Annotated in this window: 55 protein-coding genes (1 of these 55 only partly in view); 37 read left to right on the forward strand and 18 right to left on the reverse strand. The window is 60.2% G+C overall.

Annotated elements, in window-relative coordinates; translation table 11 throughout:
• Positions 1–153 precede the first annotated feature (153 nt).
• Positions 154–618 (forward strand): hypothetical protein, encoded by a 465-nt coding sequence (locus ACXAIC_RS15260; protein ID WP_475181103.1) that lies wholly within the window; start codon positions 154–156, stop codon positions 616–618.
• A gap of 321 nt (positions 619–939) precedes the next feature.
• Here the strand turns inward: ACXAIC_RS15260 and ACXAIC_RS15265 are convergent, their stop codons facing one another.
• Both ACXAIC_RS15265 and ACXAIC_RS15270 read right to left on the reverse strand, forming a co-directional pair.
• Positions 940–1176, reverse strand: coding sequence for a hypothetical protein (locus ACXAIC_RS15265; RefSeq protein ID WP_475181106.1), 237 nt, complete (start codon positions 1174–1176; stop codon positions 940–942).
• A complete protein-coding gene (locus tag ACXAIC_RS15270) occupies positions 1176–2822 on the reverse strand; it encodes a phytoene desaturase family protein (RefSeq protein WP_475181110.1) in 1647 nt (548 codons plus the stop codon). The genes ACXAIC_RS15265 and ACXAIC_RS15270 overlap by 1 nt, the downstream gene beginning before the upstream one ends.
• 80 nt (positions 2823–2902) lie before the next feature.
• Here ACXAIC_RS15270 and ACXAIC_RS15275 point away from each other — a divergent pair, with 80 nt between their 5' ends.
• Genes ACXAIC_RS15275 through ACXAIC_RS15295 form a run of 5 tightly spaced genes read left to right on the forward strand, consistent with a single transcriptional unit; the run spans position 2903 to position 5282 of the window.
• Positions 2903–3514 (forward strand): cupin domain-containing protein, encoded by a 612-nt coding sequence (locus ACXAIC_RS15275; RefSeq protein ID WP_475181114.1) that lies wholly within the window; start codon positions 2903–2905, stop codon positions 3512–3514.
• Entirely contained in the window at positions 3507–3989 is a 483-nt protein-coding gene (locus ACXAIC_RS15280) for a VOC family protein (protein ID WP_475181118.1), read from the forward strand. Before ACXAIC_RS15275 ends, ACXAIC_RS15280 begins: the two co-directional genes overlap by 8 nt.
• A gap of 3 nt (positions 3990–3992) precedes the next feature.
• Positions 3993–4802 (forward strand): SDR family NAD(P)-dependent oxidoreductase, encoded by an 810-nt coding sequence (locus ACXAIC_RS15285; protein WP_475181121.1) that lies wholly within the window; start codon positions 3993–3995, stop codon positions 4800–4802.
• Between the two features lie 32 nt (positions 4803–4834).
• Positions 4835–5032, forward strand: a complete 198-nt coding sequence (locus ACXAIC_RS15290; protein WP_475181597.1) for an SDR family oxidoreductase — start codon at positions 4835–4837, stop codon at positions 5030–5032.
• A complete protein-coding gene (locus ACXAIC_RS15295; RefSeq protein WP_475181125.1) occupies positions 4986–5282 on the forward strand; it encodes a hypothetical protein in 297 nt (98 codons plus the stop codon). Before ACXAIC_RS15290 ends, ACXAIC_RS15295 begins: the two co-directional genes overlap by 47 nt.
• Before the next feature lie 196 nt (positions 5283–5478).
• Here the strand turns inward: ACXAIC_RS15295 and ACXAIC_RS15300 are convergent, their stop codons facing one another.
• The 9 genes from ACXAIC_RS15300 to ACXAIC_RS15340 all read right to left on the reverse strand — a co-directional run bounded on the left by ACXAIC_RS15300 (position 5479) and on the right by ACXAIC_RS15340 (position 14214).
• Positions 5479–5949 (reverse strand): L-2-amino-thiazoline-4-carboxylic acid hydrolase, encoded by a 471-nt coding sequence (locus ACXAIC_RS15300; RefSeq protein ID WP_475181129.1) that lies wholly within the window; start codon positions 5947–5949, stop codon positions 5479–5481.
• 16 nt (positions 5950–5965) lie between these two features.
• Complete coding sequence (locus tag ACXAIC_RS15305) at positions 5966–6676, reverse strand: ABC transporter ATP-binding protein (RefSeq protein WP_475181133.1); 711 nt, start codon at positions 6674–6676, stop codon at positions 5966–5968.
• Positions 6673–7422 carry an ABC transporter ATP-binding protein gene (locus ACXAIC_RS15310; RefSeq protein ID WP_475181137.1) on the reverse strand — a complete coding sequence of 250 codons (750 nt, stop codon included), beginning with the start codon at positions 7420–7422 and terminating at the stop codon, positions 6673–6675. The genes ACXAIC_RS15305 and ACXAIC_RS15310 overlap by 4 nt, the downstream gene beginning before the upstream one ends.
• 5 nt (positions 7423–7427) lie before the next feature.
• Positions 7428–8438, reverse strand: coding sequence for a branched-chain amino acid ABC transporter permease (locus tag ACXAIC_RS15315; protein WP_475181141.1), 1011 nt, complete (start codon positions 8436–8438; stop codon positions 7428–7430).
• Positions 8431–9345 carry a branched-chain amino acid ABC transporter permease gene (locus ACXAIC_RS15320; protein ID WP_475181145.1) on the reverse strand — a complete coding sequence of 305 codons (915 nt, stop codon included), beginning with the start codon at positions 9343–9345 and terminating at the stop codon, positions 8431–8433. The genes ACXAIC_RS15315 and ACXAIC_RS15320 overlap by 8 nt, the downstream gene beginning before the upstream one ends.
• Before the next feature lie 186 nt (positions 9346–9531).
• A complete protein-coding gene (locus ACXAIC_RS15325; protein WP_475181149.1) occupies positions 9532–10656 on the reverse strand; it encodes an ABC transporter substrate-binding protein in 1125 nt (374 codons plus the stop codon).
• Positions 10657–10718: 62 nt separating this feature from the next.
• Positions 10719–12017: an NAD(P)/FAD-dependent oxidoreductase gene (locus ACXAIC_RS15330; RefSeq protein ID WP_475181154.1), complete on the reverse strand. Its 1299-nt coding sequence runs from the start codon at positions 12015–12017 to the stop codon at positions 10719–10721.
• Positions 12018–12260: 243 nt separating this feature from the next.
• Positions 12261–12725, reverse strand: coding sequence for an Lrp/AsnC family transcriptional regulator (locus ACXAIC_RS15335; RefSeq protein WP_475181601.1), 465 nt, complete (start codon positions 12723–12725; stop codon positions 12261–12263).
• Positions 12726–12876: 151 nt separating this feature from the next.
• The gene (locus ACXAIC_RS15340) at positions 12877–14214 is read right to left on the reverse strand and encodes an amidohydrolase family protein (protein ID WP_475181159.1); all 1338 of its coding nucleotides are present in this window, start codon (positions 14212–14214) and stop codon (positions 12877–12879) included.
• Positions 14215–14376: 162 nt separating this feature from the next.
• Between ACXAIC_RS15340 and pncA the strand changes: the two genes are divergently transcribed.
• The 6 genes from pncA (at position 14377) to ACXAIC_RS15370 (ending at position 20321) form a co-directional block, all read left to right on the forward strand.
• Positions 14377–15000, forward strand: coding sequence for a bifunctional nicotinamidase/pyrazinamidase (gene pncA / locus ACXAIC_RS15345; protein WP_475181164.1), 624 nt, complete (start codon positions 14377–14379; stop codon positions 14998–15000).
• A 196-nt stretch (positions 15001–15196) separates the two neighbouring features.
• On the forward strand, positions 15197–16765 hold the full coding sequence (locus ACXAIC_RS15350; protein WP_475181170.1) for an ABC transporter substrate-binding protein: 1569 nt from the start codon (positions 15197–15199) through the stop codon (positions 16763–16765).
• A gap of 10 nt (positions 16766–16775) precedes the next feature.
• A complete protein-coding gene (locus ACXAIC_RS15355; RefSeq protein ID WP_475181175.1) occupies positions 16776–17615 on the forward strand; it encodes an ATP-binding cassette domain-containing protein in 840 nt (279 codons plus the stop codon).
• Complete coding sequence (locus ACXAIC_RS15360) at positions 17609–18412, forward strand: ABC transporter ATP-binding protein (protein WP_475181179.1); 804 nt, start codon at positions 17609–17611, stop codon at positions 18410–18412. The genes ACXAIC_RS15355 and ACXAIC_RS15360 overlap by 7 nt, the downstream gene beginning before the upstream one ends.
• Positions 18409–19455: an ABC transporter permease gene (locus ACXAIC_RS15365; RefSeq protein ID WP_475181186.1), complete on the forward strand. Its 1047-nt coding sequence runs from the start codon at positions 18409–18411 to the stop codon at positions 19453–19455. The genes ACXAIC_RS15360 and ACXAIC_RS15365 overlap by 4 nt, the downstream gene beginning before the upstream one ends.
• The gene (locus tag ACXAIC_RS15370; protein ID WP_475181192.1) at positions 19452–20321 is read left to right on the forward strand and encodes an ABC transporter permease; all 870 of its coding nucleotides are present in this window, start codon (positions 19452–19454) and stop codon (positions 20319–20321) included. Before ACXAIC_RS15365 ends, ACXAIC_RS15370 begins: the two co-directional genes overlap by 4 nt.
• Positions 20322–20338: 17 nt before the next feature.
• Here ACXAIC_RS15370 and ACXAIC_RS15375 read toward each other — a convergent pair whose 3' ends face one another.
• Positions 20339–20554 carry a hypothetical protein gene (locus tag ACXAIC_RS15375; RefSeq protein ID WP_475181198.1) on the reverse strand — a complete coding sequence of 72 codons (216 nt, stop codon included), beginning with the start codon at positions 20552–20554 and terminating at the stop codon, positions 20339–20341.
• Positions 20555–20925: 371 nt separating this feature from the next.
• Between ACXAIC_RS15375 and ACXAIC_RS15380 the strand changes: the two genes are divergently transcribed.
• From ACXAIC_RS15380 to ACXAIC_RS15395, 4 genes are all read left to right on the forward strand, one after another.
• Positions 20926–21240: a hypothetical protein gene (locus tag ACXAIC_RS15380; protein ID WP_475181204.1), complete on the forward strand. Its 315-nt coding sequence runs from the start codon at positions 20926–20928 to the stop codon at positions 21238–21240.
• A gap of 280 nt (positions 21241–21520) precedes the next feature.
• On the forward strand, positions 21521–22615 hold the full coding sequence (locus ACXAIC_RS15385; RefSeq protein WP_475181210.1) for a glycosyltransferase family protein: 1095 nt from the start codon (positions 21521–21523) through the stop codon (positions 22613–22615).
• A complete protein-coding gene (locus ACXAIC_RS15390; RefSeq protein ID WP_475181216.1) occupies positions 22602–24647 on the forward strand; it encodes a hypothetical protein in 2046 nt (681 codons plus the stop codon). Before ACXAIC_RS15385 ends, ACXAIC_RS15390 begins: the two co-directional genes overlap by 14 nt.
• Entirely contained in the window at positions 24644–25081 is a 438-nt protein-coding gene (locus ACXAIC_RS15395) for a hypothetical protein (RefSeq protein ID WP_475181221.1), read from the forward strand. Before ACXAIC_RS15390 ends, ACXAIC_RS15395 begins: the two co-directional genes overlap by 4 nt.
• Positions 25082–25140: 59 nt before the next feature.
• On the opposite strand, the gene argE is transcribed toward ACXAIC_RS15395, so the two are convergent.
• A complete protein-coding gene (gene argE, locus ACXAIC_RS15400; protein ID WP_475181227.1) occupies positions 25141–26304 on the reverse strand; it encodes an acetylornithine deacetylase in 1164 nt (387 codons plus the stop codon).
• 201 nt (positions 26305–26505) lie between these two features.
• Here argE and ACXAIC_RS15405 point away from each other — a divergent pair, with 201 nt between their 5' ends.
• From ACXAIC_RS15405 to ACXAIC_RS15420, 4 genes are all read left to right on the forward strand, one after another.
• Entirely contained in the window at positions 26506–26976 is a 471-nt protein-coding gene (locus ACXAIC_RS15405; RefSeq protein ID WP_475181231.1) for a GNAT family N-acetyltransferase, read from the forward strand.
• 83 nt (positions 26977–27059) lie between these two features.
• Positions 27060–29099: a hydantoinase/oxoprolinase family protein gene (locus ACXAIC_RS15410; protein WP_475181235.1), complete on the forward strand. Its 2040-nt coding sequence runs from the start codon at positions 27060–27062 to the stop codon at positions 29097–29099.
• Positions 29100–29103: 4 nt separating this feature from the next.
• Positions 29104–31062 carry a hydantoinase B/oxoprolinase family protein gene (locus ACXAIC_RS15415; protein ID WP_475181241.1) on the forward strand — a complete coding sequence of 653 codons (1959 nt, stop codon included), beginning with the start codon at positions 29104–29106 and terminating at the stop codon, positions 31060–31062.
• Positions 31063–31119: 57 nt separating this feature from the next.
• Positions 31120–31986 (forward strand): LysR family transcriptional regulator, encoded by an 867-nt coding sequence (locus ACXAIC_RS15420; RefSeq protein ID WP_475181244.1) that lies wholly within the window; start codon positions 31120–31122, stop codon positions 31984–31986.
• Here the strand turns inward: ACXAIC_RS15420 and ACXAIC_RS15425 are convergent.
• Entirely contained in the window at positions 31983–32105 is a 123-nt protein-coding gene (locus ACXAIC_RS15425) for a hypothetical protein (protein WP_475181250.1), read from the reverse strand. The genes ACXAIC_RS15420 and ACXAIC_RS15425 overlap by 4 nt on opposite strands.
• 14 nt (positions 32106–32119) lie before the next feature.
• Here ACXAIC_RS15425 and ACXAIC_RS15430 point away from each other — a divergent pair, with 14 nt between their 5' ends.
• From ACXAIC_RS15430 to ACXAIC_RS15440, 3 genes are read left to right on the forward strand one after another with little or no spacing between them, the layout of a single operon-like run.
• Positions 32120–33583 (forward strand): aldehyde dehydrogenase family protein, encoded by a 1464-nt coding sequence (locus ACXAIC_RS15430; protein ID WP_475181257.1) that lies wholly within the window; start codon positions 32120–32122, stop codon positions 33581–33583.
• A 7-nt stretch (positions 33584–33590) separates the two neighbouring features.
• A complete protein-coding gene (locus tag ACXAIC_RS15435; protein ID WP_475181263.1) occupies positions 33591–34625 on the forward strand; it encodes a tartrate dehydrogenase in 1035 nt (344 codons plus the stop codon).
• Positions 34626–34636: 11 nt separating this feature from the next.
• Positions 34637–36100, forward strand: a complete 1464-nt coding sequence (locus tag ACXAIC_RS15440; RefSeq protein ID WP_475181270.1) for an NAD-dependent succinate-semialdehyde dehydrogenase — start codon at positions 34637–34639, stop codon at positions 36098–36100.
• A 138-nt stretch (positions 36101–36238) separates the two neighbouring features.
• Here ACXAIC_RS15440 and ACXAIC_RS15445 read toward each other — a convergent pair whose 3' ends face one another.
• Positions 36239–37516, reverse strand: a complete 1278-nt coding sequence (locus tag ACXAIC_RS15445; protein ID WP_475181277.1) for an NAD(P)/FAD-dependent oxidoreductase — start codon at positions 37514–37516, stop codon at positions 36239–36241.
• A 21-nt stretch (positions 37517–37537) separates the two neighbouring features.
• Positions 37538–38203 (reverse strand): haloacid dehalogenase type II, encoded by a 666-nt coding sequence (locus ACXAIC_RS15450; protein WP_475181283.1) that lies wholly within the window; start codon positions 38201–38203, stop codon positions 37538–37540.
• A gap of 335 nt (positions 38204–38538) precedes the next feature.
• Between ACXAIC_RS15450 and ACXAIC_RS15455 the strand changes: the two genes are divergently transcribed.
• The 7 genes from ACXAIC_RS15455 (at position 38539) to ACXAIC_RS15485 (ending at position 47317) form a co-directional block, all read left to right on the forward strand.
• The gene (locus ACXAIC_RS15455) at positions 38539–39411 is read left to right on the forward strand and encodes a GNAT family N-acetyltransferase (RefSeq protein ID WP_475181289.1); all 873 of its coding nucleotides are present in this window, start codon (positions 38539–38541) and stop codon (positions 39409–39411) included.
• A 17-nt stretch (positions 39412–39428) separates the two neighbouring features.
• Positions 39429–40802: an aminotransferase class III-fold pyridoxal phosphate-dependent enzyme gene (locus tag ACXAIC_RS15460; protein ID WP_475181295.1), complete on the forward strand. Its 1374-nt coding sequence runs from the start codon at positions 39429–39431 to the stop codon at positions 40800–40802.
• 3 nt (positions 40803–40805) lie between these two features.
• On the forward strand, positions 40806–41720 hold the full coding sequence (locus ACXAIC_RS15465) for a 2-hydroxyacid dehydrogenase (RefSeq protein ID WP_475181302.1): 915 nt from the start codon (positions 40806–40808) through the stop codon (positions 41718–41720).
• 407 nt (positions 41721–42127) lie between these two features.
• The gene (locus ACXAIC_RS15470; protein WP_475181307.1) at positions 42128–43738 is read left to right on the forward strand and encodes an ABC transporter substrate-binding protein; all 1611 of its coding nucleotides are present in this window, start codon (positions 42128–42130) and stop codon (positions 43736–43738) included.
• A gap of 140 nt (positions 43739–43878) precedes the next feature.
• Positions 43879–44832 (forward strand): ABC transporter permease, encoded by a 954-nt coding sequence (locus ACXAIC_RS15475; RefSeq protein ID WP_475181312.1) that lies wholly within the window; start codon positions 43879–43881, stop codon positions 44830–44832.
• Positions 44832–45680, forward strand: a complete 849-nt coding sequence (locus ACXAIC_RS15480) for an ABC transporter permease (protein ID WP_475181318.1) — start codon at positions 44832–44834, stop codon at positions 45678–45680. The genes ACXAIC_RS15475 and ACXAIC_RS15480 overlap by 1 nt, the downstream gene beginning before the upstream one ends.
• On the forward strand, positions 45680–47317 hold the full coding sequence (locus ACXAIC_RS15485) for an ABC transporter ATP-binding protein (protein ID WP_475181324.1): 1638 nt from the start codon (positions 45680–45682) through the stop codon (positions 47315–47317). The genes ACXAIC_RS15480 and ACXAIC_RS15485 overlap by 1 nt, the downstream gene beginning before the upstream one ends.
• A 31-nt stretch (positions 47318–47348) precedes the next feature.
• Here the strand turns inward: ACXAIC_RS15485 and ACXAIC_RS15490 are convergent, their stop codons facing one another.
• Positions 47349–47825, reverse strand: coding sequence for an Lrp/AsnC family transcriptional regulator (locus ACXAIC_RS15490; RefSeq protein ID WP_475181605.1), 477 nt, complete (start codon positions 47823–47825; stop codon positions 47349–47351).
• A 210-nt stretch (positions 47826–48035) separates the two neighbouring features.
• Between ACXAIC_RS15490 and ACXAIC_RS15495 the strand changes: the two genes are divergently transcribed.
• Together ACXAIC_RS15495 and ACXAIC_RS15500 are read left to right on the forward strand one after the other, a co-directional pair.
• Positions 48036–49355, forward strand: a complete 1320-nt coding sequence (locus ACXAIC_RS15495; RefSeq protein ID WP_475181327.1) for an NAD(P)/FAD-dependent oxidoreductase — start codon at positions 48036–48038, stop codon at positions 49353–49355.
• An 18-nt stretch (positions 49356–49373) separates the two neighbouring features.
• The gene (locus ACXAIC_RS15500; RefSeq protein WP_475181330.1) at positions 49374–50702 is read left to right on the forward strand and encodes an NAD(P)/FAD-dependent oxidoreductase; all 1329 of its coding nucleotides are present in this window, start codon (positions 49374–49376) and stop codon (positions 50700–50702) included.
• A 292-nt stretch (positions 50703–50994) separates the two neighbouring features.
• On the opposite strand, the gene ACXAIC_RS15505 is transcribed toward ACXAIC_RS15500, so the two are convergent.
• The gene (locus ACXAIC_RS15505) at positions 50995–51864 is read right to left on the reverse strand and encodes a GNAT family N-acetyltransferase (protein ID WP_475181331.1); all 870 of its coding nucleotides are present in this window, start codon (positions 51862–51864) and stop codon (positions 50995–50997) included.
• A 492-nt stretch (positions 51865–52356) separates the two neighbouring features.
• On the opposite strand from ACXAIC_RS15505, the gene ACXAIC_RS15510 reads away from it, so the two are divergent.
• From ACXAIC_RS15510 to ACXAIC_RS15530, 5 genes are all read left to right on the forward strand, one after another.
• Positions 52357–53277, forward strand: coding sequence for a substrate-binding periplasmic protein (locus ACXAIC_RS15510; RefSeq protein ID WP_475181333.1), 921 nt, complete (start codon positions 52357–52359; stop codon positions 53275–53277).
• A gap of 140 nt (positions 53278–53417) precedes the next feature.
• Complete coding sequence (locus ACXAIC_RS15515; protein WP_475181336.1) at positions 53418–53771, forward strand: hypothetical protein; 354 nt, start codon at positions 53418–53420, stop codon at positions 53769–53771.
• Between the two features lie 143 nt (positions 53772–53914).
• A complete protein-coding gene (locus ACXAIC_RS15520) occupies positions 53915–55453 on the forward strand; it encodes an ABC transporter substrate-binding protein (RefSeq protein WP_475181339.1) in 1539 nt (512 codons plus the stop codon).
• 68 nt (positions 55454–55521) lie between these two features.
• Positions 55522–56463, forward strand: coding sequence for an ABC transporter permease (locus ACXAIC_RS15525; RefSeq protein ID WP_475181343.1), 942 nt, complete (start codon positions 55522–55524; stop codon positions 56461–56463).
• Positions 56453–56700: the 5' portion of an ABC transporter permease gene (locus ACXAIC_RS15530; RefSeq protein ID WP_475181347.1), read on the forward strand. 616 nt of this gene lie beyond the right edge of the window; 248 of the gene's 864 nt are visible here — the first part of the coding sequence; its start codon is at positions 56453–56455; its stop codon lies beyond the right edge, outside the window. The genes ACXAIC_RS15525 and ACXAIC_RS15530 overlap by 11 nt, the downstream gene beginning before the upstream one ends.

Consider the following 56700-nt stretch of genomic DNA (forward strand, 5'->3'; position numbering starts at 1 on the left):
CGTCTGCGATAGACGCAGTCACGCCCTCAGAGGCAAGAAACTACTTCGCTGCCGCAGGATATGAGCCGGAGTAAGCGGGAAACGCTCTAATTTGATCTTTTGAATTTTGCATCAAAGGTTAACATTGCCGAGATAGCGCCGTGGAGATTAGCCTTGGAACACCTCAAACCATTTAGAGAACGAGACGTCGTGCGTCTGGACCCGGTCAATGATCAAGGCTGGCGTTTGAAGAGATACGCCATCCTCGCAGATGGAAGATCCTTTGATGAAGATGCGGCAGCAGCCGCTACGGACGAAGCGCTTAACCGGCTGCCCGATGCAGGTTCATTAGAGAATGAGGTAGGGAACCACGGAATCGGCTTTCAGATCATTCACTTCGCGGAAACTGCTATCGTTTCTCCGGTATTCTATTGGCAGTGGGGTAGCGTGTTGGCGCAGCCATTTCAGATCAAGGCGCAATGGAACAATCCTACGGTATTTCAGGACGGCGTAGATGAGATTGTGGGCTGCGTTTGGGAAATGAACATCGTCCGAGGTGAGGTTGAGTCTTGGACCTCTACCATACTCGGCAAGGCTGCAGACCCTTTGGGTCAAGTGCTAGCATATATTAACGCTTAGCCGAGAGAAAAGCCGACTTTCGCGCGGCCGCAGCGAAAGCTCACTTTGTCCGCATTTCTGACGTTCGTTCACGTGGCGGCGAATGCCCGGTTCCCGTGCGACGAACGGCGGCTTTCCGGACGAGTTGGGGCGCTGGTGAATGACCAATTTGTGGGCGCAAAGCGGGCGATTGACGTCCGTACCAGCCTGGGCCTGGGACGTCGCGGTTTCTTAACTGTTTCAGATTTTTAAAATATGTGCCAACCCCGAAAGCCCTGATGGGCCACGGGGTTCGGCTTTGTCTTTTGCTATGCGCCCACATTCAGGTTAGGCGCTGAGGGCTCAGCCGCGCTTTTTCTTTTGTGCCGGCTTCGACTTGCGGAACAAAAGCGTCAGGATAAACCAGATGGTTTTTGCATCCAGAAGCTTCAGCGCGGCCCGCGCCTCTTCAGGCGAGAGCTTTGCCGCCATGGGCATGGCTCCGAAAATCTTGCCCTTGATGACCAGAAAGTTCCGGTCATCCGCCGCAAGCTTGGAGACGGTCATCAGTTCTTTGCCGGTAGAATCGAGAAGTTTCATCAGGCTGCCACGCTCTCAAAATCGATATCCAAATCATCGAACATGCGGATGGCCGTCGCGCGGCCCGCGCCATAAACCCCGCCGCCCGGGTGCATGAACGGCCCGACCAGATACAGCCCGTCCACACCCGGCACCGTGTATTGGCCGAGATCCGGCGTCGGGCGGTGCCCCATGGTCTGATAGACGTAGGGCGCGCAGCCATGCATATCACCCAGCACGAAGGAATTTGGCGACGAGCGCTCCATATCCAGCGGCGACCAATGGGACGCTGCAATGATGTTGTCTTCCGTCAGGTTGGAGATGAAGGGCTGATATTGCTTCAGGGTCTCTGCAGCATATTCTTCCTTGTACTCATCCCAGTATTCCGGCGTTTTCCCGTCGATACAGTAAGGCGCCATGGTGATGGAGTGGAAGATCCCGGCCCCTTCCGGCGCCCGGGTCGGATCGCCATGGGTCTCGTCGCCACCACCGAGCAGGCGGCGCGGCGAAATGCGCTTGCGGCGCAGATAATCGAAATCATCCATCAGGCTGTCCATGTCTTCATACGGGAAGTACTCAAGCATGGTCGCCGAGGTGATTTCCTCACCGGCGGTGTATTTCGTGCGTTCCTTCAAGTCGTAGTGAGACACAAACAGGGACTGGGGCGACGGATTGACCGCCTGGCAGCGCCGCTCGACGGCCGGGTCGATGCCCTCAACGAATTTCGAAAGAACCCGCGGATGCAGAGCAGCAATCACACCGTCCTTGGCGCGGAACTCTTCGCCTGTTGTCAGCTGCAGGCCCTTGGCTTCCCCGCCTTCAACGAGAACCTTGGAGACTTCCGCTTCCAGGCGCAACTCGCCGCCCAGATCTTCGAAGCAGCGCACCAGCGCGTCGGTCAGGCCGCCGGAGCCGCCAATCGGTTGGCTCACACCCCATTTATGAATGATCCCGGGCATCAGGAAGATGCCCATGCCGGTGCCAAGTTCATCGGGCAGCTGCAGATTTTCAGTCACCAGCTTCAACAGGTGAATCTTGATGTGGTCGCCTTCAAAATACTGATTGACGAGATCGAGCGAGGAGCGGCTCATCGCGTCCAGGATCAGGCGGCCCTCATCAGAGCTGTCGAACATCGCCATTGCGGGGCCCAATGGGAGGGGGGGAGAATAGAGTCCGCTGGCAAACATCGGCAGCATGTCCATCGAGCGCTGCGCGAAGGCGCGGTAGGTCTCGGCGTCCTTGGCGTTGAATTTGGCGATCTCAGCGCAGGCCTTGTCGAGATCCTTGTAGGTGATCAGCGTCTTTCCATCCGGAAAGATCGAGGCATAGGGCACATCCGAGTAGCGGTAGTTCAACCCGTATTTCGCCTTCAGACCGAGTTCATCCTCGGTCAGCATCGGGTTACCCTGAATCATGATGTGGCAGGAACTGTGCAGGTCATGCCGGTAACCCGGCGTGTTCAGCTCCCGCGTTACAACGCCACCGCCCGGAAAAGGCTGGCGTTCGAGAATCAGAACCTTCTTGCCGGCTTTGGCCAGGTAACACGCGGCCACCAGGCCGTTGTGCCCCGCACCCATAACGACGACGTCATAGCTACTCATCAAGTCCTCCCAGAATTGCTGAGACCTATTTAAATCTGGACATTCGCTTCTGAAAAGAAGGCACATTTTTGTTCCCGGCTTGACTTGCGCTCACACCTCAAAGAAAGTTATTTATACGACCAACCAAATAATGGAGGGTGTGCATTATGGTGTCAAAAAACGTTCGGCGGGTGGTGACAGGCCATGATGAAACCGGGAAGGCGGTGGTGTTGTCTGATGGCGTTCCGCCTCACGTGACCCGTCCTGATCACCAGCCCGGTCTCGCGTTTCACGAGCTTTGGAACACACGCCAGATGCCGTGTCCAATCGGCGAAACAGAGGAAGAGCCGACCGACATTCACCGCGATACGGCGCCTCCGGCACACGGCACGATTGTCCGCATCGTCGACTTGCCGCCAGAGGGGCCGGAGGGCCCGAAGTTTGACAAGGAAACCGCCCGGGCTCTCTTTGAGACGGTCGGATTGGCGGAGAATGCAGACCACACGGTTTCGGGGCGCCACCCTTTGATGCACCGCACCGAGAGCATCGATTACGGCCTTGTCTTAAAGGGGCAAATCGTATTGCTGCTGGATGACAGTGAAGTGGTTCTGGAAGAGGGCGACATGGTGGTCCAGCGGGGCACAATTCATGCCTGGACCAACCGGACGGACAACATTACCAGAATGCTGTTTGTCTTGACTGACGGCCAATTTGAAATGGACCTTGCCGCCAAGCAAGACGCGCATGATGCGGCCGTCAAGGGGCTGGCCGATGCCTGATGGATTATTCCCCGACCTGAAATGGCATCATGCAGGCTTTTCGGTGCGTGATATCGACCGGGCCATCGCCTTTTACGGCGAGGTGTTCGGCCTGGAGCTGGAAAGCCGGTTTGATATCGAGGCCATCGGCACGAAGATCGCTTTCCTGCGGCGGGATGACTTCCGCTTCGAACTGTTCGAAAAGCAGGGATCGGAGCCGGTGCCGGCCCATGCCCATGCGCCGAACACGGATCTGAGCGTCCAAGGCATCAAGCATCCCTGTTTTTCCGTCGGCAGCTGCCAGGCGGCGCTGGAAATACTGCAGGCCCGCGATGATGTTGAAATCGTCGGCATCATCCGTGAGGTCGGCAAGCCGATGGTTGTCGAAGATGATCCATCCCTTAAACCCGGCCGGGAACCCGCCAAGGCCTTCTTTTTCAAAGATCCCTGTGATCTCCTGGTGGAGATCGTTAATGCAAATGATTTTCCGGAGTAACAGATGAGCTATTCGCTTAAGGGCAAGGCCGTGATGGTAACTGGCGGTGCAGGGGGCATTGGCGGTGCGGTTTGCCGTATCATGGCAGCCCATGGTGCCCGGGTGATGATTGCCGATATTTCAGAAGACCGGGCTGCAGCTCTGGCCGAAGAGCTGCGGGCCGGCGGCGCGGAGGCGCAGTCCGTCTATGTGGATCTGGGCGATGAGGACAGTATATTCGCCATGTTCAAGGCGACGCTGGAGGCCTATGGCCGCCTGGACGCGATTAACAATAATGCGGCGCTGCTGACGCCGGAAATGGCCCAGCGGGATCTCGATATCGAGCATATGGCGACGGAAGACTGGGACCGGACCTTCCATGTCAACACCCGCGGCACCATGATCGCCTGCCGGGAAGCCTTGAAGATCATGACACCTCAAAAAAGCGGCTCGATCATCAACACCGCGTCCAACCTGGCGCTGCAGGGCAATGTCATCCAGGCGGCCTACTCGGCCTCCAAGGCGGCCGTGATCCAGATGACACGGTCCATTGCCACCAGCCATGGCAAGCGGGGAATCCGCTGTAATGCTGTTCTTCCGGGTCTCACAGGAACTTCGTCAGCGCTCGGCAATCTGCCGCCTGAACTGCGCGAAACCGTGGAAGAAGAGACACTCACCCCGTATCTCGGTGCCCCGGATGATATCGCGCATCTTGTTGCGTTCCTTGCTTCCGACGAAGCCCGTTACATCACCGGGCAGGCCATGGCAGCCGACGGCGGCACCTCGTCCCATATCCCGGGCTTTGCCAGACTGCAAAGGTTCTTTAACGGCTGATTTGACATCACTTGGGCACCGGGTTGGTGTCGGTGGAAGAGGCCTATGCCCACGGCACCAAAGATGTCCCGCTCGGCCGCCCAGTAGACCCGGAAGAAGTTACCGCCGTGATGGCCTACCTGTGCTCCAGCAAGGCGTCCATCATCAAAAGTGCTGCGCTGACGGCCGACGGCGGATCAACAATTGCCGATCGAGTTGGGCTCTATGGGGTACGCACTGGACCCTTTTGAGGGGGGCGTGGATCCGCAAGCCAATCACGACATCGAGCAGCTTGGGAAAATCCTTCTCTGCGCATGTTTTTTCAAAAACAACGATGAAAGTTGGATGAGAGCCTCTTTGGAGGTTTCCAATATCGACAATGTCGACGTGATCAAGATAGACGGACCGAAGTTTGACTACATCCGATGCGGCCCAATTGCCTTTGCATTTTTGGATGTCGATCTCTATCAGCCAATCATCCATATCGGGAAGGGGCTCTGACCGGCTATCCGGAATTTATGTCCAGGATTGAAGCATCGGAAGAAATTGCGGCTGGCAAGCTGGGTATCATCCGTAAAACGAACGGACCCCATTTCCAAAGGAAGGCTGAAAAGGGGGCCGTTGTCTTGCTTGTCGTTTGCTTTGTGATCTCTGATGCCCGGCCGCGACAGGCGCATCCGGTGAAATACGATTTGCGCTATGTCTCGTCCGGTTTAAGGCGGTAGCGGAAGTCGCAATGGGGGGCGCCCTTCATGATGGTCTGTGTCCGGGTCAGTTCCATCTTCGGATTGTAGCCGATGCAGAAATCGCCATCCCGGTTGCAGGACAGGAGATGGCCGATGTCGCCGAGGCCCATTTCTTTATAGACTTCCGAATAGCGGCAACGCTTGACGTTGAAATCCAGCTTGTCAGGCGCTTTGTCCAGCACCTCGATCTGCAGCGCATCATCCATTTGCCATAAGGGTAGCAGGGCGGCGAAATCCTCAAGGGTTGGCTCCTGCTCTTCCTTGTCGCGGAACTCCTGTCCCTGGGCGATGGCGGAGTTTGACACCGCTTCGCCGATCACCGCTTCGGCCTCGGCACGGCCATGACGCTCGGCCAGAACGTCAAACACACATTTGAGGATTGACGCCTCAATGCGCCGTTTTTCAATCATGGGAAGTGTCATTGGGGTCCTCCCTGTATCAGCTTGCAGGCGTGTGGCCGCCAAGATAGGCATCGGCCACCCGGCTGTCACTTGCAAGTTCGCCAGCGGGGCCGGACATGATGATCCGCCCGCCCTCGATCACGGCGGCCTGATCAGCAATGCGCAAGGCCGCCTTTGCGTTTTGTTCCACGATCAAAATGGCATAGCCTTCCGAACGGATTTGCTCAACCAGGTCAAAAATGAACCGCACCAGCATGGGGGCCAGGCCCAGGGATGGCTCGTCCAGCAGCAACACTTTGGGTTTGCGCATCAGCGCCCGGCCAATGCACAGCATCTGCTGTTCGCCGCCGGAAAGAGAACCGGCTCCCTGTTTCAGCCGTTCTTTCAGTTTCGGGAACAGGCTCAGCACATGGTCCAGTTCCCGGGTCTTGAGCGGCCCGCCGCCTATGGTGAGATTTTCCAGCACTGACATGTTGGAAAAGATCTGCCGGCCTTCCGGGGCCTGCAAGATGCCCTTGTCCACAATCTGGTAGCTTTTCAGCCCGGCGAGATTGTCACCATTGTAGCGGATCTCTCCTCCGGTGGGGCTGTAGATGCCCGAAATGCAACGCATCAGGCTGGTCTTGCCGACCCCATTGGCCCCGAGAATGGCGAAGATGCCCTTTTCCGGCAGCTCCAGACTGATGCCGTGCAGGATGTCCTGAACGCCGATCCGCAGGGCCAGATTGTCTATCTCCAGAAGGCTCATTCCTCCTCCACCCCCAAATAGGCTTCCAGAACCTCCCGTGTCTGCCGCACGGTGGCCGGATCCGCATCGGCGATTTTCCGGCCCGACGCCAGAACGACAATCCGTTCACAAATGCTCATTACCAGCCCCATATCATGTTCGACCAGCATGATGGTCAGGCCACCCGCATGCAGGTCCTTGATAAAGGCGGCGAGTTCGGCGGTTTCAGAATCGTTCAGACCCGCTGCCGGTTCATCCAGGATCAGGAGATCGGGGGTCATGGCAAGCGCCCGGCCGATCTCCAGATATTTGCGCTTGCCGTAGGCAAGGTTGGCGGCCAGATCATTGGCATACTGGGTCAGATTGACCCGCTCAAGCGCTTCCCAGCTGCGTTCGGAAATCTCCCGCGACCGTTGTGAGCCTGCCAGAACCGCCTGAAACGGCGACTGCCCAATGGCTCCGACCGCCCCGACCGAGACATTGTCAAAGACGGTCATGTTGGGAAACACCCGCAGGTTCTGGAACGTGCGGGAGATGCCTTTTGCTGCTATGGCAGACGGTTTCAGGCCGCTGATCCTGGCTCCCCTGTAGCGGATTTCGCCTGAGGAGACCGGCGTGAAGCCGGAGATCAGATTGAAGAGGGTGGTCTTGCCCGCGCCATTGGGGCCGATCAAGCCAATCAGTTCGCCTTCGCCCACAGAAGTGGTGACACTGTCCACGGCCATCAGGCCGCCGAACTGGCGGGAAACGGTGTCGACGTCAAGCATGGCCGTCATTTCCAGCCCACCTTCTGTTTGTCATGAGGGTTCTGCCATGCGCCATTCATCTGGCGGCGGATGAAGTTCAGCGCCGGCACTTCCCCGAACAGGCCTTTGGGCAGGAACAGGATTGAGCAGAACAGCACGACCCCAACGATGATATTGCGGATGTCGCCAACCGGCCGCAGGATTTCCGGCAGAAGGATCAGCAGGAGGGCGCCGATAATGGCACCGGGAATGCTGCCGAGGCCGCCGACCACCACCATGGCCAGGATCAGGATCGACTCGGAGAAGTCGAAATCGACCGGTGAGATATAGCCCGTTGTATAGGCCCATAGAGCACCGGCGATTCCGGCGAAAAAGGACGAGATCATGAAGGCTTCGATCCGGAGGCGGACGGTGTCGATACCCATGGCGTCGGCGCATTGATCATCTTCGCGCAGGCTGCGAAGGGCGTTGCCATAATAAGAATGGCTCAGCCGGTGCAGCACCCAGATGGACACGGCAACCACACAGGCCACCACAAAATAGGTCCCGATCTCGCTGTTGATTTCAAAGCCGAACAGGTCAATGCCGGAAAACAGGATCACACCGTTCGGGCCTTTGGTCACGGCCACCCAGTTCTGAAGCACCAGATAGATCATCTGGCCGATCCCGAGCGTGGCAACGGCGAAATAGATGCTGACCAGCCGCATGGTCGGCAGGGCGACCACAAGGGCAATCAGGGCCGCGCCGATCCCGGCCAGGGGCAGGCCGATGGTAAAGCCGATGCCGTATTCGGCTCCCGCCAGCGCGGCAATATAGGCGCCGACCCCGTAAAAGGCCGCATGGCCCAGATGCAGGAGACCCGCAATCCCGGTCACAAGCTGCAGGGAGACGGCAAGCAGAGAGAAAATCAGCGCCAGGGTTGCGATCTGATAGAGATAGCCCTGGTCGAGATAGGCAAGTAGGGCGGGCAAGGCCGCAAAAAGAAGGAGCAGAAGGGCAAGTTTCAAACCGGCCGTGTGAAGACGTTCCTTAGACACGTTCCCTCCTTGCCCCGAAGAGGCCCTGCGGGAAAAACACCAGCGTGATGATCAGGAACAGATAGGCGACCATGTCCGACCAGACGGAGGACATGAAGGTGGTCGAGATGCTCTCGGCAACCCCCAGGATCAGGGCGGAAATTACGGCGCCGGGAATGGAACTGAGGCCGCCCATGACCATGGCGACAAAGGCCTTGATGCCGGGAATGAAGCCCATGGACGGGAACACGGCGCCATAATAGAGGCCGACCAGAATACCGGCCAGAGCCCCCATCATCGAGCCGATGACAAAGGTCAGCACAATGGTGCGGTCCGTGTTGATGCCCACATATTTCGCGCCGAGCGGGTTGTTTGACACGGCGCGGATCGACAGGCCGATGGCGCTGTATTTGAGAAGATACTGGAGCCCGGCCAGCATCAGGGCGGAGACCATGAAGATGATAATGTCGCCATTGACGATGGTGACCGGCCCCAGGCGGATCGGCTGGTTGATAAGATAGCTGATATTGATGGTCTGGAATTCGGATCCGAACACCAGTTCCATCCCTTCGCGCGCAATGATCGACATGGCCAGGGAGGACATCAACGTGGCCTCGCGCATGGCACGGGACTTCAAGGACGCTTCGTCGGAAAACCGGCGGAAGGGCCGGAACGCGATCCGTTCCAGGCTATAGCCTGCACAAGCGCCAACCGCCAGAACGATGAAGACGATGATCATAAAGGGCGGTCCGAAGGCGGCGATCGCCAGGATGCCCGCAAAAGCGCCGATTGTGTAGACTTCCCCGTGGGCGAAGTTCACCACATTGAGGACGCCGAATATGAGGGTGAAACCGATCGCCATCAGGGCATAGACCATGCCGAGCGAGATGCCGATTGTCAGCTGCTGAAGATAATAAGGATCAAGCACGCGCATTGCCCTTGGAGTTGAGAGTTTCGGCGGACACAAGCCGGGACCAGCCCGCCGGGGTCAGATGCCCAGTATCGGGCGTCCAGTATCAGGTCCAGGGGTCAGGCGGCCCATGGGGATGCGCTTGGCCGGCGGCCTGGAACTCCGCGCCCGTGCCGTCTGGCGGGCGCAGAGCCGGGTCTTGATTTATTTGACTGGCACGAAGGCGCCGTCTTTGACCATGGCTTTGGTCAGCTGCTTTTGCGCTTCCCCATTGCTGTCGAAGGAGGTGACGCCGGTCACGCCCGGGAAGTCCTTGGTTGCGGCAAGTTCGTCACGCACATGGGCGCGGTTGACATCCGGATAGGCCCGGGTGACGGCCGCCAGCATGATGTTCACCGCATCATAGGCCTGGGCCGGAAACTGGCCGGGCTCGGCTCCGTCGCGCGCCGCTTTCCATTCGGCAACGAATTTTTTGACGTTGTCCGCATCGCTGTTCGGCAGGAACGTGGCTGTCAGATAAAGGTCTTCGGCTGCTGGCCCCGCCAGTTCGAGCAGCTTCTGGTTATAGGCGGCCGAGGTGGAATGCACCGGAATGTTGGCTCCCAGCTGTTTCATCTGTTTCAGGAACTGGGCAGCGTCCTCATAAAAGAAGCCGGTATAGATGGCATCCGGTTTGGCCCGTTCGATCTTGGTGATGATAGAGCGGAAATCCGGCAGGCCCCGGTTGAAATATTCGGTAAAGACGACTTCACCGCCGTTTTCGGCGACCTTTTTGGAAAAATCCTTGACGACGGACTGGCCCCAGTCGGTCTGTTCGGCAATCACCGCGATTTTCTTAAACCCCTGGTCATTCATCCAGTCGGCGTTGAAAACCCCTTCCTGGGCCTGGGTGGTGATGTTGCGGAACTGCCATTTGGAAATCTTGGCATAATCGGGGTGGGAGGCAGTCTGACTCAGCTGCGTCACGCCTTCGCGCTTGTAAACCTGGGCCGCCGCCATGGAGACGGTGGAGGTGAAATCGCCGATGACTGCGACAATCCGGTCATCGTCGGAGAACTTGCGGGCGATTGCAACGCCTTCCTTTGCGTCGGAGCGGGAGTCTTCGTAAATGATCTTCACCGGCACGGGCAACTTGCCGGAGGCATTGAAGTCCTTCAGCGCGATGTCGGCCGCTGTCTTGAAGTCCTGGCCGTACTGGGCCGTGTTGCCGGTGAGTGGCAACTGATAGCCCACATAGATGGCATCATCTGCCAGCGCGCTGACACGGGCGCCCAGCAGGCAGGCCGCCGCGCCAATCAGTCCAAGATAGGTTCTGCGTGTGACAATCATGACAGAGGTCTCCTTAAGGTCTGGAAAGGTTGTTTTATTTTCTGGGTGAAACGGGGCTCTGGTCAGTCCCGCCTGTCACGCCACCGGTAATAGGGCAGCATAATCGAAGGGGCGAAGCGTTTGACAAGGCCATGGAACGCAATCGGCTTCGGAGCGCTGAAGGGCAGGGCCAGCTCATTTTCGGGCTTGCCGCACAGGGCGGCCGCAAATTCGCGCCCAAGCGAGATGGACAAGGCCACGCCGCGCCCGTTGCAGCCCGCCCAGGTCCAAAGGTCCGGTCCAAGTCGGGAAAGAAATGGAAACCGGGTTTCGGTCATGCCGATGTAACCGTTCCAGACGAAATCGAATTTTGGGGTTCCCAGAACCGGAAACGCTTCCCGGAGCCGTTTGCCCGCAAGCGTCTTCAGCCGCTCCGGCCCGTTGAAGCCAAGGGCGAGCGCTCCGCCTGTGACCAAACGGTTTCCTTGGTCAAAGCGGAAGAAGCGCAGATCCCCGTGTGTGTCCGACACGGCTTCCCGGCCGGGCACGACCTTGGCCCGCTGGGAATCGCTCAAGGGCGCGGTCGCCATCTGCCAGGAAAGAACCGGCACGAGTGAGCGGGCCAGGCCGGGGGCCAGATTTGGGGCTTTGAGCCCGGTATAGGCATTGCTGGCCAGCATCACGGCCCGGGCCGTAAGCGTGCCATGAGGCGTTTTCAGTTGCCACATGCTGCCGCTCCGCTGGAGGCTGAAGACAGGCGTGCCCTCGTGAATCTGAACACCCTGCTGTTCACAAACAACCGCAAGGCCCCGCGCCAGGGCCAGCGGATTGATATGTCCGCCGGTCGGATTGTAAAGGCCGCCATGCCACAAGCGGCTGCCCAACAGCCGTTCCGACTCGTCCCGGCCGACAAGCCGGCAGGGGGCGCCGCGTTTGGACCAGGCCTCAACCCGAGCCTCGCTGAGCGCCAGCCGGCTCTCCCGGTGGGCCGGCTGATACCAGCCGGTCTGTTCCGCTTCGCACTGAATATTCTCGGCGCGGATCAGGTCGAACAAGGTGCTGGCACTGTCACGCACAAGGGCAACGAACCGTTCTCCGGCCTCTCCAAACCGGTCCTCTATGGCATCCGGTTCAGCAGCTGTCAGGGTCGGGATGACCTGACCGTTGTTGCGCCCGGACCCGCCACTCCCGACCGTGCCTGCCTCCAAAAGGGTGACGGTCTCGCCGCGCCGGGCCAGATGAAGGGCCGTGGACAGGCCGGAAAATCCGCCGCCGATGACGGCAATATCGGTCTGAAGGTCCCCGGTCAGGGGGCTGGTCACCTGCCGGTCCGGCGCGGTGCTGGCCCAAAGGGAGGTCGATATCTGGCGGCCGGACAACATGCCTCTGGCTCCACTCTCTAGGTCTGCTTCAAGGGGGGCTTGCCATCGAACGATGGGCATGGCGGGGACGCTCTTTCCATAAAAGCTCCGGCGTGGCCAATCAATTGGCTGACGCAAATTTCCTGCCCATCAGATCTCACTCTGCGCAGGCATTTGCTCACGTTGGGCGGAGACAAGCGGGGTGTCTTGTGGCGGCTGACAAACGGGAAGTATGTGCGGGGGGGCGCTGCTGACCGGCCAGCTTCACATGGCGCCAGCGTCAAGGGGCAGCTTTGTGCTGCGCTTGATCTGTTCCATGGAGAAGCAAGAGGTGACATCGTTCAGCTCGATCAGATTGATAAATTTCTTGTAGAAGGCGTCATAGGAAGAGTTGTTCCTGGTGATGACTTTCAGGATGTAGTCGTACTCTCCTGCCAGACGGTTGACTTCCACGATCTCCGGGAACTGAGCGACGACGCTGTTAAATTTCTCAAGCCAGGAAGTATTATGCTGGTTGGTTCGGATCATTACAAAGACCGTTAGGTCAAGACCAACCTTTTCCTGATTTAAAAGCGTAACACGTCCATCGATATACCCTTCGCGCTCAAGTTTCTGAAGTCTGCGCCAGCAAGGTGTTGACGATAAACCTACATGTTCAGAAATTTGAGCTACGGAAAGACTAGCATCATCTTGGAGTATGGATAGTATCTTTCGATCAAACTCATCAATAAGCATCGTTCATTCCAAATATTGATAACATTTAGCATTTTCATGCTAAATATTTCGCCTCAAGCTGGCAAGGGAGCATAAATCTTCTAGGCAAACCGGTCAGGATCTTTCGCGCTGCAATATGGCCGCGCGCCAAATCAGGCCGGCCTGATCACACGCGTCTGATCCCGTCCGTCCAGACCTGCTCGATATTGGCCTTGGTGGCGCCATAGAGCATTTTTTCCAAAAGCCTGTCGGGCGTGTCGTCCCTATGGGCTGCAATCTGGCCAAGAGGGGCAGCGGGGTTGACCGCAATGGCGTCGAATTTGAGCCCCGGCTCAAAAGCGCCGGTTTCCAGCCCGGCCGCCAGGGCGCCACCGCGCGTGGCCAGATGAAAAGCGGTCGCCACATCAATCCGCGCCGGGCCCGCCCCCCGTTCGCAGGCCGGTTTGCGCGGATCCACGCCGGTTTCCAGCATGCGAGAGGCGGCAATGCTCATGCGGGCCGCTTCCCAGACCGTGCCGATCGGTCCGCCGGAAATATCGGTGCCGAGCCCGGCTCGCAGCCCGCGTTCCAGCGCAGCCCGCAAGGGAAACACGGCGCCGGCAAAATAGGCATTGGACCAGGGGCAATGGGCAATGCCGCCGCCCCGTTCCCGGACCAGGCTCATATCCTGATCCGACAGAAAATTGGCATGGGCCAGAAGGGTGTGCTCGCGCAGCAAGCCGAAATGATCAAGGGTTTCGGCATCACTCATGCCCATGCGCTCTGCCACGAAACCGTGCTCCCAGTCGCTTTCCGAAACGTGGGTCTGAACCGTCACGCCGGTTTGTGCGGCCAGCTGCCCCAGTCCGCGCAGGCAGTCATCGGTGCAGGATGGCACGAAGCGCGGGGTGATGATGGGCTGCACCAGTCCGGTGTCATTGCCCGGCAGGTTGCGGATGTAGGTGATCAGGCTATGGGTGCCGGAGACGGCGCTTTCGGCCGAGGTATCCCGATAGTATTCCGGACAGGTGTCCTGGTGGTCCATGGCCACCTTGCCCACCAGCGCCCGCTGCCCCTTGTCCAGACAGATCTGCGCCAGCGCTTGCGTGGCAGGCAGATGCACCGTTCCGAAATGAACGGCCGATGTGGTGCCGCAGCGCAGCATATGGTCGATCAGCATGCCATAGACCTCCCGGGCGAAGTCTTCATCTTCATACCGGGCTTCGAGCGGGAACGTGTAGGTCTGGAGCCAGTCTTCCAGGGGCTCATCCAGGGCCGAGCCGAGCTGGGGATACTGGGGGGCATGCACATGCAGATCCACAAGCCCGGGCAGAAGATATGTGCCTTTCGGCAGGCGGAAGGCGTCGTCCGGGCCCGCAGCCGCATCGCCAACCTCCAAAATCGTGCCGTCCCCGTCAAAGGTGATGGCTGCGTGCGGGAGGAACGTCACATGCCCGCGTTCGGGGGCATGAAACAGATCCGCAATAAGGGTCGTGCTGTTCTCTTGTGTCGGGGAGCCGGTCATGAAAGCTTTCTGCGTCGTAAGGGGCTGGCCGGGTCGGATGGGCCTCGCCGGATCAGGATTGACATCCGCAATTCTGCTTGGCAATTGCGGGCCGCCTGTTAAATTGTCAGGGTGAATATATAGGCAGGCACCGCGCCGGAGCGCAAAAGAAAAGGCAGATCCATGATCAACAATGACACGGATGCGTTTGTTATCATTGATGTGCAGAATGACTTCTGCCCGGGAGGCGCGCTTGCGGTCGCGGGGGGCGATGCCATTATCGGGCCAATCAACGGGCTGTCCCAAAAATTCGCCCATTGTATTTTGACCCAGGACTGGCATCCGGCGGGCCACTCCTCTTTTGCAAGCTCGCATCCGGGCCACGATCCCTTCTCCCAGATCCCGCTGGACTATGGACCGCAGACCCTGTGGCCCGACCATTGTGTTCAGGGCAGCCAGGGGGCAGAGTTTCATGCCGGTCTGGACATCACCGGGGCTGAGCTAATTATCCGCAAGGGCTTCCGGCCGGGGGTGGATTCCTATTCCGCCTTTTATGAAAATGACAAGAAAACGCCGACCGGTCTGGCGGGCTATCTGAAGGAACGTGGCTTTGAGCGGGTGTTCCTGGCGGGACTGGCTACCGATTTCTGTGTGGCCTTTTCTGCTGTTGACGCTTGCGGGCACGGTTTCAAGACCTTTTTGATCGAAGATGTCTGCCGGGGCATTGATATGGACGGATCTTTGGCGGCTGCCAAAAAGACCATGGCGGAGGCAGGTGTCGTCACGGTGCACAGCGCAGATCTTTAACGGGTATTTTGGCGGGCAGGTCTGCGTGCCTCTGCGCAGAGCTGGAAATTGAGGCGTCAAAACGGCTGAATTACAAGCTTTTTAGAATGAATCCAAAGAGGATTTCAGCCATTGCAAAATAGGAGACGTTATATCATAACGCCGTTTCGATCCGGGTTTCCCCAGTCTGAAGACGACCCCCGAAATGGAGTTTGAATTGTCAAAGCGCCTTTTGAAAACCGCCGCCCTGTCCCTTGCCGGAGCCGGTTTGTTCGCCGCCGCACTGACCGCCCCGGCCGGACAGACCGCCCTTGCTGCCGAAAAGGTTCTGCACGTGGCCATGCCCTATGGCCCGAAAAGCTCCGCGCCCGATCCGCGGGCGCGCCAGAACGGCTGGCTCAGCAACCGGGCCGGTGTGTCTGAAACGCTTGTTGGCCTCAATTACAACATGGAAATGATCCCGCGCCTTGCCGTGGCCTATGCAAACCTGTCGCCGACCGAGTGGACGTTGACGCTCCGGGACGGCGTGACGTTCCATGACGGCAGTCCGATGACGGCCGAAAGTGTGAAAGCATCCTTTGAAACGCTCGGCGAAGAAGGTCATCCGGGGCACAATCCCCGCCTGATGAAGCTGCTGGATCTGGAAAGCATCGAGGTAGTGGATGAGCACACCTTGGTCTTCAAGACCAGAAAGCCGAACTCCGCTTTCCTGTGGTCCTTGACCGAGCCTTCCGCGGCCGTAATGAAAGATGGCACGGAAGAGATGCCGATCATCGGTACTGGCCCGTTCATGTTTGTGTCCGCAGAAACGGAAAAGTCCTACGAAACGCGCGCCTATGCCGGTTACTGGGGCGGGACTCCCAAGCTTGATAGCCTTTTGATCAGCGTTATTCCGGATGCGTCTGTGGCGGCGCTTGCGCTTCAGGCCAATGATGTGGATCTGGTGACCAACTTTCCCGAACAGGACTTTGCGGCTTTGAAAAAGAAGGGCGAAGGCCAGCTCTTTTCCGCTGAAACGGCGCGTCTGTTTTTCTACCAGCTGCGCACGGCAGACGGTCCGCTGGCCAACAAGCCTCTGCGCCAGGCCATCTCCCTTGGGCTGGACCGCCAACTGATCGTTGATGCGGCTTTGGCGGGGGTCGGCGGCACGCCGGCCAATGGAATCTTCCCGGCCAGCATGAGCGCCTGGTACGACACATCCCTGTCCCTGCCCTATGATCCGGACAAGGCCATGGCTATTCTGGACGAAGCGGGCATCAAGGATACGGATGGCGATGGCATCCGCGAACTGGGTGGCAAGAACCTGAACCTCAAGTTGCGCTCCTATGAAGGCCGTGCCGCGCTGCGCCCGACGCTTGAAATCTCTCAGGCGCTTCTGAAACGCATTGGCATCGGCGCAGAGATTTCCATGGGTGAATTCTCGGCGAACAATGACGCGCTTAAGGCTGGTGAGATCCAGATGCATCTGCAGGCCTGGGGCACCGCACCACAGGGCGATCCGGACTATTTCCCCAGCACGCTGACGCGCACCGGGGCCAGCTACAATGTGTCCGGCTATTCCAACGAGGAACTGGACGCCCTTTTGGACAAGGGCCGGTCCAACTTCGATGATGAGGTTCGCAAACCGTTCTATGACCGGATCCAGGCAATTATCAACGAAGACCTGCCGCTGATCCCGCTGTTCCACAAGACTCAGGTTGCGGTCGGCAACGGTAAGGTCAAGGGCTTCAGGATCCACCCCGCAGAAACCTATATGGCAACGGTGGACCTGGATATTGAGCAGTAAGGGCACCTGTTTGCTGTCAGTTGAAGGACTGTCCGCCGCGATTGGCGGGCAGACCATTCTGCACGACGTCGGTCTGGACATAGACCAGGGGGAATGTGTTGCCGTGGTTGGCGGTTCGGGGGCGGGAAAGTCAACACTTCTGCGCTGCCTTTTGGGGCTTTACCGTCCGGCGCGGCCCGTCTCGGGACGCCTGACCTTTGACGGCCAGAGCCACGACATGACTGCCCGCCGGCGGATCAATCTGCGGCGCGGCGGCTTTGCCTTCGTGCCCCAGAACCCCCAAGCCGGGCTCGATCCGCTCAGGCCGCTGGGCTGGCAGTGGTCGCAGGCCGTGCGCTGCGCCTGCGGGCGGGTTCGGGTGCAGAACGCGAAAGCCGGCAAAGACGGTCAGGCCGTTCTGGAGGCGCTCAAGTTGAACGGGTTCGGCAAGCGCTATCCACATCACTGGAGTCAGGGCATGCAGCAACGGCTGCTGATTGCCTTTGCCCTTCTGTCCAGGCCCAAGGTTCTGGTTCTGGACGAGCCGACGTCGGCGCTGGATCCCATCATAGCCGCGCGGGCCATCCAAGAGGTTATGGCCTATGCGGATGCCCATGGGATTTCCGTTCTGGTGGTCACCCACGATCTGGCCCTGGCAGCAAAATTCGCCCGCCGGACAGCGGTCATGGCGAATGGGCGGGTCAGCGAATTCAGTCCGACCGGCACGCTTTTGGCCAATCCGCAATCTGAGACCGGCCGCCTGCTGGTGGCAAACCGTTTTTGGCAGAGCGAATCTCTACCGCAAGGGGGCGCCCGGCACGGGCAGATGCACACTGGTGCCCATTTTGGCGCGGAGGTGCCTGCGTGCTGAAAGTGAGCTCCCTTGGGGTTTCGGCCGGACACGCCGTTTTGCTGACGGATGTCAGCTTCATCCTTCAGCGGGGGAAAAGGCTGTGCATCGTCGGGGAAAGCGGCTCGGGCAAAACCACGCTTTTGAAGGCGTTGCAAGGGTTGATGCCCTTTGACCGGGGCAGCGTCGAGCACCGCCTGGCGGCGGACGACGCGGGCCTTGTGCGCCTGGAACCGGGCCCGCGCAGGCTCGGCCTGCCCAATACCAAATGGGTGATGCAGAACCCGCTGGCCGCGCTCAATCCGTCTCAGAAGGTTGGCGAGGCCATTCTGGAAAGCCTTTATCTGAGTGAGCTGGACGGTGCGGCACGGCGCGCGGCACTGGCACAGGCTCTGGAAGAGGTGGAGTTGGCCCCGGAGATGGCCAGCCGCTATCCGGATCAGCTGTCTCTCGGCCAGGCGCAGCGGGTCTGTATTGCCCGTGCCCTGATTGCCCGACCCCGGCTGATCCTGTTCGACGAGCCGTTGAGCGCCTTGGATGCGGTCGTCCAGAAGCAGATTGGCCGCACCATGGAGCGCATCCGCACCGCCCTGGGGCTCAGTTATATCGTGGTTACCCATGACCTTGGATTTGCGCAGGCCTATGCCGACGACATTCTGCTCCTGCGCAACGGGCAGGTGGAAGCGTATCAGCCGGCGGACGCCTTCTTCCGGGCCCCGGCCAGCGCCTATGGCGCCGACCTGATTGAAGCCGCTCATATTCTTGGTGGCCTGTCCGATACGGCCGTCCTGCAAACGGCCCACGCAGCAGCCCAATGATCAACTCCCGCCCACGCCCTGTCTCGGCCAGCATGGCCTCTCTTCTTGCCAAAAAGGCGGCCGGACTTTTGGCCGTGATCCTCGGGGTCAGTTTTCTGACCTTCACCCTCTATTACATTTCCCCCGGGGACAAGGCGCGGGCAATTGCCCATGCACGTTATATGGGCGAAGGGGATGCACCGCCGGAAGTGGTAGAGGCCATCCGCCAGGAATTTGCCCTGGATGCGCCGTTTCTGAGCCAGTATGGCCATTGGCTGTCCGGCTATTTGAAAGGGGATTTTGGCCAATCCCTGATCTCGCGCGAACGGGTTTTGGAGATTGTCGCGGGCAATCTTCTGGAAACCCTGGCGCTGACCTGTTCCGCGCTGGCAATCGGTCTGCCGCTGGCCTTTGCCCTCAGCCTGGTCTGTTACTGGCGCCCCGGCAGCGTGTTCGACCGGACGGCTGTTGCGGTTTCCTCCGTCGGTGCGGCAATGCCGCCCTATTGGCTCGGCCTGATGCTCATTCTGGTCTTTGCTGCCTGGTTCAACTGGCTGCCGGCCTTTGGCACCGGAACGCTCGCCCATCTGGTGCTGCCGGCCACCACGCTGGCGGTCTGGATCACGACGTCGCAAACCCGGCTGTTCCGGAGTTTCCTTCTGGAGGCGAAAGCCTCGCCCTTCCTGGAAGCGCTGCGTCTGCGTGGTGTCGGGGAAATGGAAATCTTCTGGCGCCACGTCCTGCGCCACGCCTTCGTGCCCGCCATCACCATGATCGGCATTGATCTAGCCTATCTGCTGGAGGGCGCTGTGATTGTAGAGGTGATTTTTGCCCGGGGCGGAATCGGCTCGCTGCTGGTCAGTTCCGTCATGAGCCGCGACTATCCGGTGGTTCTCTTTCTGGTGATGCTGTCCGCCGTCAGCTACGTGACGATCAACAGCCTGATCGAACTGCTGCAGGACTGGCTGGACCCGCGCAAAAGCGGGCCGGTTAAGGCCGCAAAGGCCGGAAAAGCCCCCGCCGCGCAGGAGACTGTACCTGCGGGCACAGGAGAGAAGTCATGACCGGCGTGTCTCTTGAAAGCGCGGACCTGCAAAACCGTGCCGGGGCCGAGGCCGCGCCTGCACGGCAAAAGGACCGGCTTGCTCTCAAGCTGGCCGTGGTCCTCGGCGGGCTTGGGTTTGCTATGGTCTGCGGATTTCTGTTCACACCCTATGATCCGACCGAGGCGGACTTTCTGTCCCGGCTGTCCCCGCCCAGTGCCACCCATTGGTTCGGCACGGATCAGCTGGGCCGGGACATTGCAACGCGGATATTGTATGGAGGGCTCTGGTCCATTGGACTGGCCTTGGCCGTGTCGGCCGCTGGCGTTTTGATCGGAACTGTGATCGGCCTGACTGCCGGGTATGCGGGCCGCTGGGCGGACCCGCTGCTGATGCGTATGACCGACAGTTTCTTTGCCTTCCCAGAGCTGGTGGCCGCAATTGCCATTACCGGTGTTCTGGGGCCGGGCACCGGCAATCTGGTGCTGGCGCTGGTGTTGGTCAGCTGGATGAAATTTGCCCGTCTCAGCCGGACCCTGGCCCTGTCCCTGGCCCAGAAGGATTTCGTGATTCAGGCCCGGCTCAACCGGCTGCCGTCCTGGCTGATCCTGTGGCGGCATATCCTGCCGAATCTGCGCCTCAGCGTTCTGGTTCTGTGGACCAGTTCCTGGTCCCGAACCATCCTGGCAATTTCCGGGCTCAGTTTCCTTGGTTTCGGTATTCAGCCCCCGGAAGCCGAATGGGGGGCTATGCTGCTAGATGGCAAACCCTATATGCAGACCGCGCCACACCTGATGATCTTTCCCGGTCTGGCCATCTTGATAACGGTGCTTGCCATCAACCTGGCTGGTGACTTGCTGCGGGACCGTCTTCAGCGGCGCGCCTGAGCGGGCCGGCGGCTTTTTCAGGCCCGCCGGGCTGTGTCACGGCGCTTGCCCGGCAGCCAGGCCGACCTGCGCGTCTTTCCTTGTTGGTGAACCTGAAACAACCATCCAATAGGCTCTTGTGAGTTCAGGTTGGGAATACAAGCTCCGGCAAAACCGCCCAGATAACGTCCGAGCTGCGCCGGAAAATCGAAGCTTTTCTGAAAGACGTCGCGGCCGCCTGACACTTTCTCCATTTTAGTGCCTCCAGAAGGGCCCCGGCTTACGTCAGTTATTTTTATTTGAGACAAAAAATTCTTCGATCAGAAAGGTGAGTTGAAAGGCTTCTAATTTATGAAAATTCAGGGCTTCTTTAATTAAATTTATAGTGTAATCGATGATTTTTATAGTTTGTCATAAAAAATTTAAGAACAATTACTTGACATGAATTTGGTGAAGGGTAATGAAAGGAGTTATGCAGAGGGGCTCGAAGGAGTTTTTCTGTATATTTCTATACGAAAAACAGGTTTACACTATTCAGGTTTGTCAGGGTGATCGGGTGGAGGCAGGGTCACTCGAACGCTGAATATTGGGAATTTGTATCCGAAAGCAAAGGATGAGGTGTGCGATGCCGCCACTGCAAAAACTCTCCCTGATTCTGGCCCTCGGCACGGGCGTTGGGCTTCTTCCAAACGACGCCAGCGCGATCCAGCAAGACAAATTGTCCGAGATCCGGGCGCTGGTAAGCGACAACAATGTGACTGCATTGATGTCCTTCATTTCGAAAAACCCACAGGTGCTGGATGAGACACCCCTTGGGAAATCCTTGACTGATTTCGCAAAAGATCCGCCCAACGTTGTGGAGCGCTTTTTTGGCGTTGGCGTTCCCAGGGAGCTGTCTGACGTTGCCGCACAAAGCAAAAACGATTCAAGCATTTACTGATCGAATTCCTCAAGCAGGCTCCGTACCGGCCGCTTTGCAGTGAGGTCTGAAGAGAACTGGCGTCCCGGGGATCAAAGCAATTGCTTCGGGGCGCTGTTGAAGGGCGGCTTTTGCAGACGCTGAGGTCCGGGCGACAGCCGCTTCTCCTTCCCGGCACGCCGCAGAGTGATTTGGCCAGGAACGGACAGGGCCCATCAGAACGAAACCGGGACCTTTGCAAGGCCCGCATGCGCTGCGGGGCTACAGAACGCTTGTCTAAACTAAGAGGAGTTTGCCGCAGGTGCTTTCTCGAACGACTCTCGTGCTCGATCCGCGTTTTCCTGGGGGAACCTCCACTGCGGTCGCACAGGAGATTTATGCGCTCGCCCCGGACTGCGATCTCTCAGTTGCCTGCTTGGAAACACGCATGTTCAAGGGGGATGCCGTTCATCCCAAAATTGAGCGGGCCTGCCTTGAGACCGGAACCCCGCTTTTCTGGGCCGGGGACACAATGTCCAGCGACGTGATCGTCTTTCACAACCCTTCGGGCCTGAAATTCGATCAAGAGATGCGGTGCCGCATGAATTGCGACAAGTTCTATGTTGTGTGCCACGAAAACTTCCTGAGACCGGCTCCGCAAGGAGGTCTTGGGCTGGAGGGGTTTGACGTTTCTCATTGTTTGCGTCTTCTGGATCAATCGGTCCTTGCGCGGGTCAGAACTGTCGCCCCGATCTCTGCGAACAACCGCAAGACGGTTGCGGAATGGTTCGCCCGGAACCCGGCTTTTGGCGGCTGGAGGATCGATCCGGTCGACTGGACCAATATCTGTGAATTCGACTTTTTGCCTCCCGTTCCTGCGCCGCAGGACCGGCGCGGACGCCACTCACGTCCGGGCATCGAAAAATTCACCGGTCTTGAGGCGCTCGAGCGGATCTATCCGGCAGATGCCGTTTCTGTCCGGCTGCTCGGAGCAGATGATCTTCTGAAGGAGCAGAACCGCCCAAGCCACTGGCAGTGTCTCCCCTTCGGTTCGGAACCGGTCGACCAGTTTCTGTCAACGATCGACTTTTTCGTCTATTTCACCAATCCCCTGTGGCGGGAGAGTTTTGGAAGGGTCCTGGCCGAGGCTATGGCAGCTGGAAAGGTGGTTATCACGGATCCCGTCACCGCATCGACCTTTGGCGCTGGTGCGCTGGGCGCCCGGCCGGATGAGGTGAATGCGCTGATTGCCGGTTTCATCGCCCATCCTGCGGCCTATGTCGAACAGGCCAAAGCGGGTCAGACACAGCTCAAAGCTTTTTCTGCCGCAGCTTTCCGGGAACGTCACAGATGCCGGATTGAAAGAGATTGCATCGCCAGTCACCTGATTTTGGAAACAAATCATGCTGTACATTGAAACAGGAACGCTCAAAAGCGAGACACTCGATAGTCTTGCCGTCTTTCTGAACCAGTCGAAAGCGGCGGGCCTTCCGGTTGCGCTGGCAGAGCAATTGTTTTCCGCCGGTGATCTGGATCCTGCACTTGCCTATGAAATAGCGCCGTTCCTCAAGAACAGCGTTCCGGGGCCAAATGATCGTCTGATTGTACTGGAGGCGCAGAGCCTTGATGATGCGGCAGCGCAACGGTTGAGGAAATTGGGACTGAACCCGCCCGGTGCTGTGATCGCTTATGGCCATTTTTCAAGCGAGCAGGCCCGGCTAAACGCCGTCGCCCGGATCAGCTACGCCCTTGGGCAGGAGCCGGACACGCCGGACATTCAGCCGGTTCTGGGTGTGCTCGGGCACGGTATTCCGACCTTCGGCGCACCTGTCAAAAGACGCGGCAGATCCAGGCTCAGGGTGGCCATCGTCAACCCGCCTGGAGAAACACAAGAGCAATGCGCGGCGTTTCTTGGCATGAGCCGGGAGCGCCGTTTTGAACTGGCCGTGCTCACCTCCGGCAAAGATAAGAGGGCGTGGCATGACACTCTTGGCTACACCACTCCGGTCTGGCACTACAATGAAATTCCTCCGCACGTACTTGCCGCACAAATTGACATAGCGGTGCTTTGCGGAAAACCCCGCGTGTGGCCCCGGTTTCAGGCGCTGGCCGCCAATCTTCTGTGTTCGAATTGTGTCGTGATCGACGCCACAAAGGACCAATCTTGGCACACGATCGCGAATGCCGTTCTTCCCGGGCCTGCACACCCTGAGCTTCTGGCCAACTGGCTGCGGCAGGACATCATTCCTGCCTATGCAGAGATCACCGCGAGCGAGAGATTTGACGCTGACAGGGTCCGTTTTCAACTGCCTCCCGAACTTCGTGAACTGGTGCCGAAATCCTCCCTGCTTGTCAATTCCGGGTCGGTTGGCAACCGGGAAAGGCATGTGGCCTTCATGCCGACCAATGGTGTCGGCCTCGGCCATGCCAAACGCTGCATGGTTGTCGCCAAGGCGTTTCAGCAGCCGGAAAGAGCAAAATTTGCGGCCTTTCCGTCCTGCATCGGTCTGCTCACCCGGGCGGGTTTTGACTGCACGCCGCTGGTCGCCCGGCGGCTGGGAAAGCAGAATGACGGAAATGATCTCGTCAATTCTCTGAGGCTTTCCCCGTTCGCAGCCGGGGCGGGCGGGTTTGTATTTGACGGCGGATTTGTTTTTCCAAGCGTGATGAATGCCGTTTTGGGTAAAAATCTGCCATCCGTCTGGATCCGGCGCGGATTGTGGCAAAACACGCAGAACAACCTTGCCATGCTCGATCGGCAAAAGATTTTTGAGCGGGTTGTTGTTCCGAGCGAGGCCTTTGAGGAGCTGAATGCGCCGGTGATGCACTGTGAACGCGCGCATCCCGTTGGCCCGATTGTGCAGACAATCAACCTGTCGCAAGCAGACAAGAACGCCCTGCGCACAGATCTCGCCAACAGCTTCGTCCGCCCGTTTGAAAAGCTGGTCGTGACCATGCTGGGTGGCGGCGTTGCCGCGGACAGACGCGCACAGATCATGGCGGTTTCGGCACACCTTGCGGCAAAGAAGCATGTCCTCAATCTTGTTGTTGTCTATCCGACGAGCATCGTGGATCCCGGGTGGTTCAATCATCCAAACACACGTGTTGTGCGGACATTTCATGCGAGCGCGCTCATGCAGGCGGCGGATGTCTTCATTTCTGCCGTCGGCTATAACAGCTTTCATGAGGTGATTTATGGCGGGGTCCCGACGATCTTCGTTCCGCAAATGGCCCCTTATATGGACGACCAGCGGGCGCGGGGGACTGCGGCGGCCGAACGCGGCCTCGCCGATCTCGTGGAGCCTTGGGAACCGCTGAAGCTGACCGGCAGGATCGACGCGTTTCTGGATGGGCGTGCGCAGGAGATCCGGGAGGCCCTTGCTCAGGTCACCTTGCCGGAAGCAGGGGCTGAAGCTGCAGCAAAATTGATTGAAGAGGTCTGCTCATGAACAGCCTGATGACTGACGAGATGTTCGCGGCATCCGAGGAGGCGCAGCACTGGTGTTCGGTCATGACACGCTGCACCACCGCTGATGTGCTTGATCTCGATCCGGTTCTGGAAAGGTTTGACCCTGCGGCCGCAACGGAACGCGGTAAGGTTCTTGTGCCCGAAACCACGGCGGTCCCGCCCCGGCACAAGGCGCCGGGCCAGCGCATAACTGTGGCTGTTTCGATCGACGCCCAGCCCGAGAGAGGCCCGGCCCTGGCCGCGCGCCTTGCTGCCTTCGCAATTGAAAAGACCTGCGATGTGATCGTTTTTACAAGTGAAGACGTGTGCGGGTTTGAGGCTTATGGTTTTCGAACCGAGCGCATTGCCGGTACTGAAACCGACATTCTGAAAGAGCAACTGACAAGACTATGGGATATCGAAATCGTCTTTTAGGGCGTGTCGCGTTCAATTGGTTCCCAACCGTTTTGTCTTTTGCGTTGAAGTCTCCGATGTCAGGCAGCCAGATCTGCGGTCATCTTTTCCATCATCTGAAGGCAGGCGTCCAGTTCGGTCTGGAGGATATATTCATCGGGCCGGTGGGCGCGGGTGATTGAGCCGGGGCCGCAGATGATTGCCGGAATGCCGGCGGTCTGAAACAGACCGGCTTCCGTACCGTAGCTGACCGCGCGGATGGCCTCTTGGCCCGACCAGGCCTCGACCAGGCCGATCAGGGCCGGATCGTCAGCCGGTGCCAGGGCGGGATAGCTTGAAAGCTCCTTGTGGGAGACCCTGAGCGGCCGGTCTTCGGCTTCGGCCTGCGCCTTTATCCCGGCCAGTTTCTCCAGAATCAGGCGCGTGATGTCCTGCGGTGCATGGCCGGGCACGGAGCGCACTTCCAGCTGGAGCTTGCAGGTTTCCGCAATGATGTTGACCGCATTGCCTCCCCTTACGACACCGGCCACCACCGTCGGGCACGGGGGCGAGAAGGTCTCGTCAAAAGGACCGTCTTTTTGCAGCTCTACGGCCAGATCCCGCAAAAACAGCATCATTTCGGCCGCCGGGTAAAGGGCGTTTTCGCCAAGCGCGGGGTTGGAGCTGTGGGCGGCACGGCCCTCGAACACCAGTTCAAGCGCCTGCTTTCCCTTGTGGGCGAGAACCGGTTTCAGGTCGGAGGGCTCGCCCACAAGGCAGAGACGGGGCGGGGCGCACAGGTCCGGCAGACGGGCAATCAGATGCGGCACGCCCTTGCAGCCGATTTCCTCGTCATAGGAAAAGGCGATATGAACGGGCCGCGCCAGATCCGCTGCCTTGAAGCGCGGGACCATGGCCAGAACACAGGCCAGAAACCCCTTCATGTCGCTGGTGCCCCTGGCCGTCAGCTTTCCCCCCAGATCCGTCAGGGTGAACGGGTCGGCGGTCCACTCCTGTCCCGCAACGGGCACAACATCCATATGCCCGGAGAGGATATAACCCGGCACATCACGTGGCCCGATGGTCGCAAAGAGATTGCTGCGGTCCCCGTCCGGCCCCGGAAACACCTGCGCCTCAACTCCATGGGAGGCCAGATAGGTGCGGACCCAGTCCACCATCTTGTGATTGGGCGTGCCGGGAAGCTCGGCAATGGCAACAAGCTGGCTGAGGATTTGTCGCACGGTCAGGTCTTGGGGAGAGGTCAAGGCAGAGGGTTCCTGCAGTTTGAAAGCGGACGGTGTCCGGAAGATATCCGCAGCTTAAGAAAAAGCCTAAAAAGGTCGTGCTGAAAACAGCATGGTGTTGAAGAGATAATGCCGCACAAAGGCCGAAGTCCAGCGTCAGGCGCGGTGCATCTGCTTCATGCTTGCTGATGACTTCACTCTTGCAGCCAGGGGGCTCCTCTTTTGTCCAATCCGCTCTTGTCCCTTCAGACCCAGACCTGGAGCCGGGAGGATGGCTATGAACTGTCGACCGACGGGAGCCGGATCGATTTTGCCGTCGTCTCGGCGTTCTTGAGCCAAGATGCCTATTGGAGCGATGGCCTTTCCGACGACACGCTGCAAAGGGCGCTGGACGGATCGCTGGTCATGGGCGTTTATACGGCAGATGGTGCCATGGCCGGGTTTGCGCGGCTGGTCACCGATTGCGCTGTCTTTGCCTATCTGCGCGATGTCTTTGTGCTGCCCGCCCACCGCGGCCGGGGCCTCGCCGGATGGATGGCGGGCCAGATCCGTGCCCATCCGGGTCTCGCGACGGTCGGCACCTGGATGCTGGCCACACGGGATGCGCACGGGGTGTATGAAAAAGCCGGTTACAGGCCGGTTCCGCATCCCGAATGGTATATGAGCGTTCCGAAACAACAGGACACCTCATAACGAATGGTTATGAAGTGCAGAACAATTGCGATTGGAGCGTTGCCGCTCTTCGCCCCATTCTGCTTGTCTAAAAGGAGACGGGCATGACGTATCGCATCGGGGTCGATGTCGGCGGGTCGTTTACGGATTTCGCCGTTCTGAATGAAGACACTGGTCAGCTGGCCACCCTAAAGGTCTTTTCGCGTCCGGACGCGCCGGGGGAAGAAATCAAGGCGGCGCTGACCCGCTTGAAGGAGGAGGGGCGCCTTGAGCCGCAGGCGGTTTCCCGGTTCACCCACGGGACAACAGTCGGCATCAACACGGTCATCCAGCGCAACGGACCCAAACTTGCCCTGTTCACAACCCGGAATTTTGAAGACGTTCTGGAAATCGCCCGGCTTAAAATTCCTGAAATCCATAACCTTTATTCCAAACGGCCAGATCCGCTGATCGCCCGCGACTGTGTCTTTGGCATTGGCGAGCGGGTGCTGGCCGATGGCACCATCGATCAGGCCCCCACGCGGGACGATGTTGCAGCGGCTTTGGAAAAGGCTCTGGCGGCCGGTGCGGACGGCATTGTGATTGCTTTCCTGCATTCCTACCGCAACGCGGCGAATGAGGCTGCGGTGGCCCGCCTTTTGAATGCACTTGCCCCGGACTTGCCGGTCACAACCTCCTCTGGCACCTGGCCGGTGATTCGCGAATATGAGCGCACGCTGACGGCCACCATGTCGGCATATGTGCGCCCGCGCGTGGCCCACTACCTAGACCGGTTCGAGGCCACTCTCAAGGATCTGGGCGTTCAGGTGCCTGCCATGATCACCAAATCCAATGGCGGGGTCATGGGGCTGGAGCAGGCGCGGGCGGAATCGGTTCAGATGCTGCTCTCCGGAACGGCCTCCGGTGTGATCGGCGCGGGCCATATTGCCGAAGCCTGTTCCTATGAGAATGTCCTGACCCTTGATATTGGCGGCACGTCGGCGGATGTAGCGGTCCTGCAAAAGGGCCGGGCGCAGCACGGCACCGGCGAGCTGGTCGGCGATTTCCCGGTCCATATTCCCTCTGTTGCGGTCAGCTCGGTCGGCCAGGGCGGCGGCTCGGTGGCCTGGGTGGATGATCTGGGCATCTTGAAAGTCGGTCCGCAAAGTGCTGGCTCAACACCCGGTCCTGCCTGTTACGGGCGCGGCGGGGATCTGCCGACCATCACCGATGCCATGGCGGTCCAGAACCTGATCGGCCATGGGGATCTTGGCTATGGTGCGGTCAAGGTGGATCACATGGCGGCCCGGCAGGCCATCACGCCCCTCGCGCAGACCCTGGATGCGCCTGCCGAGGCGGTGGCGGCCAGCATCTTGGAGATCGCCACCTCGGCCATGTATGCGGAAACACAAGGGTTGATCTCCCGCTTCGGGATAGATCCGCGCACCTATCACCTGCTGGCCTTTGGCGGCGCCGGGCCGATGCTGGCCTGCTTTCTGGCGCGGGAGCTGGATGTGGCCGGTGTGCTGGTACCCCCGGCTCCGGGCGTGGTCTCCGCCCTTGGCGGACTGGTGGCGGACCTGCGCAATGATTTCATCAGGACGCTGTTTCTGGATCTGACGCCGGACACGATCTTGAGCCTTGCGGTCCCCCTTGACGACATGAAACGGGACGGCTTGGCCTGGCTCAAGGCGCATGGGTTTGAGGGCCCGGCCCAGCTCACCGTCAGCGCCGATATGCGCTACCGGGGCCAGTCCTACGAGATTGAGACCGGCCTGCCGGAAAGGGCTGTCGGCACGGGCGATCTAGCCGCCATCGCCGCCGCTTTTCATAGCGAGCATGAACGGCTTTTTGGGCATGCGGACAGATCGGCGCCCGTCCAGATCGTCAATCTCCGGCTTGTGGTCACAGGCGCTTCCAGCAAACCGGTGATGCCCAAACCGGCTCCGGCGAAGGCAGACCCGGTGGCGGCCGGACAGGTGACAGCGTTTTTTGACGGAGCACCGGCCGAAGTGCCGGTTTACAGGCGGGCGGATCTGGCGCCCGGCCATTGTCTCGCAGGCCCGGTCATCGTCACACAGGACGATACGACAACGGTTGTCCCGCCTGATTTCGCACTCCGGGCTGATGACTTCGGCAATCTCATTCTGACGCGGAAGGCCTGAGGCGATGACCCACGCACGCACGCTGCAAGTTCTGGCCAATTTCTGTGGCGCGGCCGCAGATGCCATGGCCCACACCCTGATGCGCACCGCTCATTCCGCCTTCATCAAGGAAACCGAGGATTTTTCCTGCCAGATCGTCACCCGCGAAGGGCTGGCCTTTGCCAATCCCCGCCATTTCGGTGCGCCCTGGTATTCCGGCATCGACTATGGGCCACTGCTCCGGCATTTTGACAGCTATCGTGAAGGTGATATCTGCATCACCAACGACCCGGAAGCCGGTCACGTGGCCACCCACACGCCGGACATTCACATCTGGAAGCCGGTCTTCCATGAGGGGGAACTGGCCTGTTTTGTGGTTGGGCACATCCACAATACGGATGTTGGCGGCGCAGTTCCGGCCAGCCTTTCCCGCAGTCTCACGGAAATTGCCCAGGAAGGCCTGCGCATCCCGCCGGTGAAACTGATGGATGCGGGCCGGGAAAACCCCTTTGTGGCTGATCTCATCCGCGCGAATGTGCGCCTGCCGGAGCAAAATCTCGGAGATCTTTCCGCCCAGATCGCCTCGGTCAATATTGGCGAGCGCAAGATGTCGGAGATCATCGGGCGCTTTGGCCTTCAGCCGTTTCTGCAGGGGGCCGAGGCGATTCTGGACCACGCTGAGGCGCAGGCCCGGGCCGCGATCGCGGCCATTCCGGACGGCGCGTATTTTTTCGCCGATTTTGCCGATGAAGACAGTCCCGGCGGCCTGCCCGCACGCATTGCCCTTAACGTCCGAATCGAAGGCGAAACGGTGGAGTTGGATTACACCGGCAGCGATCCGCAGCTGGCCTCGTCCCTCAACATGCCCACCGGCGGGCGGGAGAGGCATCCCCTCGTTATGGTCGGCCTGACCTATGTGCTGGCAACGCTGGCGCCGGGCCTCTGGCTGAATGCGGGCACGCTCCGGCCTGCGCGGGCAGTGCTGCCGGAAGGCTCCATCGTCAATTCCGCACCGGGCGCGGCCATTGGCATGCGCTCCCTGACCTGCGCCATGACCCAGATCGTGACCATCGGCGCCTTTGCCCAGGCTGTACCGGACAAGATTCCCGTGGCAGCTCCCGGTGGCAATGCGATCTTGAACGTCAAGACGGCCGCTCAGGATGGCCGCCCGGTGATGGCGTCCATCGGCCCAGTGGGTGGCGGCGGCGGCGCCATGCCGGACGGGGATGGCAGCGACGGGGCCGGCGGTACGACCGGGTTCCTGCGCAACACGCCTTTGGAAATCACCGAAGCGGAAGTCCCGATCCGTTTCCTGCGCTACGGCCTTCAGGCGGATACGGGCGGGCCGGGCACCTGGCGCGGCGGGCTCTCCGCCGTGATGGAATTTCAGGTCTTTTCCCCTGGCACGGTCGTGACCGCCCGGAACCGGAACCGCTCGGTCATGGCCTCCTGGGGCCTGCAGGGCGCCGGGCGGCCGGTGGTCTCAAAATTCCTGCGCAATCCGGGCACGGATCACGAAGAAGAACTTGGCAATGCGGATCTGGTCAGGCTGGATCCAGGGGATGTGATCCGAGTGGTTGGGCCGGGAGCTGGTGGATTTGGCCACCCCTTTGACCGCCCGCTCGACAAGGTGCGCAAGGATCTTAGCCGCGGAAGCGTCACTCCGGCAGCCGTTGAACGGGACTATGGCGTTGTCCTCAAGGGGCAGGAGATCGATCTGGACGCCACCGCCCGGCTCAGGGCGGGCGCTGCCAGATCCTCGGAAATCTATAGTTTTTCAGCGGAACGTGAGGCCTTTGAAACGGTCTGGAGCGAAGATCGCTATGCCTTGCTGACAGAGTTTCTGGTGGGGCAGCCTGTCGGCTGGCGGTTCTTTTTGAAACAGGAAGTGTTCAAGGCTGTGGCAGCGCATGGTGGCGCGCTGCCGGCAAGGGAGGACATGGCAATGATCTTTGAGGAGGTGAGGACCAGACATGGGCTTTGATAAGCGAACCGATGCAGGTGCTTGCCGGGCGGCAAATTCTGTGGTCCCGGTTTCTTTATGAATGCCCGCCAACTGGAAGTCTTCCGAAGTGTCATGCGGGAAGGCTCACTCACAGCCGCAGCCAATTTACTTGGCGTGTCCCAGCCCGCCATTTCCAAGGTGCTGCACCATCTGGAAGACCAGTTGGGCTATCTTCTGTTTGAACGTGTGGGGGGGCGGCTGATCCCCACAGCCGAAGCGTTTCTGCTGATCGACGATGCGGACAGGGTGTTCCGGGAACTGGAAGTGCTGAAGGATCTGGCGCGCCGGGTCGGGGAGCGCAAGGCGGGGCTGCTGCGCCTGGGCGCTGCGCTGCCGGTTGTCCAATCGGTTCTGCCCGGGGCCCTTGAGATCTTCCGCAAGGACCACCCGGAGGTGCTCATCCATCTGCATGGATTTCCGGCGCGGGAAATCGCGGAAGCGCTTCGCTCCGGCGCCATCGACATCGGCCTGACCCTCTCGCCGATCCTCAGCCCGACCGTGCGCACACAAACACTCACGCAGGTTCCGCTCAAGGTTCTTGTCCGGGCTGATGATGGTTTGATCACCAAAAGTACTGTCTTCCCGGAGGATCTCGCCGGTCGGCCCCTGATTTCCTATGGCAGTCATGCGGAAGCCGGGGCCGCACTGGATGAGGCGTTCCGCGCCCGGGACCTCACCCGGACGGTTTCGATCCAGGTGACGTCTTCGGTCGCCGCTGTCCCGCTTGTGGCCCAGGGCCTCGGCGTCGGGCTGGTGGACGGGCTGTCGCCTTGTCCGGAGGGTCTCGTGGCGCTTCCCTTTGAACCTGAGTGCAGCATGCCGCTGGTCGTCTCCCTGGACAGCGCCCGCCCCAGGCCGCGTCTGGTTGATCCGTTTTTGACCGCTTTGTCCGCGCAGCTCTAGATGTGGTCCCTCCCGCCGCACAGAATGTCGTCCATCTTGGTGCAAACAGCGCTTTGATCTGCTTCAGAGCGGCGGAACAGGAAATCCCGCGCCCCATCGCCGGTAAAGTCGCCGGACACTTTCGGAGAGCTCCATGTCCCTGTCCTTTGACCCCACCCTGCCCGAGTTCCGGTCCGCGCACTATATCGATGGTGCCTATGTCGATGCGCCACCGTCCATCGCAATGTTCCGCCCGTCAGATGGCCAGGAATTTGCGGGCTGCCCGATAGCCGATGCCGGGACCGTCGACCGGGCGGTGGCAGCCGCAAAGGCCGCTCTCAAAACCAGCGGCTGGGGCGCTCTGCGTCCGCGCGCACGCACCCAGGTCCTGCTGCGCTGGGCGGATCTGATCGAAGCGGATGCAGAGCATCTTGCGCAGCTCGAAACCGTGCCCTCCACCCGCCTGATCAGCCAGCTGATTCAGGGCGACATTGCCGTGACTGCCGAACAGATCCGCTTCTTTGCAGAATTGGCCGACAAGGAAGGCGGGGAGGTGGTGCCGACCGCTGACGGGCATCTGGGCATGACTGTGACCGAACCTTATGGGGTTGTCGGTGCAATCACACCCTGGAATTTTCCTATCTCGATGGCGGGCTGGAAGCTTGGGCCTGCCCTGGCCGCGGGCAATGCGGTGGTGCTGAAACCCTCTGAAATGACCCCATTCACCAGCCTGCGCCTGGCCGAACTGGCGGTTCAGGCGGGGCTTCCCGCCGGTCTTCTCAATGTGGTTCTTGGAGATGGGCCGGCCACGGGCAATGCGATCACCGGCCATCCTGACATTGCCAAGGTCAGCTTTACCGGTTCCACCCGGGCCGGACAGGCAATTATGGAAAACATTGCCCGCACCGGCATGAAACCTATGACGCTGGAACTGGGCGGCAAGAGCCCGCAGATCGTGTTTCAGGACGCGGATCTGGAGTTGGCGGCGGACAATATCGCCCGCTCTATCCTGTTCAATGCCGGCCAGGCCTGCGTGGCCGGCAGCCGTGTCATCGTCCATGACAGCTGTGCAGACTCGCTTGTGGACGCCCTGTCCAAACGCATGGCGGGCCAGAGACCGGGACCGGCCTGGGACGCGACCACCAGCTATTCGCCGATCATCTCCAAACGGCAGATGGAGCGCATGGACCAGATGCTGGCAAGCGCGAAAGCGGAAGGGGCCGAGGTGCTGTTCGGCGCCAAAGCCTTTGACGATCCGGGCTATTTCTACGAGCCGACCCTTCTGACCGGTGTCACCTCACAGAATACGGCGGTGCGTGAAGAAATCTTCGGCCCGGTTCTGACCCTGCAGACCTTTAAGGATGAGGAGGAAGCCATGGATCTGGCGGACCATCCCGTCTACGGTCTGTGCGCGGGGATCTATTCAAAGGATCTTTCCCGGGCACTGAAGGTCATGAAGGCGGTTCAGGCAGGTACGGTCTGGGTCAACCGCTATGGGCGCTCGCGCGACCATATTCTGCCCACCGGCGGCTACAAGGCCTCGGGCATCGGCAAGGATCTCGGCAAGGAGGCCTATAAGGCCAACCGCCAGTCAAAAACAGTTCTGATCGATTTGTGAGATACACATGACCAAACATCGTATTGCGCTCATTCCGGGCGATGGCATTGGTGGACCGGTGACCGATGCCGCCATGGCCGTGGTGAACAAGGTGTTGCCCGGCAAGGTGGCGACCGAAACCTTCCCCTGGTCCTGCGACTATTATCTGGAGACGGGCCGGATGATGCCGGAAGATGGCATTGAAACCCTGCGCGGCTTTGATGCGGTGTTTCTGGGCGCGGTCGGCTGGCCGGAAAAAGTGCCCGATTCCGTCTCCCTGCACGGCCTGCTTCTGCCGATCCGCAAGAGCTTTGTGCAATTTGCCAATATCCGGCCGCACAAGCTTCTGGCCGGGGTGGACGGCCCGCTGCGCAAAAGCGGCTTCGACATTCTGTGCATTCGCGAAAACACGGAAGGCGAATATTCCGGCGCCGGAGGGCGGGTCCATCAGGGAACGGGCTCTGAAGTGGCGGTCGAAACCTCGATCTTTACCCGGACCGGCGTTGAGCGCATTTTGCGCTTCGCCTTTGAACAGGCGCAAAAGCGGTCCGGCCGCCTGGCCTCGGTGACCAAGTCCAACGCCCAGAAATATTCCATGGTGTTCTGGGACGAAGTCACCCAGGAGCTGGCCCGCGACTATCCCGATGTCGAAGTGAGCCAGTATCATATCGATGCCCTCGCCGCGCGCATGGTGATGGCGCCGGAAAGCCTGGACGTGATCGTGGCCTCCAACCTGTTCGGCGACATTCTGACCGATCTGGGGGCCGCCATTCAGGGCGGGCTCGGCTTTGCGGCATCCGCCAACATCAATCCGGAGCGGACGGCGCCGTCCATGTTCGAACCGGTCCACGGTTCGGCGCCCGATATCGCCCATCTCGGCATCGCCAATCCCCTGGCCGCGATCTGGTCGGCGGCCATGATGCTGGATCACCTGGGTGAAGCGGAGGCGGCAGCCAGGGTGATGGCCGCCATGGAAACCACGACCGCCAAGGGCATCGGCACCGTGCCGGGCCAGGACAAGACCGACGCGATCACCAACGCCGTTCTGGCGGCATTGGACTAGGATATTCTCACATGACATCTCCCAAAACGGTTGCTGATCTGAAGGATCAGGCGCTTTTCAAACAGGCTGCTCTCATCGGCGGAACCTGGGTCACAGCCTCCAGCGGCAAAACGATTGATGTTCACGACCCGGCGACAGGCGCCACGCTCGGCACGGTGCCGGATTGCTCGGCTGCGGACACGCAAGCGGCGATTGACGCTGCCAATACGGCCTTTCAGAGCTGGCGCAAGACCAGTCACGAGGACCGGGCCAGGCTTCTGGAGCGCTGGTTTGACCTGATGGAGGCGCATGCGGACGATCTGGCTCTGCTGCTTACCCTGGAACAGGGCAAACCGCTTGGCGAAGCGCGGGGCGAAATCGGCTATGGCGCGTCCTTCGTCAAATGGTTTGCCGAAGAAGCGCGGCGGATCGACGGAGCGCTCATTCCGGCTCCGGCTCGGGACCGGCGTATTCTGACGCTGAAAGAACCGGTCGGCGTGTCTGCCATCATCACGCCGTGGAACTTCCCCAATGCCATGATCACCCGCAAGGTCGGCCCGGCGCTGGCGGCGGGTTGCACAGTGGTGATCAAGCCGTCCGACCTGACGCCTTATTCCGCGCTGGCGCTCGGCGTTCTGGCGGAGCGGGCCGGTCTCCCGGCAGGGGTGATCAACATTGTCACCGGTCTGCCTCAGGAGATCGGTGCCACGTTCACCGCCAGCGAGGTTGTGCGCAAACTCTCCTTCACCGGCTCTACCCGCGTCGGCTCGCTCCTGATGGAACAATGCGCGCCGACGGTGAAGCGGCTCAGTCTGGAGCTGGGCGGCAACGCGCCGTTCATCGTTTTTGACGATGCCGATATCGATGCTGCCGTCGACGGGGCGATCGCCTCCAAATTCCGCAATGGCGGTCAGACCTGTGTCTGTTCCAACCGGATTCTGGTTCAGGCCGGGGTCTTTGACCGGTTCACGGAGGCTTTGAGCGCCAAGGTGGCGGCCATGAAGGTCGGGCCGGGTCAGGACGGCGTGGAGATTGGTCCGATGATCAACGAGGCAGCCATCGGCAAGATCAACCGCCATATCGAGGATGCGTTGGCCAAGGGCGCGCGGATAGCCGGACAGGCGGATGTGCCGGATGGGCAATATGCGGCGCCGACCGTGCTGGCCGGGTGCGACACCTCCATGCAGCTTGCCAGTGAGGAAACCTTCGGCCCGGTGGCTCCGCTGTTCCGGTTCGAGACGGAAGAGCAGGCCATTGAGACTGCCAATGCGACCCCCTTCGGTCTGGCGGCCTATTTCTATACAAGCTCCATCGATCGGGCCTGGCGGGTGGGTGAGGCGCTGGAATTCGGCATGGTTGGCCTCAACACCGGCGCCGTTTCCACCACGGTATCCCCGTTTGGCGGTGTCAAACAATCCGGCCTCGGCCGCGAAGGCGCCCGCACGGGCATAGAGGAATATCTGGAAACAAAAGCCTTCCATATGGGCGGGCTTTAGACAGCAAATCGGGTTCACCGGATTTGTCTTTCGCGGCCTGACATCAGAGATTTCAGCGCGAAAGGCAAAGCAATGTGAAACCGGATGAATGTAACACGCTCTGAGGCAGCCCCCTCTCCCATTGGGAGAGGGGGTAATTCAGCTGAGCCGGTCTTTCACTTTGAAGTAAGCGCCGACAAGAGGCAGGAACCAGGGTTTGCCAAAATGGCCGGGCACAGCGGGCCAGGGCAGGCCATCCCAGGGGTTCCGGTTGGTCTTGCCGCTCATGAGATCGGCCATGATCTCGCCCATATGGGTGGCGATCTGCGCGCCGTGGCCGGAATAGCCGAGCGCGTAATGCATCCCGTCCTGTTCCCCGGCGCGCGGGAAACGGTCCTTGGTCATGTCGACCAGCCCACCCCAGCAATAGTCCAGCTCAATCCCGTTGAGCTGGGGGAAGATCGCCGCCAGGCTTTCGGCCAGGATCGCACCGCTCTTGGCGTCCGATGTCTGGTCTGAAGTGGCGGAAAACCGTGCCCGGCCGCCGAAAATGAGCCGGTTGTCCGGCGACAGACGGAAGTAGTTGCCCACATTGAGCGAAGTCACGCAGGTCCGGTTGCCCGGCATCACGTCTTTGACTTCTGCTTCTGTCAGCGGCCGCGTGGCGACCAGAAAGCTGCCAACCGCGATGATGCGGCGCCGGATATACGAGAAGAAGGCAGGCGTATAAGCGCCGGTTGCCAGAAGCACCTGTTTGGCCTGGACCGGTCCCCGCGGCGTTGCCAGTTCCCAGCCGTCAGCAGAGCGCTTGCAGGCGGTGACCGGAGCCTTTTCCAGAATATCCACCCCCTTGCGGGCTGTGGCTTCCGCCAGTCCGGCAACAAATTTGCCCATATGCATCATGGCGCTTTTGGGCTGGAGCATGGCGCCGTGAAACGTCCTGGAGCCGATTTCGCGCTGGAGCTCCTCACGCGGGATCATCACCGCATCCGGATCGGCCGCGCGGGTGATCAGCTCGCAATTGCGGGCAATCGCTTCATAGTGGCTTGCCTTGGAGGCCAGCTTCAGCTTGCCGGAGCGGCGGAAGTCGCAGTCGATCTTCTCATCGCTGATCAGGCGCTCGATGGTTTCAATGCCCTGATCGAATGCCCGGTAGACCTGAAGGGCCTTGTCCATGCCGAATGTGTTGACCGCATCGGCGAATCCGTGGGCGATGCCGTTGTTCAAATGGCCACCATTGCGCCCGGACGCGCCGAACCCGGCGGTCTCGGCTTCCAGGACAATCACCCGGCGCCCGGTTTCGGCCAGTTTGCGCGCCGCGCCGAGGCCGGTGAACCCGGCTCCGATCACTGCAACACCATAGCAGCCGGTCGGGTCTGCCTGGCTTGCCCCGGCAAACCGGGGCGCTGTTTCATGCCAATAGGAGGCGAATTTCATCGCAAAAGCTCCAGACCCGGCTTAAAGGCCGAACACGCCCGGAAGCCCGGAAATGTCCTTGATTTCGGTATATTCATAGAACGGATTGGCGGGCTCATGGCCCCGGTTGACCCAGACCTTGGACTTGATGCCCAGGTCATAGGCTGTCATCAGGTCATAGCGGAAGGAGGAGGAGACGTGAGTGATGTCTTCCGGTCCGCAGCCAAGGGCGTCGAGCATATATTCAAAGCCGTTCATCTGCGGTTTGTAGGTTCCGGTTTCCTCGGCGGTGATCACTTTATGGAACGGGGCGCCGAGCTTTTCCACGTTGGACAGGATCTGGCTGTTCATGGCGTTGGACAGAATGACCAGCGGAATTTCGGCCGCCACCTTGGCAAGCCCGGCCGGAACATCGGGATGCGGACCCCAGGTCGGCACTTCCTCATAGATCTGCCGGGCATCTTCCTCGCGGAAGGCCACGCCATTCAACTTGCAGGTCCGCTCCAGCGAATTGGCGACCACATCCGCGTAGGGCTTCCAGGCACCAAGGATTTCATCCAGCCGGTAGGCAGCGAAATTCTTGATGAATGTCAGCATCTTTTCTTCAGAAAGCTGTTCGCCAAAAACCCGGCGAGCGGCGCCAGCCATATCAAAATTGGTCAGCGTACCATAGCAATCGAAGGTGATGTATTTGGGGCGGAAGGTCATTTTCAGGTCTCTTTGTCGTTCCGAAAGGCCAAGGCTCCGGACGGGACCGGTGCCATTTGCCTGATCCTACGCAGAAGCCTAAGGGGGCTTTGCTGCTTTTGAAGCCTGGTGAACAACAAAGTACCGAATGGACCCGTCCTGGCAGCACCAAATTGCGCGATCTGTCCGGACCTGACCAGGTTTGCGGGAAATCTGCGGTCATGATGCCGCAGATCATGCTTTAACGGGCGCAGGAACGGCAAATGACACCGGAGCGCGGGCAATAACCCCGCAGCACCTGCGCTTCTGTCCCCCGTATCGTTTCTCAAAACAAGACCAATGAGCTCTGGAAATCCATGCAAACGGACATCGTTTTCACGCCTTTTGAAAAAGACCACATTGAAGAAGCAGTGCGCCTGTCCAGGGCGGCCGGCTGGCCGCATCGGGCAGAGGACTGGGACATGGTGCTCTCCCTGTCTGAGGGGCGTGTCGGCATCGTGGACGGCAAGGTGGCCGCAACGGCGATTGCCTCGCCGTTCGGGCCGGTTGCAACCGTCAATATGGTGATCGTCGACGAGGCGCTGCGCGGGCAGGGCCTGGGCCGGAAGATCATGGAAACCGCCATGGCGGCGGTCACGCCTTCCGAATGGCGTCTGGTTGCCACCCGGGACGGTCTGCCGCTTTATGAGAAGCTCGGCTTTGAAGCCTATGACGAGGTGGCCCAATATCAAGGCCTGCCCAATGCGGTTGTGGAGGCGGACGACATTGGGGACGGCACAACGCAGACCGGCCTGTTTTGGGGCGCCCTGACCGATATCAATGCTCTGACGGACCTGGACGGGGCGGCCACCGGCATGGAGCGTCTGCCGCTTCTGCTCACCCTGTTCCGGGTGGGCAAGGTGCTGGTCCTGAAAGAGGGTGGCAAGATTGTTGGCTGGTCGGCGCTGCGAGCCTTCGGGCGCGGCAATGTGGCCGGGCCGGTGATCGCCCGCTCCGATGCAGAAGCGAAGCAGCTTCTGACGGCGTTGATCAAGCAAAGCGCAGGGACCTTCCTGCGGGTCGACACCACCGTCGGCACCGGGCTTGGCGACTGGCTCGAAGCGGCCGGCCTTGCTTATGCGGGCGGTGGCATTTCCATGCGCAAGACCGTGGCTGCAGAGGCTGATGGCAGCGCAGCCGCCCCATCAGATTTCAAGACCTTCGCTCTCGCCTCCCAGGCGCTCGGCTGATTTTTCAAGAGGTTCCCATGCGTCCCAATTCCCTGATTGAACTCGACAGAGCGCACCTGATCCATCCCGTGGCCAGCTGGCGCGGCCATGAAAACGCGGGCGTGCGCGTCCTGACAGGTGCTGACGGTGCGACGGTCACAGATGCAGAAGGCCGCCAGCTTCTGGACGGTTTTGCCGGTCTTTGGTGTGTCAATGCGGGCTATGGCCAGGACAGCGTCATTGAAGCGGCGACCCGCCAGCTCAAAGATCTTCCCTATGCGACCGGTTATTTCGGGCTTGGCTCGGAACCGGCCATCCGTCTGGCCTCGCGGCTGGCCGACCATGCGCCGGGCGACCTGCACCACGTCTATTTCACGCTGGGCGGATCGGATGCGGTGGATTCCACCGTGCGCTTCGTGCGTTTTTACTGGCATGCCCTCGGCAAGCCGGAAAAGGACCAGTTCATTTCCGTTGAACAGGGTTATCACGGCTCCAGCACGGTTGGCGCCGGTCTCACAGCTCTGCCCGCCTTCCATGCGGGTTTCGGCGCCCCTTATGAGTGGCAGCATAAAATTCCGTCCCATTACAGCTACCGCAATCCGGTTGGCCAGGATGGGCCGGCAATCATTGCGGCCTCCGTGGCGGCTCTGGAAGCAAAGGTGGCGGAGCTGGGCGCGGACCGGGTCGGCGCGTTCTATGTTGAGCCGATCCAGGGGTCTGGCGGGGTCATCGTGCCGCCGAAGGGTTGGGTCAAGGCCATGCGCGAAGCCTGCGCACGCCTCGATATCCTGTTCATTGCCGATGAGGTCATCACCGGTTTCGGCCGCACCGGGCCGCTTTTTGCCAGTACGGAAGAAGACATTGTTCCGGACATGATCACCACGGCCAAGGGGCTCACCTCCGGCTATGTGCCCATGGGGGCGGTTTTCCTGTCTGACCGGATGTATCAGGCCATGGCCGATTATGCCGGTCCGGCGGCCATCGGCCACGGGTACACCTATTCCGGCCATCCGGTGAGCGCGGCTGTTGGCCTGGCAGTGCTGGATCTTTATGAAAACGGCCTTCTGGACAATGGCCGCAAGATGGGCGAGCGGCTGATGGCGGGCCTCAACGGGCTGTCGGATCATCCGCTGGTTGGCGAGGTCCGCGGACGCGGCATGCTGGCGGCCATCGAAATGGTTACCGACAAGGACGCCAAGACCCCGCTTCCGGCGTCTGCCCAGGCCGCCACGCGGGTGTTTGACCGGGCCTGGAACAACGGCCTGATCGTGCGCGCCTTCGCCAATGGCGCGCTCGGCTATGCACCGCCCCTGTGTTGTACTGCGGACGAGATCGACCAGATTGTCGAACGCACCCGCAATGTGCTGGACGAGACGCTGGCAGATCCGGATGTCAGAGCGGCGATGGCCTGATTGATGGCGGTTCTGTTCCAGTCGACGCCGGAGCGGGGCGCGGTCTTTGCCAAGCGCTTCGCGGCCAGCCTGCCGGAGGTGCCGTTCCATCGGGAGACGGCGCCTGATCCGGCCGAGGTGGAATATCTGGTGACCTGGAAGGCGCCGGAGAACCTGCTTCAGACCTATCCAAAGCTGAAGCTGATCTTTTCCATCGGCGCCGGGGTGGATCAATTCGACCTCAAGACCCTTCCCGGTCAGGTCGATGTGGTGCGCATGCTGGAGCCGGGCATTCGCGAACAGATGTGCGAATACATCACGCTGGCCACCTTGGGCCTGCACCGGGATCTGCCCCGTTATCTGGCGCAAAGAGAGTGGCAGGAATGGGCGGCGGGCGTCAACCGGCCTGCATCAGCGCGCCGGGTGGGGGTCATGGGGCTTGGCCAGCTTGGGCTTGCCGCGCTGGAGGCGCTGCGGCCGTTCGGGTTCGACCTGGCGGGCCTCAGCCGGAGCCCGCGGGAGGTGCCGGGGGTGCGTATCTTCACGGACAAGCCTGCCTTTCTGGCGCGTACGGACATTTTGATCTGCCTGCTGCCACTCACCGAAGAGACAGCTGGCATCTTGAATGCGGATCTCTTCAGCGCGCTACCGCAAGGGGCTGCCCTGGTGCAGGCAGGGCGTGGTCGCCAGTTGGACCAGGAGGCGCTGATGGCGGCTCTGGATGGCGGGCATCTGTCGGCGGCCTGGCTGGATGTGACTGACCCGGAGCCTCTTCAGGCAGGCCATCCGCTCTGGCGGCACAAAAAGGTGGTGATCACACCCCATATTGCCAGCCAGACCCGGCCGCTGGACGCAGCGGATCATGTCATAGCCGGCATTCTGGCGCATCGTGCAGGTACGCCCATTCCCGGGCTGGTCAGCCGGGACAAGGGCTACTAAGACCACGCGGGGTTGACCGGATTTTGGGGTGCTGAGAACAGCATTTTATGCTGTTGCAGAACTCAAATCGACACCCGTTAATGTGGCTAAGGTTTCATACTCAGCAGGAAATCGGAGAAAATTGCTGCAAGATTGCGGTACATCGCGAGGCGAAACACAGCGAATGAAGGAGCATAAAATGCTGCTTAAAAAATGGTTTTGCCTGCTGAATAAGCGATTGCGGGTGGTGTAAGCCACCCGGTCCGGACGCCGGACCAGCCGCGCTGCCTGACGTAACGGGAGGACGTTCTGAAGGGTCCGGGAAATCCCGGCAAGGCGCAGGGCCGGACACGGAAACTGGCTGTTTGCATGGGCGGAATGGCCAATCACACAGAACGCCCAGGAACCGACAAAGACGGGGAATGAACATGACGGACAAAAAAATCAACAACTGGACTCAGGCTGACGACCGGATGGTCGAAAGCGCCCTGCGCGCCGGCGCATCCCGGCGGGACATCATGCGCCTGTTCCTGGCGGGTGGCATGACGGTCGCGGCCGGGGGTCTGATGCTGGGCCGGGCCACGTCCGCGCTGGCGCAGACGCCGGTCAAAGGGGGGCATTTCAAGGCGGCCGGCTGGTCCTCGTCCACCGCAGACACGCTCGATCCGGCCAAGGCCTCCCTGTCGACCGACTATGTGCGCTGCTGCTCGCTCTACAACCGTCTGACATTCCTTGATGAGAGCGGCAAGCCGCAGATGGAGCTTGCCGAAAGCATCGAAAGCCCGGATGCCAAGACCTGGACGGTCAAGCTCAAGTCCGGCGTTACCTTCCATGATGGCAAGACGCTGACGGCCGACGATGTTGTTTTCTCCCTCAACCGTCATCTGGACGAAGCCGTCGGCTCCAAGGTCAATTCCATTGCCAAACAGATGACCGGGATCAAGGCCGTTGACCCGTCCACGGTCGAGATCACCCTGGCCTCGCCGAATGCCGATCTGCCGACCATTTTGGCCATGCACCACTTCATGATTGTGGCTGACGGCACGACGGATTTCTCCAAAGGCAACGGCACCGGCCCGTTCAAACTGGAAACATTCGAGCCGGGCGTCAAATCCGTGGTCGTGCGCAACGAAGACTATTTCAAAGGCCCGGTGCCGCTGGAAAGCTTCGAATATTTCGCTATCCCGGACGACACGGCCCGTGTCAATGCGCTTCTGTCAGGCGACATCCATCTGGCTGCCTCCATCAAACCGCAGCTTCTGCGCCTTCTGGAAGGCAATGAGGGTGTCGACAGCTCCGTTTCCACCTCGGGCAACTACACCAACATGAACATGCGCCTCGACATGGCTCCGGGCGACAAGGCCGGGTTCATTGAAGGCGTGAAATACCTTCTGGACCGGGAACTGATCCGCAAGGCGGTCATGCGCGGCTATGGCGAAATCGCCAACGACCAGCCGATCCCGCCGATGAACGCTTTCTACAATGCGGATCTGAAGCCGCGCGCATATGACCCGGAAAAGGCAAAGTCCCTCTTCGAAAAGGCTGGTGTGCTCGGCGAAACCATTCCGGTTGTCGCCTCGACGGCAGCGTCCCATTCGGTGGAAATGGCGACCGTGCTGCAGCAGGCGGGCTCCAAGATCGGCATGAAATTCGACATCCAGCGTGTGCCGTCTGACGGGTACTGGTCAAATTACTGGCTGAAGGCGCCGGTTCATTTCGGCAACATCAACCCGCGCCCGACGCCGGATATCCTGTTCTCGCTGCTCTATGATTCCGCAGCGCCCTGGAATGAGAGCCAGTTCAAGTCCGCCTCCTTCGACAAGAAACTGATCGAAGCCCGCGGCGAACTCGACTTTGAAAAGCGCAAGGCGATCTATGACGACATGCAGGTCATGATCTCCAATGAAGCGGGCACCGCAATCCCGGCCTTCATTTCCAACATCGACGCCAAGTCCACCAAGCTGAAGGGCCTGAAGCCGAACCCGCTGGGCGGTCAGATGGGCTATGCCATGGCCGAATATGTCTGGCTCGACAGCTAACAGGTACAGTTCCTGAAAGGTGCCGGACCCGGGTGAAACCGGCTCCGGCACCCGTTGCTGTTGCGGCGCGCGGATTGATATAAACTCCCCGTGCCGCCCTTCACGCCCTGCGGGCGTCCCCTCTCCTTCAAGGCATCTTCATGACCGGACAAATTGCACGGCTGATTCTGGCAAGGCTTGGCATCGCCGTCATCACGCTCTTCATTGTTTCCGTGGTGGTTTTCGGTGCAACGCAGCTGCTGCCCGGCGACGTGGTCGAGATACTTCTGGGTCAGGCGGCCACCCCCGAAGCGGTGGCGGGCCTGCGCGAAGCCATGCATCTCAATGATCCGGCCATCATCCGCTATGGGAAGTGGCTGACCGGCCTGTTTCAGGGCGATCTCGGCACCTCCTATGCCAACAACATGGACATCTGGGAGCTGATCGATTCCCGCCTGGCCAACACCTTGCGCCTCGCCGGGTTGACCACCGCCATTGCCGTGCCCCTGTCCCTGGCCCTGGGCATCATGGCGGCCGTCTATCAGGGCTCGCTGATTGACCGGATCGTGACCTCTTCAATCATATCAGTCGTTTCCATTACGGAATTCATGATCGCCGCAACCGCGATGCTGATCTTCTCCGTCTGGCTGAAATGGCTGCCCTCCATTTCTTTTGTCGATGAGGCGACCGGTGTCTTCGGTCAGCTGAAAGCCTATGCCATGCCGGTCATGACCCTGGTGGTGGTTGTCTCGGCCCAGATGATCCGCATGACACGGGCTGCGGTGATCGAGGCGCTGAAGATGCCCTATGTGGAAATGGCGCTTTTGAAAGGCGCCTCCCGCGCGCGCATGGTCATTCACCACGCCTTGCCCAATTCCATCGGCCCGATTGCCAATGCCATGGCGCTCTCCCTGTCCTATCTCCTGGGCGGCGCGATCATTGTTGAAACTGTCTTCAGCTATCCGGGCATTGCCAAGGTGATGGTGGATGCAGTGGCCACCCGGGACCTGCCGCTCATTCAAAGCTGCGCCATGATCTTCTGCTTCGGTTACCTGTTTTTGATTACCTGTGCGGATGTGATCGCCATCGTGGCCAATCCGAGGCTTCGCAATTGATGACCGTAACCCGCCTTTTTGCCCCTTTTGCCGGATACCGGTTCAACACGGTCGGCATTGTGTCGGCCTGCATCATCCTGTTCTGGATCTTGGTTGCGATCATCGGTCCGGCTTTTGCGCCTTATGAACCCGGCGAGATTGTCGATTTCATCTATTCTCCCTTCGGGCCTATGACACCCGAGTTCTGGATGGGCTCGGATGATCTGGGACGTGACGTCTTTTCCCGGCTGATCCACGGGGCCCGTTATACGGTTGGCATCTCTGCCGCCGCCGTCCTGCTGGCAAGCTTCGCCGGGGTGACGCTGGGCATGGTTGCTGCGGTCACCGGTGGCTGGTTCGACACGATCCTCAGCCGGTTTCTTGATGCGCTCAACTCGATCCCGTCCAAGTTGTTTGCGCTGGTTATTGTCGCAGCCACCGATTCCACCATTCCCATTCTGATCGTGCTTCTGGCGGTCATCTACACGCCCGGCAGCTACCGCTTTGCCCGCTCGCTCGCGGTCAACAGCAACGCCATGGACTATGTCACGGTGGCTCGCGCCCGGGGCGAGCGGACCTTTTATCTGATCACGCGGGAGATCTTTCCCAACATTCTGGGGCCGGTTCTGGCGGATCTGGGCATGCGTTTCGTGTTCATCGTGCTGCTGTTGTCCAGCATGTCCTTCCTCGGCCTTGGGGTTCAACCGCCGAATGCGGACTGGGGCGCCTTGGTGAAGGAAAGCATGGGGGGACTGAATTACGGCGCCCCGGCCGTCATCTTCCCCTGCCTTGCCATCGCCAGCCTGACCATTAGCGTCAACCTTCTGATCGACAACCTGCCCGTCAAGATTCGGGATCGGAGTGACTGATGACACCACTTATCGACGTGCAGGATCTCAAAGTCGGGGCGCGGACCGATTCCGGCCGGGATATCGAGATCATCAAGGGCATCAGCTTTTCCATTGCCAGGGGCGAGATTGTCGCCCTGATCGGGGAAAGCGGATCGGGCAAGACGACCACGGCACTGACCCTGCTCAACTACACCCGCTCCGGCTGCGCGATTACCAGCGGCAAGATCCTGTTTGAAGGCCGCGATCTGGTGCTGCTGGACGAAGAGGCCTGCCGGGAGCTGCGCGGCACGGATGTTGCCTATATTCCTCAAAGCGCTGCGGCTGCTTTCAATCCGTCCAAGCGGCTGATCGACCAGGTGGTGGAGGTGGCCCGCATCCACAAGCTGATGCCTCCGGCGGCGGCGCGGCAACGGGCTGTGGAGCTGTTCCGGGCGCTGGCCCTGCCCAGCCCGGAAACCATTGGCAACCGGTTTCCGCATGAGGTTTCCGGCGGTCAGCTTCAGCGTCTCGCAGCAGCGATGGCAATGATCGGCGACCCGAAATTGATGATCTTTGACGAGCCTACCACCGCGCTGGACGTGACCACTCAGATCGAAGTTCTGCGGGCCTTCAAGGATGTAATGAAAAAAGGCGGCATGTCGGGGGTCTATGTCTCCCACGATCTGGCGGTTGTCGCCCAGATTGCCGACCGCATCATCGTTCTGAAAAACGGGGAAATCCAAGAAGAGGGGCCGACGGAGTCGATCCTTCATGAGGCCAAGCACCCCTATACCCGCGAATTGCTGGCCGCTTTTGATCCGGTCGCTTATGTGGCCCCGGAAATCGATGCGGCGCAGGAGCGCCATCCTGTTGTGGAAGTGGAAAACATCATTGCCGGCTATGGCGCGCTTGGCCGGGACGGCAAGCCGGCCAAGGTGGCGCTGAACGATGTCAGCCTGCGGCTCGCCCGGGGGCACAATCTTGGCGTCATCGGCGAAAGCGGGTCCGGCAAGTCGACCCTTGCCCGCTGCATTGCCGGTCTGCTGCCACCAGTCTCCGGCAATGTGCAGCTCGACCGCCGGGAGCTTTCCCCCAATGCGCGCCAGCGCAGCAAGGAAGAGCTGCGCCGGATGCAGATCGTCTTCCAGCTGGCCGATACGGCGCTCAACCCGTCCTGTTCTATCGAGGAGATCCTGGGCCGCCCCCTGACCTTCTACCACGGCCAGCGGGGCAGCGCCCGCTCGGCGCGGGTCGATGAATTGCTGGATATGGTTCATCTGCCGAAAAGCCTGCGAAACCGCCTGCCGGGCGAATTGTCCGGTGGCCAGAAGCAGCGTGTCAATCTGGCCCGGGCGCTTGCTGCCAGTCCCGAAGTGGTTCTGTGTGATGAAATCACCTCCGCCCTCGACACGGTGGTGGCGGCGGCGGTGATCGACCTTCTCAAGGAGCTGCAGCGGGAGCTGGACCTCTCCTACATCTTCATCAGCCACGACCTGTCAACTGTTCAGGCGATCTGCGATCAGGTCATGGTGATGCATAATGGTGCGGTGGTGGAGGTCCTGGCAGCCGAAGATCTGCCTCATGGCGCGGCGCATCCCTATTCCAAGGAGCTGTTTGCCTCCGTGCCGAAACTGGATACGGGCTGGCTCGACAGCCTTCCGGTCTCAGTCGCCTGACCCGGAAAGCGGCCTTGCCGGGTCGCAAGGGTCAGGTTGCAAAAATGCGGTTTAGCGGCAGGTGGGATTTCACGAAAGGGGATTTGATCACCACGAAGCTGAAATATTTGTCGATGCCGATTTCCATGTCGATTAGCCGTTCCATGATTTGCTGATAATCGCCGATGCTCGCGGTGACAAATTTCAGCAGATAGTCATAGCCGCCGGAAATGAGGTGGCATTCGACGATTTCCTCAACCTTTTCGGCCGCGCGCTGAAACTGTTCGAAATCCATCTTGCGGTGGTTCTTCAAGGTGACCTCGGTAAAGACGGTCACGGTCGGCCCGAGTTTGGCAATGTCGATCTGGGCGGAATAGCCGGTGATGAAGCCTGCTTTTTGCAGCTTTTTCACCCGCACCAGACAGGGGCTGGGCGACAGGTGTACAAGCTCGGCCAGTTCCACATTGGTGATCCTGCCGTTCTTCTGCAATTCATGCAGGATCCTGATGTCGATCCGATCAAGCTTCATGGTGTCCTCGAAATACCGGTACGCCAATCTAGGCATTTTCTTTTGATAAGGCAAATTGGCTTAGGGTGTTGTATTTTAAAGATTAATTATTTTTGTTAGATGTGTTTCTGCTCTGGATGCAAAAAAAGGCGACAGAAAATGCTGCGCTCTGATCATCTCCGGCATCATCCCGACCTCAAAACTCCTAAGGTGGCGGAAAAGGAGAGCTGAATGCCCGCACCGCTGCTGCATATTCAAACCCGGTCCAGTTTGCCGGAAGAAGCCGACGCCGTGATCATCGGCGGCGGCATTGCAGGTGTCTGCGCGGCCTATTTTCTGGCCGAACGGGGCTTGAAGGTCGTTCTGGCGGAAAAGGGCCGCATCGGCGCGGAACAGTCGTCGCGCAACTGGGGCTGGTGCCGCCAGCAGAACCGGGATGCCCGGGAACTGCCCATGGCAACCAAAAGCCTGGCGCTCTGGGACAGGCTGTCTGAAGACGTCGGCCCGGCCCTCGGGTTCAAGCGCTGCGGTCTTCTTTATCTGTCCAACAACGAGGCGGAGCTTGAGGCCTGGGCAAAATGGCGCGATTTTGCGGCCGGGGAAGGGGTGACCACCCATGTCTTGAGCGCCAGGGAAGCCGCTGAACGGGGCAAGGCGACCGGCAAGGCCTGGAAAGGCGGGGTGTTCTCGCCCAGTGACGGCATTGCCGATCCGGCAAGCGCAGCCCCGGTCATTGCGCAGGGCATTGAAAAACTCGGCTCAACCGTCTTGCAGAATTGCGCCGTGCGCGGTCTGGAACTGGAAGGCGGCCGGGTCGTTGGCGTCGTGACCGAACAGGGTGTGATCAAAACCCGAACCGCCGTGATGGCCGGAGGCGCCTGGGCTTCCAGCTTCTGCCGCCAGCTCGGCATCCGCTTCCCGCAATCGGCCGTGCGGTCCTCCATCCTGGCCGTGTCAGCGGCAGAGGGCATTCCCGATGCCCTGCACACAACCGAGGTTTCGCTGACGGCTCGGGGCGATGGCGGCCACACCCTGGCTGTGTCCGGCAATGCACGGGTGGATCCCACGCTTCAAATGCTCCGGTTCGGCTCCAGCTTCCTGCCCATGTTCCTGAAGCGCCGCCGGTCTCTTGCACCCGGCGGGCTGCAAGCCTTGAGGGCGGGGCACGAGACCCTGTCCCGCTGGGCGCTTGACAAGGCAACCCCCATGGAGCAGATGCGCATCCTTGACCCGGCGCCGGATCAGGGCCAGATCCGCAGGACGTTCGAACGGGGGCAGGCTTTGCTGCCTGCGCTGCAGGCCAGCCGGATCACGGCATCCTGGGCCGGGTATATCGACAGCACACCGGATGGGGTTCCGGCCATTGGAGAGACCGAAATCCCCGGTTTTGTGCTGGCGGCCGGGTTCAGCGGCCATGGGTTCGGGATCGGTCCCGGGGCCGGGCATCTGGTTGCCGACCTGATCACCGGGGCCGAGCCGATTGTGGATCCGGTGCCCTATCATCCCTCCCGCTTTGCCCGGTCTTCGTGGGGCAAGGTCGCAGACTTTTAGCGCCGGACACGCCTTCTCATGATCCCCACCCTTTCCACTGTTGCCAGCGACACCAAGCTGCCGGAGGCTGTCGATGTGGTTGTCGTCGGCGGCGGGATCGCCGGTGTGGCGGCCGCCTGGCAGCTTGCCTTGCGCGGGACCCGCGTCGCCCTGGTCGAAAAGGGGCTCATTGCCGCAGAACAATCCTGCCGCAACTGGGGCTGGTGCCGTCAGCAGAACCGGGATGAACGCGAATTGCCGCTGGCGATCCTGGCTTTGAAAATGTGGGAGACTTTGGCGCAGGACACCGGAGCGGATCCCGGCTTCCGCCGCAGCGGTCTTGTCTATGCCAGCCACAAGGAAAGCGATCTGGCCGCATGGGAAAGCTGGGGCCAGATGGCCAAATCCTACGGGGTCGACAGCAGGCTGGTCACGCCCGCGCAACTGAAAGACCTTTTACCGGGCAATACGGGCCAGTGGCTCGGCGGGGTTCATTCGCCTACGGACGGGCGCGCCGAACCGGCTCTTGCAACGCCGGTCCTGGCCGCAGCCGCCCGCGCTGCCGGAGCGCTCCTCTTTCAGAATTGCGCCGCCCGGGAGATTGAATTCAGCGGCGGCAAGGTGTCGGGCCTGGTCACGGAAAACGGCTTGATCCGCTGCCAGTCCGTGCTGGTGGCCGGTGGTGCCTGGGCGGGCATGTTCCTGCGCCATCACGGGGTGCCGTTTCTGCAGGCCTCCATTCAGTCCACGTCTCTGGCCACAGTGCCAAGCCCGGAGATCCTGTCCGGCGGGGTCTCCATGCCGGATCTGAGCATCCGGCGGCGCACAGATGGCCGCTATACAATCGGCCTGAGCGGCTTTGCAATCCTGCATCTGGCGCCCATGGGTGTCCTGCAATGGCGGCCCTTCTGGCCAACCCTCGTGGAGCGCTGGAAGAAAATGAGGGTCACCGTGGGCGCATCCTTCTACAAGGGTCCCGACGCCATGCGCACATGGACGGCGGACAGCTGTTCGCCTTTTGAAGAGACCCGGGTGCTGGACCCCAAGCCGGATGCCCGCTCAGTCAAACGCGGCCTGCAGGAGCTGGCACAGGTCTATCCGCAGCTGGCCGGGGTCGGGGTGGATCACACCTGGGGCGGTATGGTCGATTGCACACCGGATGCAATCCCGGTTATTTCGCCGGTTCAGGCTAAACCGGGCCTGTTTGTTTCAGCCGGATACAGCGCCCATGGTTTCGGCATCGGCCCGGCGGCGGGAAAACTGGCGGCCGATCTGATCCGGGGGGATACACCGTGTGTCGATCCGGCTCCGTTCCGATATGAGCGCATGATCGACGGCACGGATCTCGGCTCCATGGGCATGATCTGATACCAACCTCAATAGATAGGAACCGATCTGACCGTGTTTTGGGACTGTTCGGCAAGGAGCAGGTTGCAGGGCGATATGGTTTATCGTTCAAAACCTGGGACGCAGCTGAACAGTCCTCAAACACGGCCTCGGTGGCCTGCTCCGGCCCGCCGGACTGCGTTGCGCCGCTTGAACGGCCAAAAAGGCCGTCCTGCGCAACGCGCCTTGCCGGCCAATCCGGACCAGCGCCATCAGATGGGTTTCTATCTAGTGAGGTTGGTATGAGGCAAGACCGGCTGGGTGCCGAAGCCGTTCAGCCAAGCGCCTGATTGATCAGGGAAAAGGTGGTCACCGGGCCCTGAGCAGGCGGTTCGCCCATGGTCATGGTGGTCACCGTGTCGTAAAGGCCGATGCCGGCAGAACTCAAGAACGAGCGCAAAGGTCCGTCTTCCGCCTCGGCCCGCGTGTCGAGCCGGGCAAACTTGCCTTCCAGGGCGGCCACATGGGGCTGGATCAGGCGGATCGCATCCTCTTCGCTTTCCGCAACCACCGGGCCAATCACATGTCCCCGCCCAAAGGGGCGGCGCAGGGCAAAGCCGGTGACCTCGCCATTGATGTCCAGAACAGTGCCTTCGGACCGGGCAAGAACCTGTTCCATCACCGCGCCGCGCCCGGCACCATAGGCGGCCGCGTCCAACGCAATGATGGCGGCTGTGTCACCCGCTGCCAGAGGGCGGGCGCCGCCGCTTGAATCCGGGACGCTGTGCACTATGCCATTGTGCTGAAACACGGTCCTGCGCGGTACAAAGTCCAGCGACAGATACAACCGGTAGGCTGCCTTGGTGGCGTTGAGGATCTTGTTGCGCTGTGCGGTTCTGGCCAGAATGTGCTGCATCAGCCAGCGTCCGGCGCCATGGTCCTGCAGCCGGGGCGATGTGATCACCATCCCGATGGACGCCATATGCTCGCCAAAGGGAAACCACATGGCCGATCCCAGAATGCGTTCAATCGGGTCCCGGGTGACGTAGCCTTCTCCCAGATCGAACAGCATGGCCCAGTCATGGGCGCGGTGCGGCCAATTCACACCGATGGAGAGTTCATGCAGCTTGGGAAGATCCTCTCTCGTCATTTCTGAAAGGGTCAGCAGATAGCTGTCTAGCAGCTTGGTTTTTGCGTCCTGCACTCTCGGGCTCCGTTCAAGTCATGACCCAGCCTAACAGCTCAGAGCCGCATTTGCTGCTTAAACGGCCGCTCCCAGCGGCATCTATGTCACGGAAAACGCTTTAAAACCCGTTTTTGCCGCAGCCGGTTTCCCTTTGCGGCCCGTTTGAGGCTCAACGCCGGAAGGGCTCTGGCTTTCTGGCGCAATCAGGTCAAGCCAGAGAATGCTGGCAGCGCAGGTGTTCCGGCGATTATTGAAAAAAGCAACGGGCGCTATGTCGAAGCGAAAGTATTAATGTATTCATTATCGGGGAAGTGTCTTAAAAAAGAAACAGTGAGAATATTTTCATTTCATAACGACAAGTAAAGATTGTGATTTTTCTAATCTGAAATAGTTTGTCGCGAATTTGTACTGTATAGACCACGGCTGCGACTGAAAAGGGCGCGGTGAGTGCAGCCTGTTGTGCGGACACAGTCCGAAGTTGGTTTTGAAAGAGCGAGCGATTATCCCACAATGTCGACCGTAAACAGCAGTCTTGTACGTGTGGTGGTGTTTGTTCTGCTTCTCATTGGGGCTCCCCGAGCGGTGCAGGCAGATGCGGATGCGGTGGTTGCAGGTGGTGGCAACGCCTATATCAAGGAGCTTGTCGGCGCGATTCTGAAACGGACCGAGGGGCCGGGGGCGGCAAAGCCCCGAACGCTTGGGGGCGCTCCAGCCTCGCGAGAACGCTTGCTGCTGGAGCTGATTTCAGGAGAAAATGTCGAATTTGTTGCCGTCGCCACCAAACGTGAATGGGAAGAAAAGCTGATCCCCATCCGCATTCCCTTGCGCAAGGGCTTGCAGGGATACCGGCTCTTTTTCACCCGCAAGCAGGATCTGCCCATTCTGAAGGGTATTCACAGTCTGGAGCGCCTGAAGGCCCTGCCCATCGGGTCCGGATCCCAATGGTCGACAACGGCGGCGCTGGAACAGGCCGGGTTTCGGGTGGTCACGGCACAAAACCGGGCGAACCTTATGAAGATGCTGGCGCTCGGCCGGTTCCGTATCTTCGGACGCGGCCTGGACGAGATCTTTCACGAATATGAGGCCAGTTCCAGGACCTACCCGGATATCGTGATCGATCAGCATCTGGCGCTTTATGCTCCGACTCCTAACTATCTTTTTGTCACCCCGAAACGTCCCGATTTGGCCGAGCGCCTGGAGCGGGGCTTGCGGGAGCTGATCGCGGACGGCACGTTTGACCGGATCTTCCAGAAACATTTTGCCGACGACATCGCCAGGGCGAAGCTGCACAACCGGACCATCTTCAAGATCCCCAATCCAAATACCGGGCCAGAAACCCCTTTCGGCCAGAAAGAACTCTGGTACCAGCCCGCTGAATTCAGGCCAGAACACCTGCGCTTTGGGACGCAGACTGAAGCCAGCGCGCACTGAGGCCTGTCTTTTGCAGCAAGTCCATGTCAACAAGGCTTGGCCCGTTTCGGTCTTGACAGACAGGGGCGGGCTGCAATGATGGCGCATCTTTTGCCGTTTCACCTGTCTTGAGCGTTTGCAGACTTAAAGAGCCTCCCCTTTTGCGCATCCTGTCTCTGATACTGGCCTATGCTGTTTTCCTTGCGGGTATCTTTCAGATGCCCGGCGCAGTGCTGTCGCTGGAAAACGGGACGCTCACCTATGTGATCTGCCAGGGCGGAACGCTGTCAACGGTGGAGGTTCAGGACCCGGACGACGGTCCGCAACAGGGCGGGTTCCGTACGCTCTGTGATGTGTGCCTGAACCAGCTTCAGGCACTGCCGGTTGCTGAGGCCCTGGCGGAGCCGGATGGTCCGGAGCAGGATGCTCAAGCTTCGCCGGTCCCTGTCAGCCACAGTCCCTCAGATGTGGGCTGCGGCAGTCTCGGTCCAAGGGCGCCACCCTTAGCGGTCTGACAGCCCCTTCCTGCGAGCGCGCACCACGTTCCAATGGGGCCAAACCGTTTTGTCTTTTGCGCTGCGCTGTCTGATGTCTGGCAGCAAAGGGCAAACCCGATAAAAAAGCGACTTGCTTTCGCCTGATCTTCCAAGGACCTTCCATGTTCAAACCCGTTCTGGCGGCGCTGCTGGCGTCTGCCTCTCTTGGCCTTGCCACACTTCCGTCCGCCTCGGCCGAAACCCAGTTGACCATCGCCGTCAAAGCCGACCGCTACAGCGTCAAACCGGACAAATTCACCTTCACAACCCGGCGGCCGGCCGCGCAGATTGCCGAAACCGCCGTCAAACCGGATGCCAATTTCAATCCGGGCCCGCTCCTGTTCAAGTCCTGGGAGTACAAGGACGGGGTCTACACGGTGGAGCTTCAGGAGGGAGTGGTCTGGTCCGACGGCACACCGTTCAATGCGGACACTGCGATTGCCGCTTTCAAGCTCTATGACCACAACAAATCGGACTTCCTACAGCTTGACCAGGATAGTTTTCAGAAACTGGGCATGCACACAATCTCCTTCCGCTCCGAAGTGGAATCCGCTTTGGTCATTGAAAACATGACCCACCGGGGCACGTCGCTGTTTCTGCCGTCTGACACCCATACGGAAAACCCGGTCGGCACCGGCCCGTATCTTCTGGAAAGCTATGAACCGAAGCAGCAGATCACGGTTGTGCGCAATCCGGACTATTGGGGCGAGAAACCGGCCGTTGGCAAGATGACCTTCCGTTTCATCAGCGATGACAATGCCCGCCTTCTGGCCTTGCAGAACGGGGAGGTGGATGTCATCGGCGAGGTGACACCGCAAATGATGCTGTCCATGCCGAAGGATGGCTCGGTGGTCTTGAACCAAAGCCGCCCGATCCGCTATGCGGCACTCATGTTCAACATGAAAGGGAAAGCCCCTTATGATATCGGCAGCGATCTGAAGGTACGTCAGGCTCTGGCCTATGCCATCGACCGGGACACGCTGGCCGAGGTGCTTTACGGCGGATATGGCAAGCCGGCCAGGACGATCCTGCCGGGCTGGATGTTTGACCTGGGCGACGATCATGCCAAGGGATTTACCTATGATCTGGAGCGGGCGAACGGCCTGCTGGACCAGGCCGGCTGGAGCATGGGGGCCGATGGGGTACGTGAAAAGGACGGCCGCAAACTGAAGCTGCGTCTGGTCGCCGCCTATCCGAATGTCTCCACCGTCAAGCCGATGCCGGAAATGCTGGAACAGATGTTCGCAGCCATCGGCGTGGCCATTGATCTTGTCGAGGTGAGCGATAGCGGCGTCTATAACGACACCTATTTCGGGCCGGGCGAAGCGGACCTTTATCTGGAATTTGCCTCCAACAACAACACCGACCCGACCTACCTGCTTTATAATGTCTTCACCACCATGAGCCCCTGGGGCTATGCGGTGACGTCACCGGGCGGCAATGTGGACGAGTTGGCCCGCAAGGCTCGGGTGGCCAAGAGCCGGGACGAGGTCATTTCCCTGGTGCGGGAGGCTTACCGCTCCGTGGTGGATGAGCATGTGTCCACCATTCCGATCCTTCTGGTGCCGAATTTCACCCTGTCGCGGCCGGGCGTTACGGTGCCCATGTCGGAATATGCCGACTGGATCGACTACGGCAACACCGCCATCGCAACCCAGTGAGTTCCGGCGGCCCCAAGGTCTGACCTTTGGGGCCGGTTCCGGGGGCTGAAACAAGGGGGGGAGCGGTCATGACCCTTTTTATCCTCAAGCGGTTGGCCTCGGCGCTGCCGACCCTGATCGGCATGTCCTTCGTGGCCTTTGCCATTGTGGCACTGGCGCCGGGCGATCCGGTCACGCAGGAATTGCGGGCTTTCGGGGTGGTGCCGAAACCGGAGGATATTGCCGCCCTGAAAGCTGAATACGGTTTGGACAAGCCGTTTTTCGAGCGCTATCTCGCCTGGCTCGGACGGGCGGTCCAATTTGATTTCGGTACTTCCATTGCCACGGGGCGGCCGGTCATGGCGGAGATCCTCCTGCACCTGCCGGCGACCCTGCTGCTGTCCTTGAGCGCGCTTGGCGGGGCGATTGCGCTGTCCCTCGGGCTTGGCATTGCTGCTGTCTGTAGCGGGACGGTCTGGGGCGGGGTGTTGCGGACCGTCACCATTTTGCTCGTCTCGGTTCCCTCCTTCTGGCTGGCGCTTCTTCTGATCCATGTCTTTGTACTCGGGCTCGGCTGGGGGCGGCTTGTGGGCCAAGGCAGCGCGGCGGATCTTATTCTACCCGCCCTCACATTGAGCCTTGCCAGCGGGGCAACCCTTGGCCGGGTGGTGCGCGAACGCATTCTTGCGGAGATGTGCCAGGACTATGTCCGGCTGGCGATCGCCAAGGGTCTGGCTCCGGCCACACTTCTTGTCCGCCATATCTTCCCGCAGATCATCGGCCCGCTGGCGACGGCCTGGGCCAGCAGTTTCGGCGCTCTGTTGGGCGGAGCGGTCATTGTGGAGAGCATTTTCGGCTGGCCGGGCCTGGGCCAACTGGTGCTGCAGGCCATCGGTCAGCGGGATTTTCCGGTGATCCAGGCCTATCTGGTGCTCGGCGGGCTGGTCTTTTTTCTAACCAGTCTGGCGGCAGATATCACCGTGGCTCTGGCCGATCCCCAGGTGAAACGGACCTTGACCCATGGCACGTAACACAGGCCTTGCCGCGCCGCGGCCCTGGATTTCCTTGAAGGCTGGCCGATCGGGGTGCTGGGCCGGGCTCGGGATCCTCTGTTCCTTTGTTGTGCTCTGGCTGGCCGGTCCGTTTCTGCCCTTGCCAGCGCCTGAAAAAATGGATCTTCTGGCCCGCCTTGCCCCGCCATCCGCGATCCATCTTCTGGGAACAGATCACTTGGGCCGGGACGTTCTGACCCGGATCATTGCTGCCAT

The organism is Roseibium sp. AWQ4_254, from assembly GCF_056161025.1.

Excerpts from the sequence above, each read along its gene's own strand:
- ACXAIC_RS15265 (WP_475181106.1), bottom strand. The coding sequence starts at position 1,176 with ATGAAACTTCTCGATTCTACCGGCAAAGAACTGATGACCGTCTCCAAG.
- ACXAIC_RS15270 (WP_475181110.1), bottom strand. The coding sequence starts at position 2,822 with ATGTGCCTTCTTTTCAGAAGCGAATGTCCAGATTTAAATAGGTCTCAG.
- ACXAIC_RS15275 (WP_475181114.1), top strand. The coding sequence starts at position 2,903 with ATGGTGTCAAAAAACGTTCGGCGGGTGGTGACAGGCCATGATGAAACC.
- ACXAIC_RS15280 (WP_475181118.1), top strand. The coding sequence starts at position 3,507 with ATGCCTGATGGATTATTCCCCGACCTGAAATGGCATCATGCAGGCTTT.
- ACXAIC_RS15285 (WP_475181121.1), top strand. The coding sequence starts at position 3,993 with ATGAGCTATTCGCTTAAGGGCAAGGCCGTGATGGTAACTGGCGGTGCA.
- ACXAIC_RS15300 (WP_475181129.1), bottom strand. The coding sequence starts at position 5,949 with ATGACACTTCCCATGATTGAAAAACGGCGCATTGAGGCGTCAATCCTC.
- ACXAIC_RS15305 (WP_475181133.1), bottom strand. The coding sequence starts at position 6,676 with ATGAGCCTTCTGGAGATAGACAATCTGGCCCTGCGGATCGGCGTTCAG.
- ACXAIC_RS15310 (WP_475181137.1), bottom strand. The coding sequence starts at position 7,422 with ATGCTTGACGTCGACACCGTTTCCCGCCAGTTCGGCGGCCTGATGGCC.
- ACXAIC_RS15325 (WP_475181149.1), bottom strand. The coding sequence starts at position 10,656 with ATGATTGTCACACGCAGAACCTATCTTGGACTGATTGGCGCGGCGGCC.
- ACXAIC_RS15330 (WP_475181154.1), bottom strand. The coding sequence starts at position 12,017 with ATGTTGTCCGGCCGCCAGATATCGACCTCCCTTTGGGCCAGCACCGCG.
- ACXAIC_RS15340 (WP_475181159.1), bottom strand. The coding sequence starts at position 14,214 with ATGACCGGCTCCCCGACACAAGAGAACAGCACGACCCTTATTGCGGAT.
- pncA (WP_475181164.1), top strand. The coding sequence starts at position 14,377 with ATGATCAACAATGACACGGATGCGTTTGTTATCATTGATGTGCAGAAT.
- ACXAIC_RS15365 (WP_475181186.1), top strand. The coding sequence starts at position 18,409 with ATGATCAACTCCCGCCCACGCCCTGTCTCGGCCAGCATGGCCTCTCTT.
- ACXAIC_RS15370 (WP_475181192.1), top strand. The coding sequence starts at position 19,452 with ATGACCGGCGTGTCTCTTGAAAGCGCGGACCTGCAAAACCGTGCCGGG.
- ACXAIC_RS15375 (WP_475181198.1), bottom strand. The coding sequence starts at position 20,554 with ATGGAGAAAGTGTCAGGCGGCCGCGACGTCTTTCAGAAAAGCTTCGAT.
- ACXAIC_RS15380 (WP_475181204.1), top strand. The coding sequence starts at position 20,926 with ATGCCGCCACTGCAAAAACTCTCCCTGATTCTGGCCCTCGGCACGGGC.
- ACXAIC_RS15390 (WP_475181216.1), top strand. The coding sequence starts at position 22,602 with ATGCTGTACATTGAAACAGGAACGCTCAAAAGCGAGACACTCGATAGT.
- ACXAIC_RS15395 (WP_475181221.1), top strand. The coding sequence starts at position 24,644 with ATGAACAGCCTGATGACTGACGAGATGTTCGCGGCATCCGAGGAGGCG.
- ACXAIC_RS15410 (WP_475181235.1), top strand. The coding sequence starts at position 27,060 with ATGACGTATCGCATCGGGGTCGATGTCGGCGGGTCGTTTACGGATTTC.
- ACXAIC_RS15415 (WP_475181241.1), top strand. The coding sequence starts at position 29,104 with ATGACCCACGCACGCACGCTGCAAGTTCTGGCCAATTTCTGTGGCGCG.
- ACXAIC_RS15420 (WP_475181244.1), top strand. The coding sequence starts at position 31,120 with ATGAATGCCCGCCAACTGGAAGTCTTCCGAAGTGTCATGCGGGAAGGC.
- ACXAIC_RS15430 (WP_475181257.1), top strand. The coding sequence starts at position 32,120 with ATGTCCCTGTCCTTTGACCCCACCCTGCCCGAGTTCCGGTCCGCGCAC.
- ACXAIC_RS15435 (WP_475181263.1), top strand. The coding sequence starts at position 33,591 with ATGACCAAACATCGTATTGCGCTCATTCCGGGCGATGGCATTGGTGGA.
- ACXAIC_RS15440 (WP_475181270.1), top strand. The coding sequence starts at position 34,637 with ATGACATCTCCCAAAACGGTTGCTGATCTGAAGGATCAGGCGCTTTTC.
- ACXAIC_RS15445 (WP_475181277.1), bottom strand. The coding sequence starts at position 37,516 with ATGAAATTCGCCTCCTATTGGCATGAAACAGCGCCCCGGTTTGCCGGG.
- ACXAIC_RS15450 (WP_475181283.1), bottom strand. The coding sequence starts at position 38,203 with ATGACCTTCCGCCCCAAATACATCACCTTCGATTGCTATGGTACGCTG.
- ACXAIC_RS15455 (WP_475181289.1), top strand. The coding sequence starts at position 38,539 with ATGCAAACGGACATCGTTTTCACGCCTTTTGAAAAAGACCACATTGAA.
- ACXAIC_RS15460 (WP_475181295.1), top strand. The coding sequence starts at position 39,429 with ATGCGTCCCAATTCCCTGATTGAACTCGACAGAGCGCACCTGATCCAT.
- ACXAIC_RS15465 (WP_475181302.1), top strand. The coding sequence starts at position 40,806 with ATGGCGGTTCTGTTCCAGTCGACGCCGGAGCGGGGCGCGGTCTTTGCC.
- ACXAIC_RS15470 (WP_475181307.1), top strand. The coding sequence starts at position 42,128 with ATGACGGACAAAAAAATCAACAACTGGACTCAGGCTGACGACCGGATG.
- ACXAIC_RS15475 (WP_475181312.1), top strand. The coding sequence starts at position 43,879 with ATGACCGGACAAATTGCACGGCTGATTCTGGCAAGGCTTGGCATCGCC.
- ACXAIC_RS15480 (WP_475181318.1), top strand. The coding sequence starts at position 44,832 with ATGACCGTAACCCGCCTTTTTGCCCCTTTTGCCGGATACCGGTTCAAC.
- ACXAIC_RS15485 (WP_475181324.1), top strand. The coding sequence starts at position 45,680 with ATGACACCACTTATCGACGTGCAGGATCTCAAAGTCGGGGCGCGGACC.
- ACXAIC_RS15490 (WP_475181605.1), bottom strand. The coding sequence starts at position 47,825 with ATGAAGCTTGATCGGATCGACATCAGGATCCTGCATGAATTGCAGAAG.
- ACXAIC_RS15495 (WP_475181327.1), top strand. The coding sequence starts at position 48,036 with ATGCCCGCACCGCTGCTGCATATTCAAACCCGGTCCAGTTTGCCGGAA.
- ACXAIC_RS15500 (WP_475181330.1), top strand. The coding sequence starts at position 49,374 with ATGATCCCCACCCTTTCCACTGTTGCCAGCGACACCAAGCTGCCGGAG.
- ACXAIC_RS15510 (WP_475181333.1), top strand. The coding sequence starts at position 52,357 with ATGTCGACCGTAAACAGCAGTCTTGTACGTGTGGTGGTGTTTGTTCTG.
- ACXAIC_RS15520 (WP_475181339.1), top strand. The coding sequence starts at position 53,915 with ATGTTCAAACCCGTTCTGGCGGCGCTGCTGGCGTCTGCCTCTCTTGGC.
- ACXAIC_RS15525 (WP_475181343.1), top strand. The coding sequence starts at position 55,522 with ATGACCCTTTTTATCCTCAAGCGGTTGGCCTCGGCGCTGCCGACCCTG.